The organism is Pseudomonas sp. B16(2017) (genome assembly GCF_002113205.1).
GTDB classification, from domain to species: Bacteria; Pseudomonadota; Gammaproteobacteria; order Pseudomonadales; family Pseudomonadaceae; genus Aquipseudomonas; species Aquipseudomonas pharyngis.
Genome location: NZ_NEKA01000002.1, coordinates 1 through 56,725, shown reverse-complemented (window position 1 = coordinate 56,725; position 56,725 = coordinate 1). Strand labels below are relative to the sequence as shown.

General features: G+C 61.1%; 49 protein-coding genes, 2 tRNA genes, 3 rRNA genes and 1 pseudogene (1 of these 55 cut by a window edge). 27 read left to right on the top strand and 28 right to left on the bottom strand.

All coding sequences use genetic code 11. The features are described 5' to 3' along the window. A protein-coding gene (locus CAG25_RS03015) for an ATP-binding protein (RefSeq protein ID WP_085610994.1) crosses the window boundary here: on the bottom strand, positions 1-1,105 show its beginning. 1,643 nt of this gene lie to the left of the window's left edge; 1,105 of the gene's 2,748 nt are visible here — the first part of the coding sequence; it begins with the start codon at positions 1,103-1,105; its stop codon lies beyond the left edge, outside the window. Further along, a complete protein-coding gene (locus tag CAG25_RS03010) occupies positions 1,102-1,548 on the bottom strand; it encodes a TadE/TadG family type IV pilus assembly protein (protein ID WP_064593254.1) in 447 nt (148 codons plus the stop codon). The genes CAG25_RS03015 and CAG25_RS03010 overlap by 4 nt, the downstream gene beginning before the upstream one ends. Positions 1,549-1,623: 75 nt before the next feature. Here CAG25_RS03010 and CAG25_RS03005 point away from each other — a divergent pair, with 75 nt between their 5' ends. Next, positions 1,624-2,094 carry a prepilin peptidase gene (locus CAG25_RS03005; protein ID WP_085610993.1) on the top strand — a complete coding sequence of 157 codons (471 nt, stop codon included), beginning with the start codon at positions 1,624-1,626 and terminating at the stop codon, positions 2,092-2,094. Between the two features lie 126 nt (positions 2,095-2,220). Continuing rightward, positions 2,221-2,997: a response regulator transcription factor gene (locus tag CAG25_RS03000; RefSeq protein WP_085611236.1), complete on the top strand. Its 777-nt coding sequence runs from the start codon at positions 2,221-2,223 to the stop codon at positions 2,995-2,997. 22 nt (positions 2,998-3,019) lie between these two features. Here CAG25_RS03000 and CAG25_RS02995 read toward each other — a convergent pair whose 3' ends face one another. Beyond that, on the bottom strand, positions 3,020-3,427 hold the full coding sequence (locus CAG25_RS02995) for a response regulator (protein ID WP_007958451.1): 408 nt from the start codon (positions 3,425-3,427) through the stop codon (positions 3,020-3,022). Between the two features lie 77 nt (positions 3,428-3,504). After that, on the bottom strand, positions 3,505-3,711 hold the full coding sequence (locus CAG25_RS02990; protein ID WP_039772511.1) for a Flp family type IVb pilin: 207 nt from the start codon (positions 3,709-3,711) through the stop codon (positions 3,505-3,507). Between the two features lie 340 nt (positions 3,712-4,051). Between CAG25_RS02990 and cpaB the strand changes: the two genes are divergently transcribed. The 8 genes from cpaB to CAG25_RS02950 are packed head-to-tail and all read left to right on the top strand — an operon-like array spanning position 4,052 to position 11,521. Next, positions 4,052-4,993, top strand: a complete 942-nt coding sequence (cpaB, locus tag CAG25_RS02985) for a Flp pilus assembly protein CpaB (protein WP_085610992.1) — start codon at positions 4,052-4,054, stop codon at positions 4,991-4,993. Between the two features lie 20 nt (positions 4,994-5,013). Further along, entirely contained in the window at positions 5,014-6,237 is a 1,224-nt protein-coding gene (locus CAG25_RS02980; protein WP_085610991.1) for a type II and III secretion system protein family protein, read from the top strand. Then, the gene (locus CAG25_RS02975) at positions 6,234-7,424 is read left to right on the top strand and encodes a pilus assembly protein (RefSeq protein ID WP_085610990.1); all 1,191 of its coding nucleotides are present in this window, start codon (positions 6,234-6,236) and stop codon (positions 7,422-7,424) included. The genes CAG25_RS02980 and CAG25_RS02975 overlap by 4 nt, the downstream gene beginning before the upstream one ends. After that, positions 7,421-8,689, top strand: a complete 1,269-nt coding sequence (locus CAG25_RS02970; protein WP_085610989.1) for a CpaF family protein — start codon at positions 7,421-7,423, stop codon at positions 8,687-8,689. The genes CAG25_RS02975 and CAG25_RS02970 overlap by 4 nt, the downstream gene beginning before the upstream one ends. A gap of 18 nt (positions 8,690-8,707) precedes the next feature. Then, positions 8,708-9,592 carry a type II secretion system F family protein gene (locus tag CAG25_RS02965; protein WP_085610988.1) on the top strand — a complete coding sequence of 295 codons (885 nt, stop codon included), beginning with the start codon at positions 8,708-8,710 and terminating at the stop codon, positions 9,590-9,592. 1 nt (position 9,593) lies between these two features. After that, the gene (locus CAG25_RS02960; RefSeq protein ID WP_085610987.1) at positions 9,594-10,478 is read left to right on the top strand and encodes a type II secretion system F family protein; all 885 of its coding nucleotides are present in this window, start codon (positions 9,594-9,596) and stop codon (positions 10,476-10,478) included. Positions 10,479-10,512: 34 nt separating this feature from the next. Next, on the top strand, positions 10,513-11,232 hold the full coding sequence (locus CAG25_RS02955) for a tetratricopeptide repeat protein (protein WP_064593262.1): 720 nt from the start codon (positions 10,513-10,515) through the stop codon (positions 11,230-11,232). 16 nt (positions 11,233-11,248) lie between these two features. Further along, the gene (locus CAG25_RS02950; RefSeq protein WP_039772498.1) at positions 11,249-11,521 is read left to right on the top strand and encodes a DUF3613 domain-containing protein; all 273 of its coding nucleotides are present in this window, start codon (positions 11,249-11,251) and stop codon (positions 11,519-11,521) included. 37 nt (positions 11,522-11,558) lie between these two features. Here the strand turns inward: CAG25_RS02950 and CAG25_RS02945 are convergent, their stop codons facing one another. The 4 genes from CAG25_RS02945 to CAG25_RS02930 form a co-directional block, all read right to left on the bottom strand. Beyond that, positions 11,559-13,229 (bottom strand): ShlB/FhaC/HecB family hemolysin secretion/activation protein, encoded by a 1,671-nt coding sequence (locus CAG25_RS02945; RefSeq protein WP_085610986.1) that lies wholly within the window; start codon positions 13,227-13,229, stop codon positions 11,559-11,561. Positions 13,230-13,363: 134 nt separating this feature from the next. Next, positions 13,364-14,926: a collagen-like triple helix repeat-containing protein gene (locus tag CAG25_RS02940; protein WP_178076452.1), complete on the bottom strand. Its 1,563-nt coding sequence runs from the start codon at positions 14,924-14,926 to the stop codon at positions 13,364-13,366. A 306-nt stretch (positions 14,927-15,232) separates the two neighbouring features. Next, positions 15,233-16,087: a MaoC/PaaZ C-terminal domain-containing protein gene (locus CAG25_RS02935; protein WP_085610985.1), complete on the bottom strand. Its 855-nt coding sequence runs from the start codon at positions 16,085-16,087 to the stop codon at positions 15,233-15,235. A 2-nt stretch (positions 16,088-16,089) separates the two neighbouring features. Next, on the bottom strand, positions 16,090-17,442 hold the full coding sequence (locus tag CAG25_RS02930) for a 3-oxoacyl-ACP reductase (RefSeq protein WP_085610984.1): 1,353 nt from the start codon (positions 17,440-17,442) through the stop codon (positions 16,090-16,092). Between the two features lie 177 nt (positions 17,443-17,619). Here CAG25_RS02930 and CAG25_RS02925 point away from each other — a divergent pair, with 177 nt between their 5' ends. After that, positions 17,620-18,897: an acetyl-CoA C-acetyltransferase gene (locus tag CAG25_RS02925; RefSeq protein ID WP_085643975.1), complete on the top strand. Its 1,278-nt coding sequence runs from the start codon at positions 17,620-17,622 to the stop codon at positions 18,895-18,897. 49 nt (positions 18,898-18,946) lie between these two features. Here CAG25_RS02925 and CAG25_RS29010 read toward each other — a convergent pair whose 3' ends face one another. Both CAG25_RS29010 and CAG25_RS29005 read right to left on the bottom strand, forming a co-directional pair. Continuing rightward, the gene (locus CAG25_RS29010) at positions 18,947-19,675 is read right to left on the bottom strand and encodes a methyl-accepting chemotaxis protein (protein WP_371320909.1); all 729 of its coding nucleotides are present in this window, start codon (positions 19,673-19,675) and stop codon (positions 18,947-18,949) included. Between the two features lie 129 nt (positions 19,676-19,804). Beyond that, positions 19,805-20,737, bottom strand: a pseudogene (locus CAG25_RS29005) (cache domain-containing protein); the annotation flags it as partial. 597 nt (positions 20,738-21,334) lie between these two features. Here CAG25_RS29005 and CAG25_RS02915 point away from each other — a divergent pair. Continuing rightward, the gene (locus CAG25_RS02915) at positions 21,335-22,231 is read left to right on the top strand and encodes a PA4780 family RIO1-like protein kinase (protein WP_011332300.1); all 897 of its coding nucleotides are present in this window, start codon (positions 21,335-21,337) and stop codon (positions 22,229-22,231) included. Between the two features lie 56 nt (positions 22,232-22,287). Further along, positions 22,288-23,505 (top strand): MFS transporter, encoded by a 1,218-nt coding sequence (locus tag CAG25_RS02910; RefSeq protein WP_085613569.1) that lies wholly within the window; start codon positions 22,288-22,290, stop codon positions 23,503-23,505. On the opposite strand, the gene cueR is transcribed toward CAG25_RS02910, so the two are convergent. From cueR to CAG25_RS02895, 3 genes are all read right to left on the bottom strand, one after another. Next, positions 23,459-23,872 carry a Cu(I)-responsive transcriptional regulator gene (gene cueR, locus CAG25_RS02905; protein WP_007958485.1) on the bottom strand — a complete coding sequence of 138 codons (414 nt, stop codon included), beginning with the start codon at positions 23,870-23,872 and terminating at the stop codon, positions 23,459-23,461. The genes CAG25_RS02910 and cueR overlap by 47 nt on opposite strands. Further along, complete coding sequence (locus tag CAG25_RS02900; protein ID WP_085613570.1) at positions 23,869-26,262, bottom strand: heavy metal translocating P-type ATPase; 2,394 nt, start codon at positions 26,260-26,262, stop codon at positions 23,869-23,871. Before CAG25_RS02900 ends, cueR begins: the two co-directional genes overlap by 4 nt. Positions 26,263-26,339: 77 nt before the next feature. Then, a complete protein-coding gene (locus CAG25_RS02895; RefSeq protein ID WP_064593272.1) occupies positions 26,340-26,723 on the bottom strand; it encodes a hypothetical protein in 384 nt (127 codons plus the stop codon). Positions 26,724-26,871: 148 nt separating this feature from the next. Between CAG25_RS02895 and CAG25_RS02890 the strand changes: the two genes are divergently transcribed. Both CAG25_RS02890 and CAG25_RS02885 read left to right on the top strand, forming a co-directional pair. Further along, positions 26,872-27,069 (top strand): heavy-metal-associated domain-containing protein, encoded by a 198-nt coding sequence (locus CAG25_RS02890; RefSeq protein WP_007958490.1) that lies wholly within the window; start codon positions 26,872-26,874, stop codon positions 27,067-27,069. Positions 27,070-27,172: 103 nt separating this feature from the next. After that, positions 27,173-28,375, top strand: coding sequence for a multidrug effflux MFS transporter (locus CAG25_RS02885; RefSeq protein ID WP_085613571.1), 1,203 nt, complete (start codon positions 27,173-27,175; stop codon positions 28,373-28,375). Between the two features lie 10 nt (positions 28,376-28,385). Here the strand turns inward: CAG25_RS02885 and CAG25_RS28600 are convergent, their stop codons facing one another. The 3 genes from CAG25_RS28600 to CAG25_RS02875 all read right to left on the bottom strand — a co-directional run bounded on the left by CAG25_RS28600 (position 28,386) and on the right by CAG25_RS02875 (position 30,064). Continuing rightward, on the bottom strand, positions 28,386-28,559 hold the full coding sequence (locus tag CAG25_RS28600) for a hypothetical protein (RefSeq protein ID WP_166742328.1): 174 nt from the start codon (positions 28,557-28,559) through the stop codon (positions 28,386-28,388). A gap of 166 nt (positions 28,560-28,725) precedes the next feature. Further along, a complete protein-coding gene (locus CAG25_RS02880; protein WP_064593274.1) occupies positions 28,726-29,739 on the bottom strand; it encodes a zinc-binding alcohol dehydrogenase family protein in 1,014 nt (337 codons plus the stop codon). Positions 29,740-29,770: 31 nt separating this feature from the next. Continuing rightward, entirely contained in the window at positions 29,771-30,064 is a 294-nt protein-coding gene (locus CAG25_RS02875) for a putative quinol monooxygenase (protein WP_085613572.1), read from the bottom strand. Positions 30,065-30,181: 117 nt separating this feature from the next. Here CAG25_RS02875 and CAG25_RS02870 point away from each other — a divergent pair, with 117 nt between their 5' ends. The 3 genes from CAG25_RS02870 (at position 30,182) to CAG25_RS02860 (ending at position 33,659) form a co-directional block, all read left to right on the top strand. Further along, on the top strand, positions 30,182-31,111 hold the full coding sequence (locus tag CAG25_RS02870; RefSeq protein WP_085613573.1) for a LysR family transcriptional regulator: 930 nt from the start codon (positions 30,182-30,184) through the stop codon (positions 31,109-31,111). Positions 31,112-31,415: 304 nt separating this feature from the next. Further along, a complete protein-coding gene (locus tag CAG25_RS02865) occupies positions 31,416-32,150 on the top strand; it encodes a helix-turn-helix transcriptional regulator (protein WP_064593276.1) in 735 nt (244 codons plus the stop codon). A gap of 126 nt (positions 32,151-32,276) precedes the next feature. After that, positions 32,277-33,659 carry an MFS transporter gene (locus CAG25_RS02860; RefSeq protein WP_085613574.1) on the top strand — a complete coding sequence of 461 codons (1,383 nt, stop codon included), beginning with the start codon at positions 32,277-32,279 and terminating at the stop codon, positions 33,657-33,659. Between the two features lie 117 nt (positions 33,660-33,776). Here the strand turns inward: CAG25_RS02860 and CAG25_RS02855 are convergent, their stop codons facing one another. From CAG25_RS02855 to CAG25_RS02845, 3 genes are all read right to left on the bottom strand, one after another. Beyond that, the gene (locus tag CAG25_RS02855) at positions 33,777-34,730 is read right to left on the bottom strand and encodes an adenosine deaminase (protein ID WP_085613575.1); all 954 of its coding nucleotides are present in this window, start codon (positions 34,728-34,730) and stop codon (positions 33,777-33,779) included. An 81-nt stretch (positions 34,731-34,811) separates the two neighbouring features. Beyond that, positions 34,812-35,777, bottom strand: coding sequence for a 2-oxoglutarate and iron-dependent oxygenase domain-containing protein (locus tag CAG25_RS02850; protein ID WP_064593278.1), 966 nt, complete (start codon positions 35,775-35,777; stop codon positions 34,812-34,814). A gap of 56 nt (positions 35,778-35,833) precedes the next feature. Further along, complete coding sequence (locus CAG25_RS02845; protein WP_064593279.1) at positions 35,834-36,907, bottom strand: BMP family ABC transporter substrate-binding protein; 1,074 nt, start codon at positions 36,905-36,907, stop codon at positions 35,834-35,836. Between the two features lie 287 nt (positions 36,908-37,194). On the opposite strand from CAG25_RS02845, the gene CAG25_RS02840 reads away from it, so the two are divergent. Then, on the top strand, positions 37,195-38,286 hold the full coding sequence (locus CAG25_RS02840; protein WP_039773223.1) for a calcium:proton antiporter: 1,092 nt from the start codon (positions 37,195-37,197) through the stop codon (positions 38,284-38,286). A 60-nt stretch (positions 38,287-38,346) separates the two neighbouring features. Here CAG25_RS02840 and CAG25_RS02835 read toward each other — a convergent pair whose 3' ends face one another. From CAG25_RS02835 to CAG25_RS02825, 3 genes are all read right to left on the bottom strand, one after another. After that, positions 38,347-39,705 carry an 8-oxoguanine deaminase gene (locus CAG25_RS02835; protein ID WP_085613576.1) on the bottom strand — a complete coding sequence of 453 codons (1,359 nt, stop codon included), beginning with the start codon at positions 39,703-39,705 and terminating at the stop codon, positions 38,347-38,349. Between the two features lie 183 nt (positions 39,706-39,888). Further along, a complete protein-coding gene (locus tag CAG25_RS02830) occupies positions 39,889-40,584 on the bottom strand; it encodes an SDR family oxidoreductase (protein WP_085613577.1) in 696 nt (231 codons plus the stop codon). 27 nt (positions 40,585-40,611) lie between these two features. After that, the gene (locus CAG25_RS02825; protein WP_064593282.1) at positions 40,612-40,962 is read right to left on the bottom strand and encodes a MerR family transcriptional regulator; all 351 of its coding nucleotides are present in this window, start codon (positions 40,960-40,962) and stop codon (positions 40,612-40,614) included. A gap of 83 nt (positions 40,963-41,045) precedes the next feature. Between CAG25_RS02825 and CAG25_RS02820 the strand changes: the two genes are divergently transcribed. Beyond that, complete coding sequence (locus CAG25_RS02820; RefSeq protein ID WP_085613583.1) at positions 41,046-41,462, top strand: hypothetical protein; 417 nt, start codon at positions 41,046-41,048, stop codon at positions 41,460-41,462. Here the strand turns inward: CAG25_RS02820 and CAG25_RS02815 are convergent. From CAG25_RS02815 to CAG25_RS02790, 6 genes are all read right to left on the bottom strand, one after another. Beyond that, a complete protein-coding gene (locus CAG25_RS02815; RefSeq protein ID WP_085613578.1) occupies positions 41,459-42,385 on the bottom strand; it encodes an ABC transporter permease in 927 nt (308 codons plus the stop codon). The genes CAG25_RS02820 and CAG25_RS02815 overlap by 4 nt on opposite strands. After that, the gene (locus CAG25_RS02810; protein WP_085613579.1) at positions 42,385-43,491 is read right to left on the bottom strand and encodes an ABC transporter permease; all 1,107 of its coding nucleotides are present in this window, start codon (positions 43,489-43,491) and stop codon (positions 42,385-42,387) included. Before CAG25_RS02810 ends, CAG25_RS02815 begins: the two co-directional genes overlap by 1 nt. A gap of 12 nt (positions 43,492-43,503) precedes the next feature. After that, entirely contained in the window at positions 43,504-45,054 is a 1,551-nt protein-coding gene (locus tag CAG25_RS02805) for an ABC transporter ATP-binding protein (protein WP_085613580.1), read from the bottom strand. Positions 45,055-45,591: 537 nt separating this feature from the next. Continuing rightward, the gene (locus CAG25_RS02800; RefSeq protein WP_085613581.1) at positions 45,592-46,173 is read right to left on the bottom strand and encodes a YigZ family protein; all 582 of its coding nucleotides are present in this window, start codon (positions 46,171-46,173) and stop codon (positions 45,592-45,594) included. 8 nt (positions 46,174-46,181) lie between these two features. Further along, positions 46,182-46,832 (bottom strand): TetR/AcrR family transcriptional regulator, encoded by a 651-nt coding sequence (locus CAG25_RS02795; RefSeq protein WP_011332324.1) that lies wholly within the window; start codon positions 46,830-46,832, stop codon positions 46,182-46,184. 95 nt (positions 46,833-46,927) lie between these two features. Further along, positions 46,928-47,848, bottom strand: coding sequence for a LysR family transcriptional regulator (locus tag CAG25_RS02790; protein WP_085613582.1), 921 nt, complete (start codon positions 47,846-47,848; stop codon positions 46,928-46,930). A 139-nt stretch (positions 47,849-47,987) separates the two neighbouring features. Between CAG25_RS02790 and CAG25_RS02785 the strand changes: the two genes are divergently transcribed. The 7 genes from CAG25_RS02785 to rrf all read left to right on the top strand — a co-directional run. Next, the gene (locus CAG25_RS02785; RefSeq protein WP_039773205.1) at positions 47,988-49,337 is read left to right on the top strand and encodes an aspartate aminotransferase family protein; all 1,350 of its coding nucleotides are present in this window, start codon (positions 47,988-47,990) and stop codon (positions 49,335-49,337) included. Between the two features lie 76 nt (positions 49,338-49,413). Next, entirely contained in the window at positions 49,414-50,907 is a 1,494-nt protein-coding gene (locus tag CAG25_RS02780; protein WP_011332326.1) for a CoA-acylating methylmalonate-semialdehyde dehydrogenase, read from the top strand. 632 nt (positions 50,908-51,539) lie between these two features. Then, a 16S ribosomal RNA gene (locus tag CAG25_RS02770) occupies positions 51,540-53,076 on the top strand. Between the two features lie 81 nt (positions 53,077-53,157). Continuing rightward, positions 53,158-53,234: transfer RNA gene (locus CAG25_RS02765), tRNA-Ile, on the top strand. Positions 53,235-53,264: 30 nt separating this feature from the next. Next, positions 53,265-53,340 (top strand) — tRNA-Ala (locus tag CAG25_RS02760). Between the two features lie 244 nt (positions 53,341-53,584). Next, positions 53,585-56,475, top strand: a 23S ribosomal RNA gene (locus CAG25_RS02755). Between the two features lie 157 nt (positions 56,476-56,632). Continuing rightward, a 5S ribosomal RNA gene (gene rrf, locus CAG25_RS02750) occupies positions 56,633-56,725 on the top strand; the annotation flags it as partial.

The following is a 56,725-nucleotide window of genomic DNA, read 5'->3' as shown; positions in this document are numbered from 1 at the left end:
TCTGCAGGGCTTGCAGGCGGCTGCGGACTTCTTCGCGATCGGCGGGATGGATCAGGCTCAGCCAGGCCTCGAGCGTCAGCGTCGAGCTGTCCTGTTGCAGGATGGCGGCCAGCGTCGGGGCCAGTTGAATCTGCTCGCTATGGCTGATTTCCCACCAGCCTGTGCCAAGCATTGTCTGCAACGACTCCAGCCGTTCCAGTTGCAGTTGATGCTGCTGCTCGCGCAAGCGACCGAGAAGGGGCCCGGCCAGGGCGCCTGCCAGCATCAGCCAGTCGCGATCGGCCAGATACGGCGCGGTCTTGTCCACCGCGTAAAAACCGCAGAGCAGCCACGCCATCACGCCCCGATCATCGCTGTAGGGCACGGCAAAACCTTCGGCATTGCCGAACAGCCCCTGGACCCTTGAGTGTTCGTACTGGCCGTAATGCTCACCCAGGCGCTGTGGGCCGGTGCCATTGAGGCTGTCGAGTGGCGTGCCCAGACGCTGGCCGTCATGCCACAGCGCCGGGGCGTCATGGGCGTGGAACTGCTGATGGATTTGCCAGCCCTGTTCCTGTTCATCGAGCAGGGCGAGTGCCAGGCACGGGATCTGCCAGCGCTGGGCGATCACCTGCAATTGTTCGCTGACGAGCATCGGCAACCGTCCCAGGCTGCAGCTGCGCACCTGTTTGCTGATCTGCTCGGCGAGCATGTGGCACGCCTCGCGCTGATGCGCTTGCTGGCGTTCGGACAACAGGTCGGCAATGTCGATCAACTGTAGCAGCCAGCCATCGCTCAGCGGCTGGACCCAGCCGCGCAGGTGCAAGGTTTGGTCGCCCAGACCGGGAAAATCCAGGTCCAGCAGTTGGCCTTGCCAGTCTTGCGGGCGGCCCTCGATCGCCAGCGTGCAGTGCGCCAGCAGGTAGTCGTGCAACGGCACCGGTTTGTCGCGGGGCGTCTGTTGCGCCAGCAGCAGGCGCAGCGGGCCGGCCATTTGCAACACGCCGCCGTCGTTGTCGAGGTGGATGTGCAGGCCCGTCAGCGGGGTCCCGAGTACGTCCGGCAAATCGCTGGCGACCATACTTCGCTTGAGCAGGCGGCCGAGCAGGTTGTCACCCGGAGTCAAAATTTCAGGCTCGAAATGGCGGTCAGGTTGGCGGGCAGGCTGGGGACAGCGCCGACGCCCGGCAACACCAGAAAGGGGATGACCCGATTGAGCTTGCTCACCGGGTAATTGACGCTGACGGTGAGCGTGCCCTGGGCCGGGTCGTAGACCGTTGTCGTGTCCGTGCCGACCACCACGTTCAGCGACGACGGCAGCACCGACAATTGCTGGGTCAACGCGGCATTGGCGGTGCTGACCAGCACGCTTGCATAGTTGGGAACCGCGGGATCGACCGCCACGGCGCGGCGGATGGCTTCGGCGGTGACCTGGTTGAACGTCTGCATCAGCACGAACGGCAAGCTGTAGCTGACGAGGCCATAAAACACCGCGAAAAAGATCACGAACACCAAGGCGAACTCAATCGCCACCGCGCCTTTTTGCGCCTTCCGAGAGCCGGTTTTCATCCGTGCGTCTACCCTGACAGTCACTGCGTAGTATCAGCATAGAATCATTCAGCAAAAACGGACGGTTTTTACCGGATGCAAAGCCTTGTCCTTCTGATCTGGTTGACAGCGTGCGCGGCTCAGGATGCCCGGCAACGACGAATTGCCAACGTTTTGACCCTGGGTGTCGGGACTCTCGCGCTGGTCTATCTGCTGTCTTTCGGTACCACCTGGATGGGCGCCGAAGCCGGGCAGGGAGGCTGGGCCTGTGTCGTGGCCCTGGCATTCACGTTGCCCGGGTATTTCATGGGCCGAATGGGCGCCGGTGATGTGAAACTAATGACAGCTCTTGGTCTTGCGACGGACGGCGTCTCGCTGCTCGGGATTTTTATCGGCGCCGGTGCGGCGAGCCTGATCTGGATGCTGCTTGCGCCAAGAGTCTGGCTGCATATGAGTCAAGGGCTTAGGCACCGACTTAGGTATATGGCGCCATCCGTGTCAAAAAAGCTGCCATTTGCGCCGTTCGTCCTGATCGGATTTGTGCTTGCACTACCTTGGATCCATTAGTCGCCAAGCGCCACTAGTCTTATGTACATAGTCGGAAAGTGGGTCTACCTTCAAAGTAACGAGTTATACAGCCAGCGGCTGACAGTACAGGAATGGTCAGTTTTTGGCCCGGGCATGGAGTGGCACGTGAACAAGCTTACATCTGCGGTAAAAGTCATCGTTGTCGATGATCAGCCTCTGATCGTCGAAGAACTCTGTGAATTTCTCGAGAGCAGCGGCTACCGCTGTGTGCCGTGCGAGTCCAGCAAAGAGGCGATCGAGCGTTTTTCGGACGACACCGCGATCGGCCTGGTGCTGTGCGATCTGCACATGCCGGACATGGACGGCATTCAACTGGTGCAGGAACTGCAACGGCTGGCCGGCAAACACCGGGCGTTCGAAGCCATCATGCTCACCGGCCGCGCTGACAAGCAGGACGTGATCAAGGCCTTGCGCGCCGGGATTGCCGACTACTACCAGAAACCGGTCAATCTGGATGAACTGCTTGAAGGCCTGCAACGCCAGGAAGCGGTGCTGCAGGAGCGGCAGAAAACCCTGCAACTGGGCCATCTGAATCAAAAACTTCAGGACCTGTCGTCGTCCATCGATGATCTTTATCAGGATCTGGACAAGGTGCGTCGCGCGCCGGCGCCCGTCAGTGATGAGGCGCACCGTGAGGCCGGTGAGCTGGAAATCCCGGCGATCTTCAATCAGCTGTCGCCACGGCAACTGGACGTGGCGCGCCTGGTGGGCAAGGGGCAGACCAACTATCAGATTGCCTGTGAGCTGGGCATCACCGAAAACACGGTGAAGCTTTACGTTTCTCAGGTGCTACGCCTGACCCACATGCACAACCGCACGCAGTTGGCGCTGGCGCTATCGCCGGGCAATTCCGGTTTGCGCCAGCGGGTAACCGCACACTGAGACAGACTGCCGGGTAACCCATTTACCCGGCATTCACTTTCGGCTTGGGAAAAAGATTGTCCAGGGTTTCCAGCAGCCGCACGTGATAGATCGGCTTGCGGAACAGGTCCAGCACCTGCAACCGCAGCATGTCGCTCACGTCCTCCATGTCTGCATGCCCCGACGTCACGATCACCGGCAGATGCTGGCGCGAGGTGTGTTCGCGCAGACGCTTGATCAGCGACATGCCGCTTTCCTCCGGCATGCGCAGATCGGTGATTACCAGAGCGATATCGGGATGGCGGGTCAGGTGATGCAGGGCGAGTTTGACCGAGGTGGCGGTATGACAGACGAAGCCTTCGCCTTCCAGCAACTCCGCCAGCTCCAGCAACGCGTCCTCTTCGTCGTCAACCAGAAGCAACTGTTGGCGTGGGGAAGAAGACACGTTCATGTGCAGTACCTGAAAGCTGAATGGTAGATCGAGTGTAGCCCGACATCAGCAAGGTGCTGGCGCAACCGTGCTGTGGATTATGGCGTTGGCCGGGTTTGCGTCGTGCCGCCCAGTGACACCAGAACGTTGTTGAAGATCGCCAGCATACGATCACCCAGCGGAGTGACGAAAACGACCACCACCACGGCGACCATGGCCACGACGATGGCGTATTCAATTGCCGAAGCCCCGTCCTCATGTTTGTAGAGCAGCAAAGCTCTGGCCATTAAATAATCAACGATCATTCGAAACATATGCCCACTCCTTTGCGCACCTGGCGCCGATGTCACAGCAGCGGCAAAGCGTTCGCCGTGCCATTTGAGCATTGTCAACAAAGCCCCACCCAACAACTGTAAGAACGGATTAGTCATAAAGGATTAGTCGCTTCGTCACGCCCGGAATTCCGACTGCTGATTGGGCCAACACCCATACTTTCGTGGGTTATTTGTCTGTCAGTAATGGCGTTTTGTCTTGTTTCAGCTAGCGTGGAAATAGCGAAATAGTTGGATGTTCATAGCTGCCTGATTGCGATGTCCCTTGGTAGGAAGTGCGGGCTGGTAGTGCAGCAGGAAAGGGAGAGCCGTCATGAACAGTCGTGTGACCATGGGCCTTGCAACGGTGCTTTTACTGGGGGCCATCGTTGTCGGATATTGGGGCCTGGTGCTCAGCCGGCAGCCCGCTCCGGTTGCCGAGGCTCCCGCGCCGGCGGTGGTCACCGTCGAAAAAACCGTCGCAGCCGCCGAAGACCAGACCCGCCAGCCGGTCGTGGTCCTGGTGCGTGACGTCCCGCCCTTCACCCCCCTGACTGCCGCCGATATGGCCGTTGAAAAACTGCTCAGCGCCCCCGCCGGCAGTATCGGTACCCTCGAACAGGCCGTGGGCCGCACACCGTGGCGTCACCTGAGCGCCGGCACCTGGCTCAACGAAGAAAGCTTCGAGGCCGGCGGCACACTGGCGCGCATGATCCACAGTGACGAGCGCGCGCTGGCCGTGTCAGTTGATGAGGTGATCGGCGCGGCCGGGCAGTTGATCCCCGGGGATTACGTCGACGTGCTGTTGTTCCTGCGCCAGGACGCCAGCAACCCGCAGCAGTCGGCGCAGATTGTGGTACCGGCCATGCGTGTGCTCGGCGTCGGCGAACAATACGGCCTGACCAACGACGGTCAACCGTCCGCTCCTGCAATGAGTGCCGACGACAAGATCAAACAGGACCAGCGCCGGCTCACCGCGCGCACCGTGGTGCTGGCGGTGCCTGAGCAATTGTTGAGTCGAATGATGCTCGCCACCCAGGTCGGGACGTTGCGCCTGGCCGTGCGCAGCAGTGAAGAACAGCGCCTGGCCAGGTATTGGGCCGGCGAACGTCAGGCGCCGGACAAACTGGTGGCCGCCAACAGCCAACTCTTCCAGTTCACTCAGTTGGCGCTGGGGACCGCGCCGAAAACCGCGCCCGGCAGCGACCACAGCGGTGCGATACGGCCCGCGGTGGAAGTGATTCGCGGCAATCAGACCAACCCACAAAACCCATGACTGAGCAAGGATCCAAGTGCATGCAGAGTCGTTCCTGGCCGACCTTCAATCCCGTGCTCCGGGCCTTGCTGCTGATGGGACTGTCAATCAATGCCGCGCAGGCGGCCACCGGCAACTGCGCGGCCCTCGGGCGCTTGCCGCCGGTGATCGAAATCAACGAAGGCTGGCAGCAGGACATGCAATCACCGGTGGCGATCACACGCCTGGCCATCGGCGATCCGAAAATCGCCGATGTGCATGCCAATGGCAATTCGTCGTTTCTGCTCACCGCCGTGGCGCCGGGCGCTACCAGTCTGATGGTCTGGACCGGCTGCTCCAGCGAGCCGCGCCAGAGCATGGTGTTCGTCAAGGGCGCCGCTACCTCGGCCCTCACCAACACCGGTGCGCTGCCGTCGGATGATGCGCTGTTGCCCTCGCAGGTACAGACCGACATTCGTTTTGTCGAAGTCAGCCGCACCAAACTCAAACAGGCCTCCGCTTCGCTGATCGGCACCCGCGGCAATTTCCTGTTCGGTTCCCCCGGCACGTTGCCGCCCATCGACGGTGTCCCGCAACCGCGATTGCCGGTGGACAACTCGCTGTTCAACTTCTCGTGGATCGGCGGCAAGACCATGGCGATCATCAATGCCCTCGAGGGCAGCGGCTTCGCCTACACCCTGGCGCGGCCAAGTCTGGTGGCCCTCAACGGGCAAAGCGCAAGCTTCCTCGCGGGCGGGCAGATTCCGATTCCGGTGCCCAGCTCCGGCAGCGACAACGTGTCGATCGAATACAAGGAATTCGGCATCCGCCTGACCCTGACGCCCACCATCATCAGCCACGATCGCATCGCCTTGAAAGTGGCGCCGGAAGTCAGCGAACTGGATTTCAGCAACGCGGTGAACATCGCCGGCACCACCGTGCCGGCCCTGACCATCCGCCGCACCGACACCAGCATTTCCCTCGCCGATGGCGAGAGTTTTGTCATCAGCGGGTTGATCAGCACCAGCAACAGTTCACAGGTCGACAAGTTTCCGGGGCTGGGCGATATCCCGGTGCTCGGGGCCTTTTTCAAAAGCTCGCAGATCAAGCGCGAAGAGCGTGAGCTGCTGATGATCGTCACCCCGCACCTGGTGCGCCCGCTCTCGGCGGAGGCGCAACTGCCGTCGTTGCCGGGTGAAAAACTGCGTAACTACGACCCGAATTTCTACCGCATGTTTTTCCTGGAAAACGGTAACTTCGACAAGCGCAGCGGGTTGTCCCAATGAGCCAGAGCCTGAGTCAGACCTTCCTCGCCATCACCCGCAACAACACCGATCTGGAGTGGCTGCAAAGCGCGCTTGCGCCGTTGGGCCAGGTGGTCAGTGCCGGTGGCGGCAGCCTCGACGAATTGCTCGCGCTGGTGGACGTCACCTTCGCCAGCCTGGTGTTCGTCGGCCTCGACCGGGAACACGTGGTGGCCCAGAGCGCGCTGATCGAAGGCGCGCTGGAGGCCAAGCCGATGCTGGCGATCGTTGCGCTTGGCGACGGCATGGACAACCAGCTTGTACTCAATGCGATGCGCGCCGGGGCCCGGGATTTCGTCGCCTACGGTTCGCGCTCCAGCGAAGTGGCCGGGCTGGTGCGCCGCTTGAGCAAACGCCTGCCGCCGGTGACCCACAACGCGCAACTGGGCGGCCTGACGGTGTTGTACGGCGTACAGAGCAGTTCCGACGGCGCACTGCTGGCCAACCATATGGCACTGGTGGTGCAAAAGAGCGGGCAGCAGACGCTGCTGCTGGATCTCGGGCTACCCCGTGGCGATAGCCTGGCGTTGCTGGGGCTGGAGAGTTCGTTCCACTTCGGCGATGCCTTGCGCCACCTGCGCAGGCTCGACGCCACGCTCATCGACAGTGCCTTCACCAGCGCCGAAGCGGGGATGCGGATTCTGGCCTACGCCGACAATGACGCACCACTGGAAAGCACCAGCGCCGCCGAGCTGTTCATGTTGCTCAGCGCCTTGCGCCAGCACTTCCAGCACATCGTCGTGAACCTCACCGGCCAGCCTGACAGCGAAGCCCTGCGGACCTTTGTCAGCCATTGCGACAAGCTGATCTGGTACACCGACCAGAGCGTGCTCGATTGCCGGCGCAATCTGGCGGTGTTCAATCTGTGGCGGGAAAAAGGCATGAAGCTCGATCACGGGCGGCTGCTGGTCGACCGCTATCTGAGCAACGTCGCGCCAGATGCGGACACCCTCGGCAAGACCTTCAACCTGGAAGTGATCGCGGTGCTGACTTTGAGTCCGGAGCTGCGCATGAACGCCAAGAACCAGGGCGTCAGCCTGTTTGAACTGGCGCCCAGGGAAAAACTCACCCAGAGCCTGCGGGTACTCGGCGAACGGCTGGCCAAGCGCTCCGAAGGTCTGGCCAAACCCAAGGTCACCTGGTTCGACCGGCTGCGAGGCACCTCATGAGCCCGGAAAAGCTTTTCGGTGCACCGGCGCGGGGCCAGTCCGGCAACACCGACCACGAAGGCCTGAAACTGGTGCTGCATCGCTACATCATCGATGCCATCGAGGAGTCCGGGAAAAACCTGCTGGAAGGCTCGCGGCAGTTGCTGGCGCAATTTGTGACCGACAAGGTCGCCGAATACATCGCCCGTCTGCACCTGGCGATTTCCCGTTACGAGATGGAGCGGCTGGGGGAAGAAATCGTCGATGAGCTGACCGGCTTCGGTCCGCTGGAAGTCTTGCTGCGCGACACCGCCGTCACCGAAATCCTGGTCAACGGCCCGCATCGGGTGTTCGTCGAGCGTGACGGGGTACTGCATCAGAGTGACCTGCGCTTTATCGATGCGCACCACGTCGAACGGGTCATGCAGCGCATTCTTGCGCCGCTCGGTCGGCGGCTGGACGAGTCTTCGCCGATGGTCGATGCGCGCCTGCCCGACGGCAGCCGCGTCAACGCGATCATCCCGCCGATCGCCCTCGACGGCCCGTGCCTGTCGATTCGAAAATTCCGCAAGGACATGCTCAAGAGCAGCGACCTGATTGCGATGCAGACCATCGACCTGCCGATTTTCGAGTGTTTCCAGGAGGCCGTGGGCAAGCGCTGCAACATCCTGATCAGCGGCGGCACGGGCACCGGCAAGACCACGCTGCTGAACATTCTCAGCCAATTGATCAACCCCCACGAACGACTGGTGACCATCGAAGACGTCGCCGAACTGCAACTCGGCCACCCTCACGTGGTGCGTCTGGAAACCCGGCCGCCGAATGCCGAGGGCCATGGCGAAGTGAAAGCCAGCGACCTGATTCGCAACGCCCTGCGGATGCGCCCGGACCGGATCATTCTCGGCGAGATCCGTGGCGTTGAAGTGCTCGACGTGCTGACAGCGATGAACACCGGTCACGACGGTTCGATGAGCACGGTCCACGCCAACAATGCCCAGGATGCGTTGCTGCGCCTGGAAACCCTGGTCGGCCTGACCGGCCGCACGGTGGCCGAACGCACCCTGCGGCAGATGATCTGTGCGGCGCTCGACGTGATCATTCAGTTGACCCGCATGCCTGACGGCCGCCGCTGTGTCAGTGAAGTGGTGGAAGTGGTCGGCGTGCGCGAAGACGTCTACGTGACCAATACTCTGTTCCGTCTGGATCGACGCAGCGGTTTCGGCTTCCTGCGCGAAGCGGTCAACCCGGCCGGCGACAAGTTGCGGCGCGAGTCGAGTCTGGGCTGAACGCATGGAGCCTTCGTCATGATCGGACCGGTGATCCTGATTGTCCTTTGCCTGTTGCTGCTGGGGTTGTCGATTCGCCTGTTCCTGCAGGGCGTGCGCAAGACTGCCAACGAACGGGTGCTCTCTCGCCTCGCCGTCGGACAACCGCAAGCAACGGCCGAAAAAAACTCGTGGACCGGTCTGGAGCGGATGTTCCTGCGGGCAGGCCTTGGCCGGCCGAGCGAGCGATTCGGGCTTTGGCTGTCGTTGTGGGTCGTGGGCATGATGCTGGGTTATCTGCTGGCCGACTGGATCGGTCTGCTGGTGCTGATACTGGCGCCGCCGCTGATTTTGCGCTTGTACATCGCCTGGCTGTATCGACGCCGGCTCAATCGGATGATCGAACAGTTACCGCAGTTGCTCGACCACACCGTGCGCAGCCTCAAGTCCGGCCGGACCCTGAGCGATGCAGTGATGGGCGGTATCGAAGCCAGTGAGGACCCGCTGAAAGCCGCGATGGGCCGGGTGCAACGCAACGTGCAGCTGGGGGTGAACCTCCCGGACGCGGTCAGCGATTTCGCCGAGCTCTACGAGCAGGACGAACTGCGCATGTTCGCCCTGGGCCTGAAGGTCAACCATCGCTACGGCGGCAACGCCAGCGAGTTGCTGGAGAACCTGATCAAACTGATTCGCGAACGTGACCAGGGTGCCCGGCAACTGCGCGCGCTGACCGGCGAAACGCGGATGACCGCGTGGGTACTCGGATCGCTGCCGGTGATCCTGGTCAGTTACTTCATGCTGACCAATCCCGGCTACATGCTCGGCATGTGGAACGATTCCGGCGGTCGGAACATGCTGATTATAGCGGTGGTGTTGCAGGTCTCCGGTTGCCTGGCGCTGTGGCGCATGTTGAGGAGTGTCTGACATGCTGATGCTCGCCAGTCTCATGCTGTTGCTCGGGGCGCTGTTGCTGGTCGGCAATCACCTGCTGACCGAGCGGCGCCGGGTGCGTCAGGTCAACCAGCGTCTGCAGGGCCACCTGGTGCGCGAGAACCGTTTCGCCAACTGGCTGCGGGCACTGGGCAGCAGCCGGTTCGGCCAGCGCTCGGTGAGCATCGACAGTGAAACCCAGACCCTGCTCAGCCGGCTCGGCTGGCGCCGGGCCAGCGAGCGCTCGCTGTTTGCCGCCTGCCAGATCGGCACGCCGCTGCTGACGCTGGGGCTGGGCGTGTTTCTGAAAGAGGTGTTTTTCCCCCTCGCACCCAACGGCTGGCTGGTGCCGATGATCGCCACCGGCGTCGGCTATCTGCTGCCCAAACGCCTGCTGGCGTATGCCGCTGCCCGTCGGCAGAAAATCATTGCGGTGGAAGTGTCGACGTTTATTCCCCTGCTGCGAATCCTGTTCGAGTCCGGCATGGCCGTCGAGCAGGCCCTGCGTGTACTCAGCAGCGAGGGGCAAAAACTGCTGCCGGAACTGACCGGCGAACTGCGTCTGATCCTGGCCCGTGTCGACTCGGGCCTGGAACTCGGACAAGAGTTGAACAAGGCGGCCGCGATGCTGGCGGTGGATGAGTTCACCGACACCTGCGTGATCCTGCAACAACTGATTCAACAGGGCGGCGGCGCGATGAAGTCGTTGCTGACGCTCAAGCAACTGCTGGATGACCGACGCCTGACACGCTTGCAGGAATACATCTCGAAGATGTCGGCGAAGATGTCGGTGGTCATGATGCTGCTGCTTTTTCCGGCCTTGCTGATCGTTTTGGCGGGCCCCGGTTTTACCGCAATCACCCGGGCGTTTGCGTCCTGACAATGACAATGACAATGGCGATGGAGAGCGATTGATGAAAGCACTGATGGTCATGGCTAGCCTGTTGCTGCTCGGCGGTTGCGCAACCGACGGTCAGGCACCGTGGACGACGATGCTGGCGCCGGCCAGCTGCAGCAAGTTGAGCTCCGAACAGGAGCTGTCGCTGAACCTCGCCGATGATCTGGTCAACGACGGCAAGCTGCACGCCAGCCTGGCCAATCTGCAGGGTCTGCCCGACAACCTCGTCGAGGTGCGGCTGCGCAAGGCCAAGGTCTATCGCCTGCTGGGTCGCAGTGAAGCGGAGCCGTTGTATCGCAGTCTGCTGGGCACATGCCTGAACGCCGACGCCGAACATGGCCTGGGCCAGTTGTACGCCGCCCGTGGTGACAACGGCCAGGCGCAGGCCCACCTGCAACGGGCGGCGCGGCTGGCGCCGACCAATGAAAACATCCGCAATGATCTGGGCGTGGTGTACCTCAATCAGCTGCGGCTCGAGGACGCTCGTTTCGAGTTCCTGACCGCCATCGAGCTGAAGCAGAACAATCAGTTGGCGACGCTGAATCTGGTGACCCTGCTGCTCTACCAGAACAACTGGCAGCAAGCCGCCGAAGTGGTCAGCCGCGCGCACCTGACCCCGGAGCAGTTCAGCGATGCCCAGGCGCGTGCGGAGAAACTCAAGTCGCCGGTCAGAGCCAGACCCGTCGCTGGCAATCAGGTCGCGGTGGCGATTGATGCGCAACCGGCGATCAAGTGAGCCTCAAGGAGATGCCATGAACACGTTCAAGACCCTGTGTTGCCTGAGCCTGTTGAGTCTGCCGCTCGGCGCACTGGCCATCGACGCCGGCCCGGCATCGGCACAGCAGCAGGAAACCGAAGGCTGGCTGTTGCTGCAAAGCCGCAACAAGGCCGCGTCCCCCGATCCGCAGGCGGCCACGGCCACCGAGCGTGAGCTGGCGATGCAGCGCTGGTTGAAGAAGTACAAATATGAAATCCCCGATTTCTACGACCCGGATGCCGGGGGCAAGATCGAGACGAATAACTAGCTCGTCGCAGGCAACCGGCGTTGCCTGCGACGGCGGTCTATAGCTGATAACTGAAACTGATGCTGTAACGCGGCCGGCGATTGAAGGTGTCCAGCGCTTCATCCGACATCGCCTTGGCGGCTTCCAGGGCGATGTTGTAGTACTTCGCATCGCCAAATCTCAGGCCGACCGCCGCCGATGACAGGTTGTTGGCCTGCACCGGCAATTCATTGAACCAGCTGCGCGAGCGGTCGAGCACGAAGTACGGTTGCAGGATGCGCACCCAGTTGCCGTCGCGGTTGAAGCTGTAGTTGATTTCGTAAGCCACACCCCAGCCCTTGTCGCCGGACGCCTGATCATCGGGATAACCACGGCCGAAATTCTGCCCGCCGAACACCGCGCGCTCGCTGTCGGGCAGGGTGTCGTCGCTCCAGTACAACGCGGCTGACAGTACGCCTTGCCAGTTATCAAAGAACTTGTCGCTCTGCACCCCCGACAGACGCACCCGGAAAAAATCGAGGTCGATGGCGCTGTTGTTCGTGTGCGCGCCCAGGCTGTCGAAGCCCTGGTACACGCCGCCGCTTAGAATGCGCAGTTGCCGGGCATCGGCCTTGCGCCAGTCGCTTTCGAAGGCGAGGGCGCGGATGTCGGTGCGTTCTTCGACGCTCAGCGGGTAGCCGATCACGTTGTAGCGGGTCTTGTCGTTGACGGCGTACAGGCGCGATCCGGCGGTCAGCAGTTCATCCGAGGCGGCAATCAGCGGCAGGCTGAAGCCGAGCGAGTAACGGTCGTTTTCGCGATGCGGCTTGAGTTCCAGACCGTTGTTCAGCACTACGTTGGTGCCGGGATCGGCCCGGTAGCGTGAGGCCGACAGGCTCAGTTGCGCACCTTCGTCGTTGACGAACTGGTTGTAGTCCAGCCGGTAGTAACGCTCGTGATCATCCCCCGGTGGAAACAGGCCGCTGAGGCTCAGCTGTTCGCCCATCGAGGTTTGTGAATTGCTGCTGATACCGAGCAGGGCCTGAGTGCCGTTGCGGTTGTCTTCGGTGGTGCTCAGGGTGCTGGTGAACGGTTTGCGGCTGGCCTGGGCCACCAGCGTCGTTGCACCGTCGGTGGTGCCGGGTGGCGGCACCTGGGCCTGGATCGTCACGCCGGGAATGCGGGTCATCAGTGTGGTGTAGCGCTCGAACGTCTTGCGTGTGAGAGGGCGCTCAGCCTGAAGCTTGGCCGCCAGTCGCTCGAGCAGGGCTTTGACCCGCCCGACGTCGCCCGCGATCTGCACGTCCCGCACGTAGCCTTCCACCAGCACGACGCGCGCCACGCCGTCGTCGAAGTTCTGTTGTGGCAGGAAGGCGTAGGACAGCAGATAACCGTCCTGCTGGTAGCGACGGGTGATGTTGCGGGTGGCTTCGATCAGGTCGGCAAGGCTGCTCTCGCGACCGATCAGGGGCTTGTAGATTTCGGCCAGTTCGTTCAGCGGGTAGAGCGTGCCGCCTTCGATCTGCACGGTCCTGAGGTTGATCTTCGTGCCCATCAACAACGGCTGCGCGGCGGTGGCGCCGGGCTCCGGCACTTGCAGCGGCGCGGCGTTCGGCCGGTAGGCGTCGGCGGGCAGGTTCGGCACCGGCAGGTTGCGAATGGTTTCGTTGCTGTTGAGAAAGCTGGGCAGGGTGTCGGCGAGGGTTGTGCAACTGAGACCGAGAAACAGCAGGGATGCCATAACGCGCATAGGACACTCCATGTTCAAACCCCAGCACCGGGCGGGTTTTCTCCTAAGAAAAAAGCGGAAGACTCGTGGGAATCTTCCGCCCTCAACCAAGCGTAGGCGCTGTAGGTTCGGCCGTCGAATCGGCCAGGTGCAATTCAGCGTTTGTTGCCGCCCAGGGCGCCGGTAAGACCGCCGAGGGCGCCACCCAGTCCGCCGCCAGTCCCGGTGGCGGTGCCACCGTTGACCAGTCCGCCGACCGCAGTGACCGTATTGCCCACCGTGGTGACGGTGTTGCCGACCGCCGTCACTACAGGGTTGCTGTTGGTGCTGGCAATCGTGTTGCCGAGATTGCCGACGGCACCGCCGACCTGACCGGTGAGACCGGCGACCGGAGTGCCGAGCCCGGTGGCGGCGCCGACGTTCTGGGTCAGGCTGGTGACCGCCGTGGTGACTGGCGCAAGTCCGGCACCCACGTTGTTGCCCAGGGTTGCCAGGGGAGTGGTCGGGCTGGTGATCGGCGAGCCCGAACCGCCGAGCACGGTGTTGAGCGAGGCCACGGTTTTGCCGGCCGCCGCCAGCACGCCACCGGGTGCGGCGAGAGTGCCATTGCCGCTGCTCAAGCCGGCGCCGACGTTGACCACGGCGCCGCCGACGGTTTGCAGCAAGCCATTGCTGCCCAGACCGCCACCGACGCCTGTTCCCGAACCGGTGCCGTTGTCCACCAGCCCACCGGCCTTGCCGACCGCGGTGCCGACATTGCTCAGGGCGCCGCCGACGGTGTTGGTCAGGGCGTTGCCGTTGCCGGCGACAGTGACCTTGTCACCCACGCCGTCAACCGTGCTGCCGACCTTCTGGACCAAACCGTTCAACGGCGCGCCCAGTCCTGTAGCCGTACCGAGTTTGTCCGTGGTGCTTTCGACCATGGCAATCACCGGCACCAGTTTGCTGCCGACTTCTTTGGTCACCGAGCCGAGCGGGCCGGTGGTGGTGGCGGTGCTGAGGGTGTCGCCGAGCATGGTGACCTTTTCGCCGACCCCGTTTAGCACTGGGGCGACCTTGGTTACCACACCGCCGACCACGGGAACGCTGCCCGTGGCAGTGGCCAGTTTGCCGCTCAGGTCGGACACGCCGTTGCCCACATCCTGCACCACGCCGCCGACCGCCGAAGCGGTGACGCCCAGACCATTGTCGGTGGTTGCCAGTTTGCCGATGCCGTTGGCTACGCCGTCACCCAGCGTGGTCACTACGTTGCCGGCGGTTTTGGCGGCGCTTTGCACCACGCCGCCAACGACAGGCACGCCGCTCAGGGAGTCACCGACCTGGCCGACGCCATCGCCGACGCCGCTGACGGTATTACCGACGTCCTGCACCAGGGTGGTCGTCACCAGCGAAGGCGTCGTGGGATTGGTCGGGTTCGTCGGGTCCGTCGGATTGGTGGGATTGGAGGGATTGGTCGGATTGGTCGGATCCGTTGTCCCTCCCGTTCCGCCAGTGCCACCGGTACCGCCAGTGCCGCCAGTGCCCGCGGTGTCTCCGGTTCCACCCGTGCCACCGGTGCCGCCAGTACCCGCAGTCGAGCTGTCGGGGGAAGAACTGCCGGAACTGCTGTGATGACCGCCGCCGCCACTGCTGCAACCGGCCAGACCGAGGGAGAGAATGAGGGCCAGTGCCGTTGCCGATTTGCACCATGCCGCCTGAGCTTTCATCTGAGTTTTCATGAGCGTTATTCCTTGCACCTGTCACAACGTTTGTTGTTTTCGATGGCCCGCCGATTCTGTTGCCGGCAGTGCCTTCGTCCGTTGTGCTCATATCAGTCGCAAGGGCGGATCCACGCCATTCTCAAGTTGGTATTAACGCCTTTATGCAGGGGGATGCGAGTGCCGCCTAACGACTAATACCGAGGATATAGGCGCGCAAAAAAAAGCCTTGAAAATCAAGGCTGGGTTTCGGCGAGGGATGTTTGTGCGGCGCGGGAAAACTTAAGTGATATATACACAATTGAGCAGGTTTTCCCGGCCTCGATGTCAGGCTACCGGCTGCCAGTTGCCCACCATGTGCTCCAGATCCCCGGCGCCAATCAGGCGCAACTCACCGCTGGAGCCGGCAGCGCTGGCGAACAGGCTCACCTCGCTCGGCAGGCGCACCGGTTTGCGAAAATGCACGGTGACCTCAAGGTTGGCCTTGGGCAGATGATCTGCCAGAGCTGCCAGCGTGCGGGCCTTGTTCCATAACCCGTGGGCGATGGCTGTGGGGAAACCGAACAGCTTGGCACTGGCGGCGCTCAGGTGGATCGGGTTGTAGTCGCCGGAGACTTTCGCGTACTGCCGGCCGATGTCCGCCGGCGCCTTCCATTGCGCCACTTGCATCAGCGGCAGCGCCGGCTCCCAGGCCTGTTCGACCGGTTCGCCTTCAAGCTTCACGCCGCGACAGAGCATTTGGCTTTCGGCTTCCCACAACGGGCCGAGTTGATCGTCGAGGGTGGTCAGCAGATCGAAGGTCGCGCCCTTTGGATGCGGTTGCAGGTTATGCACCCGGACACTGACTTGCGCGCGACTGATCCCGCCCATTGGCCGCAATACGCGGATGCGGTTGCGCAGATGAATCAGCCCCAGCAGCGGGAACGGAAAGTCTTTGGCCGTCAGCAATTGCATCTGCAGGGCGAACGCCAGGATATGCGGATAGGTCGGCGGCAGCAGGCCGTCATCGGCGAAACCGCAGACCTTGCGATAGGCCGCCAGACGTTTGCCATCGACCTCGACGGCGCAGCGCAGGCCGCTGGCGGGCAGGGTGGTGCCGGTGATTTTGCGTCGGGTCGCCGCCCGGGCATACAGCCCCGGCAGGCTCGGCTCGTGGTGCAGCGTATGCCATTCGATGGTCATGGTCAGGCTCCCAGAACGCTTTGGCCGCACACCCGCAGCGCTTGTCCGGTGAACGCGCCGGTGCCCGGTTGGGCCAGCCAGGCCACGGCTTCGGCGACGTCTTGCGGCAGGCCGCCCTGGCCCAGCGAACTCATGCGCCGCCCGGCTTCACGCAGGCCGAACGGAATGTGCGCAGTCATCTGGGTCTCGATGAATCCCGGCGCCACGGCATTGATGCTGATGCCGCGTTCCAGCAGGGTCGGCGCCCAGGCCTGGGCCAGTCCGATCAGCCCGGCCTTGCTTGCCGCGTAGTTGGTCTGCCCGCGATTGCCGGCGATGCCGCTGATCGAGGCCAGCAGAATGACCCGGGCGTTATCGCGCAACGTGCCGCTGTCGAGCAGGGCTTTGGTCAGCACTTGCGGTGCGTTGAGGTTGACCGCCAACACCGCGTCCCAGAATTCCGGCGTCATGTTGGCCAGGGTCTTGTCACGGGTGATGCCGGCGTTGTGCACCAGAATGTCGAGGCCGTCCGGCAGCTGTTCGATCAGTTGCGCGGCAGCATCTTCGGCGCAGATGTCGAGGGTGATGGCGCGCCCGCCGAGGCGCGCGGCCAGGGCTTCCAGATCGGTTTTCGCGGGCGGCACGTCGAGCAGGATCACCTCGGCGCCGTCACGGGCCAAAGTTTCGGCGATGGAGGCGCCGATGCCGCGCGCCGCACCGGTGACCAGTGCCTTACGTCCGGCCAACGGGCGCGTCCAGTCGGTGACCTGGGTGGCGCAGGCTGTCAGCCGGATCACCTGCCCGGAGACGAATGCACTTTTCGGCGAAAGGAAAAACCGCAGCGGCCCTTCGAGCTGATCCTCGGCGCCTTCGCCCACGTAGATCAATTGCAGCGTGCCGCCGCTGCGCAGCTCCTTGGCCAGCGAGCGAGAGAAGCCTTCAAGGGCTCGCTGTGCGCTGGCGGCAAACGGTTCACGCAGGGTTTCCGGGGCGCGGCCGAGGATCACCAGATGCGCGCTGCTGTCGAGGTTTTTCATCAACGGCTGGAAGAACTCACGCAGCTGCTTCAGCTGGTCGGTGTGCTGCAAATCGCTGGCGTCGAACACCACGGCCTTGAGTTTCGGGCCATGGCCGGGAATCCATTGGGTGGCGCTGGCCGGCTGATCGCCGTAGCGATAAATGGCATCGGTCAACCGGTTGGCAAAGGCGCTGACCTGCTCGGCCAGCGGACCACCGCCGATCAGCAGCGCACCGTCCACTGGCCGCAGGCGCCCCGCCTGCCATCGTTCCAGCCGCACCGGCGACGGCAGGCCCAGGGCTCCGACCAGACGGTGGCCGATGGACGAGTTGGCGAAGTCGATATAGCGGTCAGACATGGAACGCTCTCCAGAAGATGGGGTTCAAAGTGTGGACTGCGAAGGGCAATCAATCGTTCGATCCACGCAATAAGGCCTACGCTAGAACAGCAGAGTAGTTTGCCCTCGGCGCTTTTGTGGCCCGACCGGGTTTTCAGCGCTCGATTTTCAGACCGGATATTTCACAAGGAGCATTTCATGAGTCAGCTGCGCCGCGTCGCGATCATTGGTGGCAACCGCATTCCGTTCGCCCGTTCCAACGGGCCCTACGCCACCGCCAGCAATCAGGTGATGCTCACCGCCGCTCTCGAAGGCCTGATCGAACGCTACAACCTGCACGGCCAGCGCATCGGCGAAGTGGTCGCAGGGGCGGTGCTGAAATTGTCACGGGATATGAACCTGACCCGCGAATGCGTGCTTGGCTCACGCCTGTCACCGGCCACCCCGGCCTACGACATTCAGCAGGCCTGCGGCACTGGCCTGGAAGCGGCGCTGCTGGTGGCGAACAAGATCGCCCTCGGCCAGATCGATTGCGGCATTGCCGGCGGCGTCGACACCACGTCGGATGCGCCGATCAGCGTCAGCGAAGGCCTGCGCAAGATCCTTCTGCAAGCCAACCGCGCCAAGACCACCGGCGACAAGCTCAAGACCTTTCTGCAATTACGCCCGAAACACCTGATCCCCGACTTCCCGCGCAACGGCGAACCGCGCACCGGCCTGTCGATGGGCGAGCACTGCGAATTGATGGCGCAGACCTGGAACATCCCCCGCGAGGAACAGGATCAACTGGCCTTCGAAAGCCACCACAAACTGGCGGCTTCCTACAGCGAAGGCTGGCACAACGACCTGATGACCCCATTCCTCGGCCTGACCCGCGACAACAACCTGCGCCCGGACCTGACCCTGGAAAAACTCGCGACCCTGAAACCGGCCTTCGAGAAAAGCGCCAAAGGCACGCTGACTGCCGGCAACTCGACGCCGCTGACCGATGGCGCGTCGGTGGTGCTGCTGGGTAGCGAGGAGTGGGCGAAGGAACGCGGCTTGCCGATCCTCGCTTACTTGCGTGACGGCGAAGCGGCGGCGGTGGATTTCGTCAACGGCGCCGAAGGGCTGCTGATGGCGCCGGTCTATGCCGTGCCACGCTTGCTGGCGCGCAATGGGCTGACCTTGCAGGACTTCGACTACTACGAAATTCACGAGGCCTTCGCCGCGCAAGTGTTGTGCACGTTGAAGGCCTGGGAGGATCCGGACTACTGCAAGACCCGGCTCGGGCTGGACGCGCCGCTGGGCTCGATTGATCGCAGCCGCTTGAACGTCAAGGGCAGCTCGCTGGCGGCGGGGCATCCGTTCGCCGCGACGGGCGGGCGAATTGTGGCGAATCTGGCGAAGTTGCTGGATGCGGCGGGGCAGGGGCGGGGGTTGATTTCGATTTGTGCGGCGGGGGGGCAGGGGGTGACTGCCATCGTCGAGCGCTGAAGGAACAAGAAGCCCCCTCTCCCAAGGGAGAGGGGATTACAAAGGTTACTCAGGTACGGAACCTGCGCACCAACCCGTCCAGCTCATTCGACAACCCCGCCAGACTCTGTGAATCCAGCCGCGCCGAATTCGCCAGCTCCGCCACCAACTGCGCATCACCATGAATCTGGCTGATATGCCGATTGATGTCCTCAGCCACCTGATGCTGCTCTTCAGCGGCCGTGGCGATCTGCGTGTTCATGTCGCGAATCACATCCACCGACTCACGGATCTGACCGAAGCTTTCTCGCGCTTCGCCGATGCGTGCCACCGATTGCTGAGACACATCGAGGCTGGCGCGCATCTGCTGAGTCACCGCGCTGGTGCGTTTGGCCAGGTTGCCCAGCAGCCCGTCGATTTCCGCCGTCGAATCCGCCGTGCGTTTGGCCAGTGCGCGAACCTCATCGGCCACCACCGCAAAACCACGACCCTGCTCACCGGCCCGCGCCGCTTCGATGGCCGCGTTGAGCGCCAGCAGGTTGGTCTGTTCGGCGATGGAGCGGATGGTGCCGAGGATCGACTGGATGTCGTTGCTGTCGCGTTCCAGTTGTTGCATCGACTGCGCCGATTGCTCCAGCTCCTGGCTCAGTTGATCGACGCTGTGCACCGCCGCATCGATCTGCTGCTGACCTTCGCGGGCCTGGCGCTGGCCGCTGTCGGCAGACTCCGCCGCCTGGCTGCACGAGCGGGCGACTTCGTTGGCGGTGGCGACCATTTCGTGGAACGCGGTCGAGACCATGTCCACCGCTTCGCGCTGGCGCCCGGCGGCTTCCGCCATGTCGCCGGATACCCGGGTCGAGCTCTGCGAAGTGGCGAGGATTTTTCCGGCCGCGCCACCGATATGCTGAATCAGGCTGCGGATCGCGGTGAGGAACTGGTTGAACCAGTTGGCCAGTTGCGCGGTTTCGTCGCTGCCACGGATATCGAGGCTCTTGGTCAGGTCGCCTTCGCCCTGGGCGATGCCTTCCAGACCGCTGGCCACGCTGCGGATCGGCCGCACGATCAGGCTGGCGAAACTGGCGCCGACCACCGCGAAGATCACCGCCAGCACCGCAGCGATGATTGCGATCAGCCAGGTGAGTTTAGTGGCCGAACTCATTACGTCGTTCTGTTTGATCAGGCCGATGAAGGTCCAGCCCAGTTGCTCCGAGGGCCAGACATTGGCCATGTAGCGTTCGCCGTTGAGCTCGATGTCAACCAGGCCTTTGCCGGCCTTGGCCAGTTGCGCGTAGCCGTCGCCGAGGCTGTCGAGTCGTTTGAAGTTGTGCTCCGGTTGCTTCGGATCGACCAGCACCGTGCCGGTGTTTTCCATCAGCATCAGATAACCGCTTTCGCCGAGCTTGATCTGTTTGACGATCTCGGTCAGTTGCTTGAGCGACACGTCAATGTTGACCACGCCACCCTGGGCGCCCAACTGGTTGGCGACCGCGCGCACGGTGCTGACCAGAACCGCGTCGTCGCCGGCCCAGTAATAGGCCTCGGTGCGCAGGGTCTTGCCCGGGTTGGCCATGGCCGTCTTGTACCAGGGGCGGGTGCGCGGGTCGTAGTTGGCCATCTTCGGATCGCCCGGCCAGAAGGCATAGCCGCCGCTGTTCAATCCATAGGAGACGTAGGAGTAGGCCGGGTGGGATTTGGCCAGCCCCTCGAACAGTGCAAACAGTTGCTTGTCGATCTCGCCATCGGAGGTATCGGCGGCGTTGGCGCTCATGCGGCTGCGAACGCTGCCATCGGCGTTCCGCACCAGCGGCTGCGCCGCCAGGTAATCGACGTTCTGGCTGATGCCGTCGAAAAACAGCTGCATGGCATTGCTGACCTGACGGATCTCGCGCCCGCTGCTGTCGACAAAATCGTCCCGGGCATCGCTGCGCAGGTTGAGTACCACCAGCGTGGCGACCAGCACCACGGGCAAGCAGGCGATGATTGCAAACGCCCAGGTCAACTTCTGTTTGATGTTCATCCGCGCTCCAGATTTTCTTGTAGGCCCACGCAGTGCAGATGACTCGCGGTTATTGGCAGCCGAAAAACCTATTTCTCACCCGTTTCCCTGGGTGCGACATCGAAGTTTTTTTTGGAACGATTGTCGGACAAGTTCCTCTGTCTCAGAGGAATTCGGCTGATGAAGGGGGAAATTGAGGTCTTGGGAGAAAATTCTTACGAGATCTGTTCAGTTGGATGTCAGATTCTGTCGCAAATGCCCTCAAGTCCTGGCGCCTATAAATTCGCCGGCCTCGGCTATGATTCGAAGCGGTCGATAAAGAGGCGAATTGACCTGATTTATCCGGCACAGTGTGTGCATCCACAAGTTCACAGGTCGGCAACCCCTCCCCGCGATGCGAGGATTGCCGTATAACGAATGACATTCGCGTGTTTGGTAATAAAGGACCCACAATAAAAGCTGATGAAGACTCCAAAACGCATTGAACCCCTGATCGAGGACGGTCTGGTCGACGAAGTGCTGCGTCCACTCATGAGTGGCAAAGAAGCAGCTGTTTATGTGGTGCGCTGCGGCAATCAGTTACGTTGCGCAAAGGTCTACAAGGAGGCGAACAAACGCAGTTTCCGCCAGGCGGCCGAGTATCAGGAAGGCCGCAAGGTTCGCAACAGCCGACAGGCCCGGGCGATGGCCAAGGGTTCCAAGTTCGGGCGCAAGGAAGCCGAAGACGCCTGGCAGAACGCCGAAGTCGCGGCGCTGTTCCGCCTGGCCAACGCCGGGGTGCGGGTGCCCAAGCCGTACGACTTCCTCGAAGGCGTGCTGCTGATGGAACTGGTGGCCGATGAATACGGGGATGCCGCGCCGCGTCTGAACGACGTGGTGCTGGAGCCGGATCAGGCCCGCGAATATCACGCGTTCCTGATCTCGCAGATCGTACTGATGTTGTGTACCGGCCTGGTGCACGGTGACCTTTCGGAGTTCAACGTGCTGCTGACGCCGACGGGGCCGGTCATCATCGACCTGCCGCAAGCGGTGGACGCCGCCGGCAACAACCACGCGTTCAGCATGCTCGAGCGTGACGTCGGCAACATGGCGTCGTACTTCGGCCGATTCGCCCCAGAGTTGAAGAAAACCAAGTACGCCAAGGAAATGTGGGCGTTGTACGAAGCGGGTACGTTGCACCCGGCCAGCGTGCTGACCGGCGAGTTCGACGATCCCGAGGACCTGGCCGATGTCGGCGGGGTGCTGCGCGAGATCGAAGCGGCACGTCTGGATGAGGAGCGCAAGCAAGCCATCCGCGCGGCGGACGACGAGCCCAAGGGCAAGTCCGACGAACCGCCTCCGCCACCGTGGATGCAGTGAGCATCTGAAAAACAAAACCCGGCTTCGGCCGGGTTTTACACATTCAAGGATTGATTGTGACCAGCACTTCCCGCAATGCCCGGCTGATCATCACGGCGCGGCTGATCTCCGATTTCGGCGCGTTCCTCAACATGGTTGCGCTGGCCACTTATGTCTACCTGCTGAGCAACAGCGCGATGAGCGTGGGGATCTTTCTCGCCAGTCGCGTGGGCGGCGGGATTTTCGCCAGCCTGATCGGCACCGCGTTTTATCGTCGATGCAGCGGTCGCTTGCCGTTGATTGCCTTCGATCTATTGCGCGCCACAGTGCTCGGTTTGTTGCTGATCGTGCCGGTCAGTCAGCAGGCGTTGTTGCTGCCGCTGATCGCGTTCGGTCTGGGCTTTGGCAATTCAATGTTCGCCATCGGCCTCAACAGTCAGTTGCCGCGCTTGATCGAGCCGGCGCAGTTGCTCAAGACCAATGCCTGGATCACGTCCGCCTCGTCCATGGCGATGGTCGGCGGCAGTCTGGTATCCGGGTTGCTGGTCGCGGGATTTGGTTTTGAAACGGTGTTTGCGCTGAACGCGGTGACCTATCTGTTGGCGGCAGTGTTGATTGCGCCGCTGCGGTTCAGCGCACCGGAGCCAGTGGCCGAATCCAGCGCTAAACAGGGTGAGTGGTCGGCATTGTTGCAAGGCTTGCGCAGCGCTCCGGTGGTTGCGGCGATGCTGGCGGTGACTATGGCCGACACCCTTGGCAGCGCTGCGCACAACGTCGGTTTTCCGATCATTTCCAAACTGCTGACACCGGACTCGGCCAGCACCACGCTGGGCCTGATGCTCGCAGTGTGGGCCGTCGGCAAACTGCTCGGCGCGCGGATCGCCAGTCGCCTCAACGGCTCGGAAAACATTCATCTGGAGCGCCGCTATTTCGGTGGCGTGCTGCTGATGTCCTGCGGCTTCATCCTGATGTTCCAGCAGCACAGCGTCGTCGGTCTGTTGCTGTTTTCGCTGCCGGCCGGGTTGGGCGACGGTTTCTCGGAAGCCGGCTTGATGTCACGTCTGCAACGGGAACCGGAGCCTTTGCGCCTGCCGATCTTCAGCTTCCTGACGCTGTTGCAGATGACCGGGTTCGGCGTCGGCATGCTGATCGCCGCACCGTTCTATGCGTGGTGGGCGCCGGGTGCCGTGGTGCTGCTGTTCCACGGCATTCCCCTCGCCACAGTGCTGTCGATGAAAATCCTGCTGCTCAGGCGCGCGCGGGTTGCGCGCAGCAGCCCGACGCCAGTTCCTTGAGGATCGGACAGTCCGGGCGATGGTCGCCGTGGCAGTGCTCGACCAGATCCTGCAGAGTGTCGCGCAGTTCGCCGAGTTCGCGGATCTTCTGATTCAGCTCGTCGATGTGCTGGCGGGCCAGGGCCTTCACATCGGCGCTGGCGCGCTGGCGATCCTGCCAGAGGGTCAGCAGCTTGCCGACTTCCTCCAGCGAAAAGCCCAGGTCCCGCGAACGCTTGATGAATGCCAGCGTGTGCAGGTCATCGTCACCGTAGACGCGATAGCCGCTGTCGGTGCGATGGGCAGCCTTGAGCAGACCGATCGACTCGTAATAACGGATCATCTTCGCGCTCAGGCCACTGTGGCGGGCCGCTTGGCCGATGTTCATCGGTTGTCCTCCAGATCCTCGGGTTTCCAGGTTTTCAACAGTAGCGCATTGCTCACCACGCTGACGCTCGACAGGGCCATCGCCGCACCAGCCAGCACCGGATTGAGGAAGCCGAACGCCGCCAGCGGAATGCCGATCAGGTTGTAGACGAAGGCCCAGAACAGGTTCTGGCGGATCTTCGCGTAGGTCTTGCGGCTGATTTCCAGTGCGGCCGGCACCAGCCGTGGATCGCCGCGCATCAGGGTGATGCCGGCGGCGTGCATGGCCACGTCGGTGCCGCCGCCCATGGCGATGCCGATGTCGGCCGCGGCCAGCGCCGGTGCGTCGTTGATGCCGTCACCGACCATGGCCACGACCCCGGTTTTTTTCAGCTCGGCGACAGTGGCGGCTTTTTCCGCCGGCAGCACTTCGGCGTGGACATTTTCGATGCCCAGCGCTTCGGCCACCACCCGGGCGCTGCCGCGGTTGTCGCCGGTCAGCAGGTGGCTGTGGATGTGCTGCGCGGCCAGTTGTTGCACCGCGTGCAGCGCGCCTGGCTTGAGGGTGTCGCCGAAGGCGAACAGACCGAGCACGCGAGGTTCCGGGCTTTGCTCGATCAGCCAGGACAGCGTGCGGCCCTCGGTTTCCCAGGCCTTGGCGGATTCGCTCAGGGTTGCGGCGTTCAAACCGCTTTCTTCCAGCAAGCGCCGGTTGCCCAGCGCCAGGCGCCGGCCGTCGAGGCTGCCGGCGATGCCGCGCCCGGTCAGGGACTGGCTGTCGCTGACATCCGGCACGCTCAGATGGCGTTCGGCACAGGCATCCAGCACCGCTTTGGCCAGCGGATGTTCGCTGCCGCGTTGCAGTGCGCCGGCCGCTGTCAGTAGGGCGTTTTCATCACCCTCGATCGCGCTGAAATGCGCGATGCGCGGCGTGCCGGAGGTCAGGGTGCCGGTCTTGTCGAACACCACGGCGCTGACTTCATGGGCACGCTCCAGTGCTTCGGCATCCTTGATCAGAATCCCGTGGCGGGCGGCCACGCCGGTGCCGGCCATGATCGCGGTCGGTGTCGCCAGACCGAGGGCACACGGGCAGGCGATCACCAGTACCGCGACGGCGTTGATCAACGCGGTTTCCAGCGGCGCGCCGTACAGCCACCAGCCGATCAGTGTAGCCAGGGCCAGTAGCAGAACCGTCGGCACGAACACCTGACTGACTTTATCCACCAGTTTCTGGATCGGTGCCTTCGCAGCCTGGGCGTCCTCCACCAGACGGATGATCCGCGCCAGCACGCTTTCCGCACCGAGCGCCGTAGTGCTTACCAGCAAGCGGCCTTCGCCGTTGATCGCGCCGCCGGTGACCCTGTCGCCCGGTTGCTTGGGCACCGGCAGGCTCTCGCCGCTGATCAGTGCTTCGTCGGCGTGGCTCTGGCCTTCCAGCACTTCGCCGTCCACCGGGAAACGCTCACCGGGTTTGACCAAAACCCGATCGCCAAGACGCAGGGCGCTGATGGCGACGTCCTGTTCGCGGCCATCGATGACTTGAATTGCCCGCTCCGGGCGCAACGCTTCCAGTGCGCGGATGGCGCTGGCGGTCTGGCGTTTGGCACGGCTTTCCAGGTATTTGCCGAGCAGCACCAGAGCGATGACCACCGCCGAGGCCTCGAAATACAGATGCGGCATGCGCCCGTCGGCGGTGGCCCATTCGTAGAGACTCAAGCCATAACCGGCGCTCGTGCCCAATGCCACCAGCAAATCCATGTTGCCGGCCCCGGCGCGTACGGCTTTCCACGCCGCCAGATAAAACCGCGCACCGAAAATGAATTGCACCGGGGTCGCGAGGGCGAATTGCGCCCAGGCCGGCAGCATCCAGTGAATGCCGAACGGTTGCAGCAGCATCGGCAGCACCAGCGGCAAGGCGAGGGCGATGGCGCAGATCAGTGCCCAGCGCTCATGGTCCAGGCGCTGTTGACGATTGTCGGATTGCGGATTTTCGAGTTCGAAGAGGCTGGCCGAATAACCGGCCTTGCTCACGGCGGCGATCAGGGTTTGCGGGTCGACCGCGCCGAGCAATTCGAGATGAGCGCGTTCATTGGCGAGGTTGACGCTGACGCTTTTCACCCCCGCAACCTTGTTCAGGGCGCGTTCGACGCGACCGACGCAGGAGGCGCAGGTCATGCCGTCGATGTTCAATTCCACGGTCTGCTGCGGCACGCTGTAACCGGCGCGTTCGACTGCTTCCATCAGCGCCGGCAGGCTGTCGCCGGGGGCCTGCACCCGGGCCTGTTCGGTGGCGAGGTTGACGCTGACGGCACTGGCGCCGCTGACTTTGCTCAACGCCCGCTCGACACGGCCGGCGCAACTGGCGCAGGTCATGCCGCTGATGGGCAGATCGAAGGTGATGGAATCGGACATCGGTCGTACTCCCTGTAGAAGATGCCTACAGGATCAACCTTGCCATGCTGGCAAGGTCAAGCGCCAATCCGAAAGCGTCAGTAGCCGAGGCCGGTCGGCTTGAGGTACATGCCTTCCTGGTTCATCGCGATGCGGAATTTCAGGATGTCGCCGGCATGCAGTCTGATCTCCTGCGAGCCCGGCGCGAGCATGCCCGGGTTGCAACCCGGCATTTGCCCCGGCAGCAGCTTCAGGCGCAGCGAGACATTGCCCGGCGGCAGGTTGAACGATGTGCTTTGCTCCTGAAACAGGCGCGCCGACAGCTGATCCTGGATGTACACGCCGATTTCGCAGGAGGTCGCCACTTCCAGGCGCTCGCGGGAAATGATCAGCACCCCGTAATCTTCCCCGGCGGCTTGCACCGAAGGGATCGCGGCAAAGAGGCTGAGTAAGCCAAACAGGCTGAAAGCTGACCAGCGCATGGCTGAATCTCCTGAATTCATGTCATTGATGCGTGCAGCTTGGCCGAGCGCGGCGCCGATTGCCAGCCCGGCAGTTTTTTGCAGAACTTGACCTTGCCATCGTGGCAAGCCTGAAACTGCCGGCAACCTCACTCAAAGGAGTCATTCCATGCAAGTGTTCACTGTTGAAGGCATGTCCTGCGGTCACTGTGTCAAGGCCGTCACCCAGGCGGTGCAGAGCAAGGATCCGGCCGCCAGCGTGCGGGTCGATCTGGCGGCGAAGGAAGTCGGCGTCGAAAGTGCGCTGAGCGCCGAGCAGGTGATCGAGGCGATCAGCGAAGAAGGCTACGCCATCAAACTCGCCTGATCTTTTTAATAGTTAGCGAGCTACCGGAATGTTCAAGGCGTCCTCGCGCAGCTAGACTGTCGGGCTGCACTCAACTCAACTGCCCGCCCGACCTGGACGCCTGATGAACTTCCGTACCCTTCTGATTCTCGGTGCCCTGACCGCTTTCGGTCCGTTGGCGATCGACTTCTATCTGCCCGCGTTTCCCACCATGGCGCTGGCGTTCGGCACCGACGAGAAACACGTCCAGCTGACGCTGTCGGCTTACTTCTTCGGCCTGTCCATCGGTCAACTGGCTTACGGGCCGTTGGCGGATCGCTTCGGCCGGCGGATTCCGTTGCTGATCGGTCTGACGCTGTTCACGCTGGCGTCAGTTGCCTGCGCCTATGCGCCGAATCTGGAGTGGCTCATCGCGGCACGGCTGGTGCAGGCGCTGGGCGGTTGTGCGGGGATGGTGATTGCCCGGGCGGTGGTCAGCGACAAGTGCGACGCGGTGGGTTCGGCGAAAGTGTTCTCGCAGCTGATGCTGGTGATGGGGTTGGCACCGATTCTGGCGCCGATGCTCGGCGGCCTGCTGGTCAACACCACGGGGTGGCAGTCGATTTTCCTGGTGCTGACCGGATTCAGTGCCTTGGCCGGACTGGCCGTGGCCCTCGGCCTGCCGGAAAGTCTGCCGGCGCATGTTCCGCGCCAGCCGTTGTCCGGTGCCCTGCGTCAGTACGGTCGGCTACTGGCGGATCCGGTCTACATGGGCCATGCCCTGACCGGCGGTATCGCCATCGCCGGGATGTTTGCCTACATCGCCGGTTCCCCTTTCATATTCATCAAACTGTACGGCGTGCCGGCCGAGCATTTCGGCTGGCTGTTCGGCACCAACGCGGCCGGGTTCATTCTGGTCGCACAAGTCAATGCGCGCCTGCTGGCCAAGCGCGGTCCGGCCTTTCTGCTGTCACGGGCGGTCTGGGTTTACCTGGGTGCCGGGCTGACGCTGCTCGCGGTCAGCGCCTTGCACACCGAGTCCCTGTGGCCACTGCTGATTCCTTTGTTCATTTGCGTTGCCAGCCTTGGCTGCATCAGCCCCAATGCGGCGGCGTGTGCGATGAACGGGCAGGGCGGTCGCGCCGGCAGTGCTTCAGCGTTGCTCGGTAGCCTGCAGTTCAGCGTCGCTGCCGGGGCCTCGGCGCTGGTGGGGATCCTGCACGACGGCACCGCCGTGCCGATGGCCATGGTCATCAGCCTGTGTGGTTTGCTGGTGGTGTGCGCAGCAACACTCACCCGGCGCATCCAGAATGCCCGGGCGCTGGCAAAGGCGCAGGCTGAAAACTGAAACGAAAGCCTCAGCCGACAGCGCGCTGCTGGCCGGGATCGGGAATCTGATGGGGAGCGTGCAGACGCGCTTCGAGGGTGCGGGTGAAGGCCAGCGCTTCGGCCTCACTGCGGAAGGTCACGGCGTGCTGGTCGAGACGAACTTGCCATTGGGACTTTGCCACTTCTTTTATCAGGATCTTCATTGCTGACCTCCCGTACGTAAAAGATTGCATCGCAGAGGTTTCGATTGTAGTCCTGAATACGATCGCAATTGTGACAAGGGTCAAGCATCTGACTGACGGCAAAAAAGCGCCGCAGCCCCCGAGCCAGACATTTTTGGCCCTGGCGAAGGCTGCGGTCTTGCGAGTTTTAGAAACCTTCTAAAACAATTTTCCCCTTGGCCTTGCCGCTTTCGAGCAATTCATGGGCGCGGCGCAGGTTGCTCGCGTTGATCGTGCCGAAGTGCTCGCCGACCGTGGTTTTCAAGGTGCCGCTGTCGATCAGCCCGGCCACTCGATTGAGCAGTTTGTGCTGCTCGATCATGTCCGGCGTTTCGAACAGCGAGCGGGTGTACATGAACTCCCAGTGCAGCGACAGGCTCTTGCGCTTGAGCTTGGTTACGTCCAGCGCTTTCGGATCGTCGATCAGCGCCAGTTTGCCTTGCGGCGCCAGAGCCTCGACCAGTTGGTCCAGGTGCTGTTCGGTCTGGGTCAGGCTGGCGACGTGGGTCACGTGGGCCACACCGGCGCGTTTCAGTTCTTCGCTCAACGGCTGGCTGTGATCGATCACCACGTCGGCGCCCAGCTCGGTCACCCAGTCGCGAGTCTCCGGGCGGGAGGCGGTGCCGATGACCTTGAGTCCGGTCAACTGGCTGGCCAGTTGGGTGAGGATCGAACCGACGCCGCCGGCCGCGCCGACGATCAGCAGGCTCTGGCCTTCGTCAGTGTTGCCTTCGCGAATCTGCAGACGTTCGAACAACAATTCCCACGCCGTAATGGCGGTCAGCGGCAAGGCGGCAGCTTCGGCGAAGCCGAGGGTTTTCGGCATGTGGCCGACAATCCGCTCATCGACAACGTGCAATTCGCTGTTGCCACCGGCCCGGGCAATGGAGCCGGCGTAGAACACCTTGTCGCCGGCCTTGAACAGGGTCACTTCACTTCCGACGGCCTTGACCACACCGGCCACGTCCCAGCCCAGTACCTTGGCGGCGCCGCCTTCCGGCGCGACGTTCTGGCGAACCTTGGTGTCGACCGGGTTGACCGAAATCGCTTTGACTTCCACCAGCAGGTCGCGGGGGCCGGCTACCGGTTCTGGCAGTTCGATGTCTTGCAGGGATTTTTCGTCGCTGATCGGGAGCGAGGCGTAATAGGCGATGGCTTTCATGGAGAACTCCGAAAGTGAATAAAGGAAGGTTTCAGGCGATGACGCGCAGGCGCTTGAGTTCGAAGTGTTCGAGGAACGCCTCGGCCTGGCTGCGGAAATGCTGGATATGCGCGCTGGCATCGTGGGCTTGCAGGGCTTCGTCGCTGGCCCACTGTTCGATCATGTAGAAGGCCAGTGGATTGGCCAGGTCCTGATGCAGTTCGTACTGACCGCAACCCGCTTCGGCGCGGGTCGGTTCGATCAGGGCGCACAGGTGCTGTTCGAGAGCGTCCTGCTGGCCAGGTCGGGCGATCAGGGTGGCAATAGCGGTGAAAGGCTGGGACATGTTCGACTCCGGGACGGGATGAATTCGATGGAAGGCATGATTGGCTATTTCTGCCCGAGATAAAACCGGCTAAAAGAGCAGTCTCTTTCAATGTTTTTTTGATAATCGAGGCTGAGGATGCTGCGTTTCGATGACTTGCAGTTGTTTGTCCGGGCGGCGGATCTGGGCAGCCTGTCGGCGGCGGCGCGGGTGATGGACCTGTCCGCCGCGGTGGCCAGTGCCGCGCTCAAGCGGATCGAGCAGCAACTGGGCGCGCGCCTGTTGGCACGTTCCACCCGCAGTCTGCGGCTGACGGCCGAAGGTGAAGGGTTTCTCGAATACGCCCGCGCTGCGTTGAGCAACCTGGATGAGGGGCGCCGCCTGCTGGCCAGCGGGCAGGACCAGGTCAGCGGCATTCTGCAACTGTCGGCGCCTTCGGACTTCGGTCGCAACCTGCTGTTGCCGTGGCTCGATGAATTTCAACGCGAACATCCGAAGCTGACGGTGCGACTGCTGCTGGGTGACCGCATCGCCGACCTGTTTCGCCAGCCGGTGGACATCGCCTTGCGCTACGGCGAGCCGGAGGATTCGAGTCTGGTGGCATTGCCGATTGCCCCGCACAACCGACGGGTACTGTGCGCTTCGCCGCTCTACCTGGCGCGGCACGGCGAGCCGCTGCATCTGGAACAGCTCGCGCAGCACAACTGCCTGCTGTACATGCTCGGTGGCCGGGTGCATGACCACTGGAGTTTTCATGATGGCAAGCGCGAGGTCAGCCTGACCGTCAGTGGCGATCGCTTCAGTGATGATGCCGATGTGGTGCGTCTGTGGGCGGTGGCTGGCGCGGGGATCGCATATAAGTCGTGGCTTGATGTGGCCGGTGATGTACTGGCGGGGCGACTGAAAGTGCTGTTGCCGGAGCTGCTCTGTGAACGCGCTCCGCTGAATCTGCTGTGCGCCCATCGCGCACAATTGAGTAAGCCAGTGAACCTTCTGAGGGAAATGCTCGCCAGTCGTTGCGCTGAATTGAGTAGCCGATTTCCCGTTTTCTTGGAGACCGATCATTAGTCGCAGGTAAATAGCGAAATTTCTCTCAGGAACAATCACCAGCCACGGCCACTCCGGCGCAGGACGCAGCGAGCAACCCGCTTATACTAGCGACCGCCTGAAGCCCGCACCGACAGGCCGGCAAGAGAACGATCAGACCGGAACCGGCGGGGCAGGAACGAGGGTCGCGACAGTACTGCGGTTTCCTCGCTGCGGCGCGCAAAGTGCCTCGGCTCAAGGCACTTTGCGCGTCTTGGCCGACGACTGATTACTGGTCAAGATGTCTATGAGCAGTAGACGATACGATTCAACAGGGAGTGAATACATGGAACATGCACCTTGCATCAGCCAGATCGCCACGTTGCTGGCCGATCCCAAACGCAGCGCAATGATGTGGGCGTTGATGGATGGCTCGGCGCGGCAGACCGAGGAGCTGGCGTTGCTGGCCGGGCTTTCGCCTTCGTCAGCCAGTGCGCATCTGGGGCGCTTGTCCGCTGGCGGTCTGTTGAAGGTCGAGGCGCGCGGACGCAAACGCTTCTTTCGTCTGGCGGCTCCTGAAATCGGTGCGGCCATCGAGGCGCTGGCCAGTGCCACCCTGGCCAGCGCCCCGCGAGAAATCCCCGACGTGTTCAAGCGTGCCTCGCCGGTCGTCAGACCCCAGGCCGCGCCGTCGTCACTGCTGCGCGCGCGGTTTTGCGACGACCATCTCGGGGGCACGCTGGCCGCCGATCTGTACCAGCGGCTGCTTGACGCCGGCTGGATCGAGCAGCTTGAAAACCGGGTGGTCGTGACGCACAAAGGCTCGACACAACTGGCCGGGCGCGGCGTTTACATCCAGGCCCTGGCTCACCGCAACGCCCAGGTGGCGTGTGCCTGCCCGGACTGGAGCGAGCGTCGTCCGCACATGGGAGGCTCGCTGGGGGCGGCGTTGTTGCAGCTGTTCATGCAGTCGGGCTGGCTGGTGCTGCCCAAGGACTCCCGTGCTTTGCAACTGACGGCGGCGGGCCAGCGGGAAATTCATCGATTTGCCTGTGAAACCGAGCTGGAAATGGCGTTATAGAGCGCTTTCTTCCACGGATGTACTCCTGAACGTCGCCAACGGCTGCGAACAAGTCGCATCTGGCACAGGCGCGCAACCGCTATCGCGCACACTCGATCCGGGGACTTTTCGGATTGAGGAGGTGGCATGGACACGGGAAACTACAGCGCGGCAGATCGACTGGAGCGCCTGCCAGTCAGCGGTTATCACCGGATCATCTTCATCATCATCGCCCTGGCGTTTTTCTTCGACTCCATGGATCTGGCGATGATGACCTTCCTGCTCGGTTCGATCAAAGCCGAGTTCGGCCTGAGCAGCGCCGAGGCTGGTCTGCTGGCCAGTTCGAGCTTTTTCGGCATGGTGCTGGGGGCGTCGCTGTCCGGGATGCTGGCTGATCGATTCGGCCGAAAACCGGTGTTCCAGTGGAGCATCGTCCTGTGGGGGCTGGCCAGTTACCTGTGCTCCACGGCGCAGACGGTCGAAAGCCTGACGCTGTTTCGCATCCTGCTGGGAATCGGCATGGGCATGGAGTTTCCGATTGCTCAGTCGATGTTGTCGGAGTTGATCCCCGCCCAGCGTCGGGGTCGCTATATCGCCTTGATGGACGGTTTCTGGCCGCTGGGTTTTGTCGCGGCGGGCGTGCTGTCGTATTTCCTGCTGCCGTTGATTGGCTGGCGCGACATCTTTCTGGTACTGGCGCTGCCGGCGGTGTTCGTGCTGGCGATCCGCTTTTTCATTCCCGAGTCGCCGCGCTGGTTGGAACAGGCCGGCAAACATGACGCAGCGGACAAGGTTTTGTGCGGCATCGAGGCGCGGGTACGGGCATCGCTGGGCGGTGCTGCATTGCCGGCGCCGGTTCGTCTGCCACGTAGCGTGACCCCGCCGGGCCATTTCCTTTCGGCGCTCAAACAGATCTGGTCTCCACAGTATCGCCGGCGTACGACGATGATCTGGAGCCTTTGGTTCTTCGCGCTGCTCGGCTTCTACGGCCTGACCTCCTGGCTCAGCGCGCTGCTGCAACAGTCGGGTTTCGCCGTGACTCAGTCGGTGTATTACACGGTGCTGATTTCCCTCGGCGGGATTCCCGGGTTTCTGATGGCGGCGTGGCTGGTCGAGCGCTGGGGACGCAAGCCGGTGTGCATTGTCACGCTACTCGGCGGCGGGGTGATGGCGTTTCTGTACGGGCAGAGCGCAGTGTTCGGCGGCAACGTGGCGCTGCTGATCGGCACGGGGCTGTTGATGCAGTTTTTCCTGTTCGGCATGTGGGCGGTGCTCTACACCTACACGCCGGAACTGTACCCGACCTCGGCGCGGGCGACGGGCTCGGGGTTCGCCTCGGCCATCGGGCGCGTGGGTTCGCTGCTCGGGCCGTTGGTCACCGGGCTGGTGTTCCCGATCACCGGGCAGGGCGGGGTATTTGCGCTGGGGGCGCTGTGCTTTGCGATTGCGGCGGGGGTGGTGTGGCTGTTCGGGATGGAGACGCGGGGCAAGACGCTGGAAGAGCTGACTGAAACCGAGATGCTCAGCTAAATACAGCACCCTGTGGGAGCGGGCTTGCCCGCGATGGCGGACCGTCAGTCAACATTGATGTTGGAAGTGATGGCCTCATCGCGGGCAAGCCCGCTCCCACAGTTTTTGTATTGCTCTTTATGGTTTTACCAGGCGCGCATCCAGGCTGTTCTGCGCCAGACGCTTGGCCTGATCCTGGGTCATGCCCAGGTGGGTGTGCAGCGCATGGAAGTTCTCGGTCACGTAACCACCGAAGTACGCCGGGTCATCGGAGTTCACCGTAACTTTCACGCCGCGCTCGAGCATGTCGAGGATGTTGTGCTGGGACATGTGATCGAACACGCAGAGCTTGGTGTTCGACAGCGGGCACACGGTCAGCGGGATCTGCTCGTCGATGATCCGCTGCATCAGGCGCTCGTCTTCGATGGCGCGCACGCCATGGTCGATACGCTGGATTTTCAGCAGGTCGATGGCTTCCCAGATGTATTCCGGCGGGCCTTCTTCACCGGCGTGGGCAACGGTCAGGAAACCTTCGTGGCGGGCACGATCGAACACGCGTTGGAATTTGCTCGGCGGGTGACCCATCTCGGAGCTGTCCAGACCTACGGCGACAAATGCATCACGGAACGGCAGTGCCTGGTCTAGGGTTTTCTGTGCTTCGTCTTCGCTCAGGTGGCGCAGGAAACTCAGGATCAAACCGCTGGTGATTCCCAGTTGCTGCTCGCCATCCTTCAGCGCGGCGGCGATGCCGTTGAGCACCACTTCGAACGGGATGCCACGGTCGGTGTGGGTTTGCGGATCGAAGAACGGTTCGGTGTGAATCACGTTCTGCTCTTTGCAGCGCAGCAGGTAGGCCCAGGTCAGGTCGTAGAAGTCCTGGGAGGTGCGCAGCACGTCGGCGCCCTGGTAATACAGGTCGAGGAATTCCTGCAGGTTGTTGAAGGCGTAAGCCTTGCGCAGGGTTTCGACGTTGCTCCACGGCAGGGCGATCTTGTTGCGCTCGGCCAGGGCGAACAACAGCTCGGGCTCCAGCGAGCCCTCGAGGTGCAGGTGCAGTTCAGCCTTGGGCAGGGCGTTGAGCCAGTCGTACATATTCTTTTCTCATCAGTTGCAATGGCGGGCATTCTACAGATGCCCGCCGAAACAATTGGCAAAACCTGACCAACCGATCCATCACACCGCTTCCTGCTCCCGTCGATAGGCGTAGGTATCGGCGAAGCGCGACAGCAGGAATTCGGCGCAGGTGGTGGTCGGATATTTCGCAGGATGCTGTGCGTCCTGGCAACCGGGCAGGCATTCGATACGGGTGTCCGGGTGCGGCTCGGCGAAGAACGGCATCGAGTAGCGATCCACCCCGAGAGGGCTGATCACCCGGTGCGGGGTCGAGCGATAACGGTCATTGCTCCAGCGCGCCATCATGTCGCCGAGGTTGACCACGAAGGTGCCGTCGATGGGCGGTGCGTCGATCCACTGGCCGTTGACGTTCTTCACCTGCAGGCCGCCGGCGCTGTCCTGATACAGCAGCGTGATGCAGCCGTAATCGGTGTGCGCGCCGGCACCTTGCTGTTCGGCGGAACTGGCGGTGTGGCGCGGTGGGTAATGGATCATCCGCAGCACGCTGACCGGTTCGTTGAAGCGTGTATCGAAGAAGTCGCGCTCGATGCCCAGCGCTAACGTCATGGCCCGCAACAGGGTTTGCGCCAGGGCCTGCATGTCGAGGTAGTGCTGCTCCATCAGCGCCTCCCAGCCAGGGATGGCCGGATGACGGTTGGGGCCACGTAACGGTTTTCCTGCCAGCACCTCGGGATGATCGGCCGGCAGGTGCAGGCCCATGTCGAAGGTTTCCTTGAGATCGCTGGGTTTGTCCGGGTCGAGCTGTTCGGTGGCGATGGCGCCGTAGCCGCGATGATGGACGGTCTGGGTGATGTCGATCTTGAGTTTTTCCGCGCTCGGCAGCGCGAAGAAGTGCCGGGCGTGATCGAGCAGGGATTCGATGCGCTGCGCAGAAATCGGGTGACCCTTGATGTAGAAAAATCCCCATTCGCGGCAAGCGTGGTCGATCTGTTCGGCGACGGCCGGCCAGGCGTTCTGGTCGTCGGAGTAGAGCGGCGAGATGTCGATGATCGGGAGTTGGTTCATTTCGAATGCTCGTTAGCGACCGCTCCCATGCAGAGGAGCGGTCAGGGGCAGGTGGATTACTTCGGCATCTCGGCCTTCATGCCTTCGACGTAGTAATTCATCGACGCCAGTTCGGCGTTGGTGGCGCTGACCCCCGCCGGGATTTTCTCGACGCCGGCCTGATCCTTGATCGGCCCGGTGAACGGTTGCAGGGCGCCGCTCTTGATGTCGGCGATGATCTGCTCGGCTTCGGCCTTCACCGGTGCCGGCACCAGGTCGCTGATCGGCAGTTCGACCGTGCCTTCCTTCAATCCGCCCCAGTAGTCCTGGGATTTCCAGTTGTGGTCGATCACGCTCTGGGTCGCTTGAATGTAGTGCGGCGCCCAGTCGTTGACGATCGAGGTCAGCACCGCTTTCGGCCCGAAGTGCGCCATGTCCGAAGCGTAGCCCACGGCGTACACGCCGCGTCGCTCGGCGGCCTGGATCGGCGCCGGGCTGTCGGTGTGCTGGAACACCACGTCCACGCCCTGATCGATCAGCGCGTTGGCCGCGTCGGCCTCCTTGCCTGGGTCGAACCACGAGTTGACCCACACCACTTTGATTTCGGTGCCGGGGTTGTACTTGTTCAAGGCCAGTTGAATGGCGTTGATGTCACGGATCACTTCGGGGATCGGGAACGAGGCGACGTAGCCGATTTTTTTGCTCTTGGTCATCTTCGCCGCGAGGAAACCACCGACGTAACGGCCCTCATACGTACGCGCGAGATAGGTGCCGAGATTCTTGTCCTGCTTGTAGCCCGTGGCATGTTCGAAGGTCACTTTGGGAAACTGTTTGGCGACTTTCACCGTCGGGTTCATGTAGCCGAAAGAGGTGGTGAAGATCAGGTCGTAATTGTCCTTGGCCATGTTGCGGATCACCCGCTCGGCGTCGGCGCCTTCGGCGACGTTTTCCACGTAATTGGTGGTGATCTGCGTGCCGAGTTTTTCCGCCAGCGCCTTGCGCCCCTGTTCATGCTGATACGTCCAGCCGTGGTCGCCGATGGGGCCGATGTAGACGAAGCCGACTTTCAGTGGATCGGCGGCACTGGCGCTCAGGCTGAGGCCAAGGCCCATGGCGATGCACAGCAGTGTTTGCAGTGGACGTTTTTGCATGAACGCGAACTCCCTTTTGTTGTGTGTGGGGAGGGCAATGCAAAAGGCTGACCAAGCGGACAACAAATCGAGTCGAAATCGCGGCGAGGCCTTCGCGAGCAAGCCCGCTCCCACAAAAGCACCGCGATCCCTGTGGGAGCGGGCTTGCTCGCGAAGAGGCCGTAAAGTCCAATAAAAGTGCAGGCGTAGATAAAGCTGCCATCCACTGGTGCGCTAAGGTGTAACGAAACGTTAGCGCCACCCCGCAGTCAGTAGCTCATTCGCACTCTTCGGCAAAAAGGCCCGTCATGTTCACCATCCTCAAGCAAGAAAGCTTTCTGCTGTTGGCCGTCATCGCCACCTGTGTTGCGTATCCGCTGGAGCACTGGCTGCTGCACAGTGGCCAGTTTGTCGCGCTGACGGCCGGGCTGGTGCTGATCGCCTTCATCGTCGCCGCCTCGATGCGCGTTGCCCATCAGGCTGAACTGCTCGCGGAAAAAGTCGGCGATCCGTACGGCACGATGATCCTGACCCTCGCCGCCGTGCTGGTGGAAGTGGTGATCCTGGCGATCATGATGAGCAACGAAGCTTCGGCCACACTGGTACGCGACACGATCTATTCGGCGGTGATGCTCGACATCAACGGCATCCTCGGCCTCGCCGCGCTGATGGGCGGGATCAAGCATGGCGAGCAGTCCTACAACGACGATTCGGCCCGCAGTTACAGCGTGATGATTCTCACCGCCATGGGCGTGTCGATGGTGGTGCCGGAGTTCATTCCCGAGGCCAACTGGAAAATCTATTCGGCCTTCACCATCGGCGCGATGGTGGTGCTTTATGCGTTGTTCCTGCGCATGCAGGTCGGGCCGCACAGTTACTTTTTCAGCTACAGCTACCCGGACAAACGCCGCAAGAAAGAGCCGGTGGAACAAGAGCCGAAACCGGTCAGCCTGGCGCTGTCGATCGGCATTCTGGTGTTCGGTGTGGTGGTGATCGGCGCACTGGCCGAGGTGATGTCCAAGACCCTCGATCTGGGCCTGGAAGGGACGGGCGCACCACCAGTGATCACGGCGATTCTGGTGGCAGCGATTTCCGCGGCGCCGGAGATTCTGACCGCGTTGCGCGCGGCGTTGGCCAACCGTATGCAGTCGGTGGTCAACATTGCGATGGGGGCTTCGTTGTCGACGGTGATCCTGACGGTGCCGGTGATGGAGGCGATGGCGCTCTACACCGGGCAGCCGTTTCAGATGGCGATGACGCCGGTGCAGACGGTGATGATCTTCATCACGCTGATCGTCAGCGCGATCAACCTCAATGACGGCGAGACCAACGCCATCGAGGGCATGACTCACTTTGTGCTGTTTGCGACGTTCATCATGTTGTCGCTGCTTGGTCTCTGAGCCGATCACAAAACCAAATGTGGGAGCAAGCCCGCTCCCACATTCAGACTTCCGCTTGGATCAGTTACCGGCAATCAACTGCCGAGCCGCCTGGCTGTGATCGGCAATCAGGCCTTTGAGATCCAGCCCTTCAACCTGCCCGTCAACCACTCGCCATTTGCCACCGACCATCACCCGATCCGCCCGGTCCGCGCCGCACAGCAGCAACGCCGAAATCGGGTCATGGCTGCCGGAGAAGCGCAGTTCATCGAGCTTGAACAACGCCAGATCCGCCTGCTTGCCGACCGCCAGTTCACCGATGTCGGTGCGACCCAGCAGGCTCGCCGAACCCTTGGTCGCCCAGCCCAGCACACGTTCCGGAGTGATCTTCTCGGCGCCGTAACGCAAGCGCTGGATGTACAGGGCCTGACGCGCTTCGAGGATCATGTTCGACGCATCGTTGGACGCCGAGCCATCCACGCCGAGACCGAACAACGCGCCGGCATCGGTCAGTTCGATGCTCGGGCAGATGCCGGACGCCAGACGCATGTTCGAGCTCGGGCAATGACAGATACCGGTGCCCGCCGCGCCGAGACGGGCGATTTCGTCGGGGTTGAAATGGATGCCGTGGGCCAGCCACGTGCGCGGGCCGAGCCAGCCGACGCTGTCCAGATAATCCACCGTGCGCAGGCCGAAGCGTTGCAGGCAGAAGTCTTCTTCGTCGAGGGTTTCGGCGAGGTGAGTGTGCAAGCGCACATCGAGTTTGTTCGCCAGTTCGGCGCTGGCGGACATGATTTCCGGGGTCACCGAGAACGGCGAGCACGGCGCCAGAGCGATCTGGATCTGCGCGCCGTCGCCACGTTCGTGGTACTCGTGGATCAGGCGCTGACTGTCGTCGAGAATCACCTGGCCTTCCTGCACGGTCTGCTGCGGAGGCAGGCCGCCGTCCTTCTCGCCGAGGCTCATCGAACCACGGGTGAGCATGGCGCGCATGCCCAGTTCGCGCACGGTTTCGACTTGCACGTCGATGGCGTTTTCCAGGCCATCCGGGAACAGGTAGTGATGGTCGGCGGCGGTGGTGCAACCCGACAACAGCAACTCGGCCAGCGCAACTTTGCTGGCGAGGGCGAGTTTTTCCGGCGTCAGGCGCGCCCAGACCGGGTACAGGGTTTTCAGCCACGGAAACAACGGCTGATTGACCACCGGCGCCCAGGCACGGGTCAGGGTCTGATAGAAGTGGTGATGGGTGTTGATCAGGCCCGGCAGGATCACGTGTTCACGGGCGTCGAACACTTCGTTGCATGGGGTCGATGGCTGCTGGCCGGCGCCGAGCACTTCGGTGATCACACCGTCTTGCAGGACCAGACCGCCACGGGCATCGAGACCGTTGGCCGTGAAAATGGCGAGGGGATTTTTTAACCAGATACGGGTCGCAGGCATTGTGGCCGGCTCCTCTGAAAGTTGGGTTCAGGGTTGCCAGCTCAGTGTTGCCCTGTCTGCTGATCCAGGGTCGCCGCGAAGGACGAGGTGCGGAGTTTCGAACAAAATGTTGCGACGGGCAAGCCCAACCCGACCAGACACCGGGATAACCCTGTGGGGGTGAGCCCCCACAGGGTCCAGTGATTACCAGGGAATGGTTTCACCCTTGTAGTTCACGAAGTGATGGCCGCCCTTGCCGGCGAACGCATCCACCTGATCCACCAGGCCACGGGTGCTGGTCTCCACGTCGATGTCGGCACCTTCGCCGCCCATGTCGGTTTTCACCCAGCCCGGATGCAGCGACAGCACCGTAAGTTTCTGCTCGCCCAACTGCGTGACGAAGCTGTTGGTCATCGAGTTCAGCGCCGCTTTGCTGGCCTTGTACAGTGCCAGTTCCGGCGCGTCGGGCATGGTCACGCTGCCGAGCACCGAACTCATGAACGCCAGCACGCCGCTGCCGTCGCGGATCTGCCCGACAAAGCGCTGGGCCAGATTGATCGGTGCCACCGCGTTGGTGAAGAACAACTGACCGACTTCCGCCAGCGTCGCGCCGCCCGGGGTCTGCACTTCGGGGCCTTTGACCCCTGCGTTGACGAACAGCAGGTCGAAGGTCTCGCCCTTGAACTTCTGGCTCAGGGCGATCACCGCTTGCTGGTCGTCCATGTCGAGTTTTTCGATTTGCACGTTGCCCAGTGCTTCGAGAGCCTCGGCGTTGGAAGGATTGCGAACCGTGGCGGTGACTTGCCAGCCGTCGGCCAGCAGGGTTTTCACCAGTCCCAGGCCCAGGCCCCGGGAGGCGCCGATGATCAATGCGTGCTTGGCAGGATTAAGTGCGGACATGATTGGCTTTCCTTGAAAGTTGAAAGATCACGGGTTCAATGGACAACGTTGACCGAGCCGATGCTGCAACTCCTGGCGCAACTCACCGAGTTCGGCCATGCGGGTTTCGACCAGCTTGAGTTTGTCTTGCAGCAGTTGCGTGACGGTGGTGTCAGGATTTGGCGATTGCCACAGCGCGCCAACGCTGCTGCCGATCTCGCCGAGAGTAAAGCCCAGACGCTGCGCCGTTTTGATGTAGAGCACCAATTGCACCATCTCCGGCGGATAGTCGCGATAACCGTTGGCGCTGCGTTGCGCCGCGATCAATCCGCGCTCCTCGTAAAAACGCAGCGTGTCACGGCTGACATCGCAGGCCTGGGCCAACTCACCGATGCGCATCTTGCAGGTCTCGAAAGTGTTTGACCCTGGAGCATACTCCAGGCTTTACCGTGGTTGCTCCCTGAATTTTCGGAGCAAGGATGATGTGGACTTCAACGCAATATCGGCAGTTGGTGCGCGGCAGTGCCTGGTATGACTTGATCGTGACGGCGGCGTTTGTCACACCGTGGAGTTTTGCTGTGTTGCACGGGTTGCTGACGGCGCTGAGTCAGGCGCTGGAGCTGCCCGGCGAGCTGCCGCCGTTCGAACCTGCGCACCTGTTGATAGCCAATTTGTTCGGTTCGGTGGTGTGCATGTGGGCAGTGCTGCGGATTCGTGATCCGCAGCCGGTTTATGGGCGCTATGACGCGGTGACGCGGTTTCTGTTCGCCGCGTGGATGACGTATGCCCTGGCCCACGGCGCCAGTTCGTTGGTGGTGGGATTCCTGGTTCTCGAAGTGGCGTGGGGCATCGCTCAGGCGTTGCCGGTCCGGCCGCTGTCGCGAGCCGTCACGGCTTAGTGCCCGGCCTGCCACGGCTGCCCCAGTGATACCGGCGCGTACAACCGTGTACGCAGCGCATCCCGCGACAACAACACCAGCACCAGAATCGTCGCGACATACGGCAGCATCGCCAGCAGACTCGAAGGAATCGCCAGCCCCAACCCCTGCGCCACCAGGTGCAGGATGCTGGCGAGTCCGAACAGATACGCACCGAGCAGCAAGCGCCACACCCGCCAACTGGCGAACACCACCAGCGCCAGCGCGATCCAGCCGCGTCCGGCGGTCATATTCTCGGCCCACATCGGCGTATACGCCAGTGACAGATATGCGCCGGCCAGTCCGGCCATCGCGCCGCCGAACAGCACCGCCAGTGTGCGTACGGTCAGCACCGGCAATCCCATGGCACTGGCCGCATCCGGGTTCTCACCGACCGCTTGAATGATCAGCCCGACACGGCTTTTCACGATCACCCACGCCACCAGCGCAAACAGTACGAACGACAGGTACACCAGCAGATCCTGGGCAAACAGCATGCGGCCGATCAACGGGATTTCGCTCAGGTAGGGAATCGCCAGCGGCTCGAATCCCGCCAGCGGTTTGCCGACCCACGCCGCGCCGACAAAGGTCGACAGGCCGACGCCAAAAATTGTCAGCGCCAGCCCGGTCGCCACCTGATTGGCGTTGAACACCAGCGCCACCAGAGCAAACAGCGACGACAGCAACATCCCGGCGAGCATCGCCAGCACCACGCCGAGCCACAGGTTGCCGCTGTTGAACGCGACGATGAAACCGATCACCGCGCCAAACAGCATCATGCCTTCCTGGCCGAGGTTGAGTACGCCGCTCTTCTCGCAGATCAATTCACCCAACGCCACCAGCAGCAGTGGCGTACCGCAGCGCACCATGGCGTAGAAAATATTGCTCAACAGATCGATATCCATCACAGCGCTCCGGCGGCTACGGCGGTGGTAGAAGTGCGCCGCACCCAGCGCAGGTTCAGGCGTGGCCGATAGAGGATCAGCACGTCACAGGCCAGCAGGAAAAACAGCATCATTCCCTGGAACAGCTGAGTGATCGCCTGCGGCAGATTCAGTGTCATCTGCGCGCTCTCTCCGCCGATGTACAGCAGTGCCATCAACAGGCTGGAAAACAGAATGCCGATAGGATTGAGCCTGCCGAGAAATGCCACGGTGATCGCCGCGTAGCCGTAGCCCGGCGAGACCTGCGGCACCAGTTGGCCGATCGGTCCGGTGACTTCGCAGACACCGGCCAGTCCCGCCAATCCTCCGCTGATCAGCAGTGCGAGCCAGATCAGACGCTTCTCGCGAAACCCGACAAATCCTGCTGCACGCTTGTCCAGCCCCAGCACCTTGATCTGGAAACCGACGAAGCTTTTCTGCAGCAACACCCACACCGCGACCAGCGCGAGCAAGGCGAAATACACGCCGATGTGTGCCCGACCGTCCTCCATTAACAGCGGCAGGCGGCTGGCGTCGCTGAACATTGCCGATTCGGGAAAATTGAATCCGGCCGGATCCTTCAGCGGCCCGTGTACGCAGAACAGCAACAGGTTCAGCGCGATGTAGTTGAGCATGATGCTGGTGAGGATTTCGTTGGCGTTGAAGCGGGTACGCAACCAGGCGGTGAGCCCGGCCCAGGCGGCGCCGGCGAACGTGCCGGTCAGCAGGATCAGCACCAGCGCCCAGCGGCTTTGCATGTCGATGATGTTCACCGCCAGCGCACTGCCGGCCAGCGCGCCGAGCAGCAACTGGCCTTCGGCACCGATGTTCCAGATCCGCGCCTGATAGGCCACCGCGAGGCCCAGTGCACACAGCAGAATCGGCAGGGTTTTGACCAGCAGCTCGGAGACGCCATACAGGTCGCTGACCGGGGCGATCAATAACGTGTGCAGGGTTTTCAGCGGGTCGTGACCGAGGGCGATGAACAGCAACGATCCGCAGACCAGCGTCAGCACCGCCGCCAGCACCGGCGAGCACCACAGCATCAGCCGTGATTGCCGGCCACGGGGTTCGAGGGAAAGCAACATGGGAAAACTCCGTTAAACCGTGGCCGGTTGTGATTGAGGGGTGTCGAACTGGCCGGCCATCCAGCCGCCGACGTCGCTGAGGCGGGTTTGCGCCGTGTCCTGCAACCCCGACAGGCGCCCGCCGCACAGCGCGCCGAGGCGGTCGCTGATCTGGAACAGTTCGTCGAGGTCTTCGGAGATCACCAGAATCGCCGCCCCGGCATCGCGCAGGGCAATCAGCGCCCGGTGAATGGTGGCCGCCGCGCCGACATCCACGCCCCAGGTCGGGTGCGCGGCGATCAGCAGTTTCGGTTGCTGGAGGATTTCCCGGCCGAGGATGAATTTCTGCAGGTTGCCGCCGGACAGGCTGCGGGCGGCGGTCTGGGTGTCCGGGGTTTTCACGCCGAAGCGCTGGATGATCGTTTGGGCGAGGGCTTCGACCTTGCCGCGCTCGATCAAGCCGTGGCTGACCAGGCCTTGTTGAAAGGCGGTGAGCAGGGCGTTGTCCGCCAGGCTCATGTCCGGCACCGCGCCATGCCCGAGGCGTTCGGCGGGGACGAACGCCAGGCCGAGTTTGCGTCGGGCATCCGGGCGCTGATCGGCGACGAGGTGTTCCTGGAAGCAGATGGTTTGCGCTGCGTCGCGGGGTAATGTCTGTTCGCCGCTGAGCAATGCCAGAAGCTCGTCCTGCCCGTTGCCCGCCACGCCGGCGATGCCGACGATTTCACCGCTGCGCACCTGCAGATCGATGTCGCTCAGGGAGCAACCGAACGGATCCGGGTTGTGCCAGTTCAGACCGCTGACCTGCAAGAACGCCGCGCCACCGGTGACCTTCGTGAACTCGCCGATCGATGTCGCGGCGTCGCCCACCATCAATTGCGCCAGTTGCCGATCAGTGCAGTCTGCGGGCACGCAATGCCCGGCCACCCGACCACCACGCAACACTGTGGCGCTGTGGCACAAGGCGCGGACCTCGCCAAGTTTGTGGCTGATGAACAGAACGCTGCAGCCTTCGGCCGCGAGCCGGCGCAGGGTGATGAACAACTCTTCGGCTTCCTGCGGCGTGAGCACCGAGGTCGGTTCGTCGAGAATCAGCAGGCGAATGTCCTGCATCAGGCAACGCACGATCTCGACCCGTTGCCGCTCGCCGATCGACAGGCTGTGGACAAGTCGCTGAGGTTCCAGCGCCATGCCATATCGGCGCGACACTTCACGGATTTTCGCCTCAAGCTGTTTCGGCGAACCGGCCGCTGCACCCATCGCCAATGCAATGTTCTGCGCCACGCTCAAGGTCTCGAACAGCGAGAAATGCTGGAACACCATGCCGATGCCCAACTGCCGCGCCTGGGCCGGGTTGCGCATAGTCACCGGTTGACCCTGCCACAGCATCTCACCCGAATCGGCCTGGGTGACGCCGTAGATGATCTTCATCAACGTGCTTTTGCCTGCACCGTTTTCACCGAGCAGCGCGTGGATTTCACCGGGGACGATGCTCAGGTCGATGGCGTCATTGGCAAGGCAACCGGGATAACGTTTGCTGATTTGGCGCAGTTGCAGCTGCGGTGTGGACGTGGGGTTTGGCATGACAGGCTCGGGTTGCTTGGAGTTGTGCCTGTGGATAAAGCAATTTCCTGGCCATTGAGTCAGGAACGCAGGTGGCTGCTGTTTGCCAGCCTGTGGCGCAGAGCCTGTGAATCGAATTCGGTTGCCTGCACGGCACCACTTGAGGGCAAAGCCTTTGATCAGGCTCCAGTTTTGCCCGCAACTGGCTGATCAAAAAACGAGCAACCCCGCCGAAGCCATGCAGAACCTGCGACTGCGCCAGCCATGAACGGCTTATCCACAGGTTGCTCCACAGTATTTGTGCGCAAGACAAAATCCCGGGCATAAGCACTGCCGGGCTTTCTTCTAAAGGCGATAAACAACGCTAAGCGATTGTTTTTACGTGAAATTGTTCATTGCGATGGGCGATTGGACGAAAAGTGAGCAAATCCCGCAAAGCCACGTGACAGAAGGGTTACAGCCTCCTGTGCTCAGGTTATCCACAGCCGGGTGCACAGCGGATGTGGGCAAGTCTCGGGCATAAGCAAACGGGCTGGTGCCCCAAAACATGGCGGGGCTTCAACGCTGCAGCAGGATTCGCCCGCGGCTCAGATCGGCCAACTGATTCTGCAACAGCTCGATGTGTGCTTCGCCCACGGCCAGTTGCAATTCGACGCCGTTGGCGGTGAAGTTTTCTTCGATCACCAATCCGCCCAGATCCGCGACCCGCAGTTTCACCAGCGCCAGTTCGCCAAAGGCGCAAGCGCAACGCACGGGCACGCGACTGATCAACTCGATCTTCGGCGCGGCTTGCAGGCATTTGTTGGCGCCGCCGCCATAGGCCCGGGCCAGACCGCCGGTGCCCAGTTGAATGCCGCCGTACCAGCGGATCACCAGCACCGCGACCTGATCGCAGTCCTGCGCTTCGATGGCCGCGAGGATCGGCCGCCCGGCAGTGCCACCGGGTTCGCCGTCGTCATTGCTGCGGTATTGATCGCCGAGCTTCCACGCCCAGCAATTGTGCGAAGCGTTCAAGTCGCTGTGTTGCTCGATGAAGGCTTGCGCCTCAGCGGGGCTGCCGATCGGCGCGGCGAAGGTGATGAAACGGCTTTTGCGGATTTCTTCGCGGAACTCGCAAAAGCCGCTGAGGGTGAATGGCATAAAACGACTTATATAGAAGAAGTGAGGCCGCAGCCTTTGAGGATGATGCGGATCAGGTTGTTGCCGGCGTCTTCCATGTCCTGTTTGGTCAACTTGCTGCGACCGGTCACCCGGCAGATCTGGGTGGCGAAGTCGGCGTAATGCTGGGTGCTGCCCCACAACAGGAAGATCAGGTGCACCGGGTCGACCGGATCCATTTTGCCCGCGTCGATCCAGGCCTGGAACACGCCGGCGCGGCCCTGGAACCAGGCGCGGTAATCCTGATTGAAATATTCGGTCAGGCATTCGCCGCCGCTGATCACTTCCATCGCGAAGATCCGCGACGCTTGCGGCTGGCGACGGGAGAATTCCATTTTCGCGCGGATGTAGCGGGTCAGCGCTTCGGCCGGATCGTCCTCGGCCGTCAGGGTATTGAAGGTGCTGTCCCACAATTGAAGGATGTTGCTCAGCACCGCCACGTACAACCCGAGCTTGTTGGTGAAGTAGTAATGCAGGTTCGCCTTGGGCAGTCCGGCCTTGGTGGCGATGGTGTTCATACTCGTGCCTTTGTACCCGTGACGGGCGAACTCGTCTTCGGCGGCTTTGATGATGGTCTCTTCGTTCTTCTGACGAATGCGGCTGGCGGGTTTGCCGCCGTGGGCTGGGACTTCAAAGGTCATAGGCACTTCCGGGTTTGTCTGTGGGGTGCAACCAGTTGCGTTGATAGCGCAACCACCGGCGCGGGACAAGCCCCGGGCGAATAAAACCACGGTCGTCAGCGGGTGGCGGCCAGGCTTTCGAGAAAGCTTTCCAGTACCAGATGAGGGCGGCGACCCTTGCGGGTGACCGAGGCCAGGCTCAAATCATAGAAGCGGGTACTGGCCTTGAGTGCGCGCAAGCGACCTTGTTGAACCCAGAGACTGGCGTAGTGATCCGGCAGGTAGCCGATGTAGCGCCCGGTCAGAATCAGGAACGCCATGCCTTCGCGGTCGGAAGCGCTGGCGGTGCAGTTGAGCGCCTGATAGTGCTCCTGGATCTCCGCCGGCAAACGGAAAGTCGGGGCGATGGCGTCCTGACTGTTGAGGCGCTCGTCATCCAACTGTTTATCGTCGACGTAAAACAGCGGATGACCAACTGCGCAGTAGAGCAACGAGCGCTCGCTGTACAACGGCTGATATTCCAGTCCCGACAACGCACTGGCCTGCGGCACCACGCCGACATGCAGGCGACCGTCGAGCACACCTTGTTCGACTTCGTTGGGGGCGATCATGCGGATCTGGATTTGCACGTCTGGCCCGCGTTCCTTCAATTGCGCCAGTGCGTGGGTGATGCGCATGTGGGGCAGGGTGACGAGGTTGTCGGTCAGGCCGATGATCAGCTCACCGCGCAAGTGCTGGTGCAGGCCGTTGACCTCGGTGCGAAAACTTTCCAGTGCACTTAGTAGCTGTAACGCCGATTGATAGACCTCGCGGCCTTCTTCGGTCAGGGAGAAACCGGCGCGCCCGCGTTGGCACAGACGCAGGCCGAGACGTTGTTCCAGATCACTCATCTGCTGGCTGATCGCCGAGCGACCGATGCCGAGTACGGTTTCCGCCGCCGAGAAGCCACCGCACTCCACCACGCTGCGAAAAATCCGCAGCAGGCGAATGTCAAAGTCACTGACCTGGGCCAGTGGATCGGGGCGGCGGCTGCTCATGCTGGTGTTCTCATTGTTTAGCAGAGTTCTAACTGAAGGTTAGAAGAGTTGAATTTCACCGACTTTATCCCCGTGGCAATTTAGCTGCAACAACGCTTTCTATCTCTCTGAAGCTTATTGCCCTGCGAGGTTTTGCCCGATGAACATGCCTGAAAACGCGCCGTCGCCACTGGCCAGCCAACTGAAGCTGGACGCGCACTGGATGCCGTACACCGCCAACCGCAACTTTCAGCGCGACCCGCGCCTGATCGTCGGTGCCGAAGGCAGCTGGCTGATCGACGACAAGGGCCGCAAGGTGTACGACTCGCTGTCCGGTCTGTGGACCTGCGGCGCCGGGCATACCCGCAAGGAAATCCAGGAAGCGGTGGCCAGGCAATTAGGCACTCTCGATTACTCCCCGGGCTTCCAGTACGGCCACCCGCTGTCGTTCCAGCTGGCGGAGAAAATCACTGATCTGACGCCGGGCAACCTGAATCATGTGTTCTTCACCGACTCCGGTTCTGAGTGCGCCGATACCGCGGTGAAAATGGTCCGCGCCTACTGGCGCCTGAAAGGCCAGTCGACCAAGACCAAAATGATCGGCCGCGCCCGTGGCTATCACGGTGTGAACATCGCCGGCACCAGCCTCGGTGGCGTTAATGGCAACCGCAAGCTGTTCGGTCAGGCGATGATGGATGTCGATCACCTGCCGCACACTTTGCTGGCGAGCAATGCTTTCTCCCGAGGCATGCCGGAGCAGGGTGGTATCGCCCTGGCCGATGAGCTGCTGAAGCTGATCGAGCTGCACGATGCTTCGAACATCGCTGCGGTGTTCGTTGAGCCGATGGCCGGTTCCGCTGGCGTGCTGGTTCCGCCGCAGGGCTACCTGAAGCGTCTGCGTGAAATCTGCGACCAGCACAACATCCTGCTGGTGTTCGACGAAGTGATCACCGGTTTCGGCCGTACCGGCACCATGTTCGGCGCCACCACCTTCGGTGTGACCCCGGACCTGATGTGCATCGCCAAGCAAGTCACCAACGGCGCGATCCCGATGGGCGCGGTGATTGCCAGCTCCGAGATCTACCAGACCTTCATGAACCAGCCGACCCCGGAATACGCCGTGGAATTTCCGCACGGCTACACCTACTCGGCGCACCCGGTGGCTTGCGCCGCTGGCCTGGCGGCACTCGACCTGCTGCAAAAGGAAAACCTGGTGCAGAGCGTGGCTGAAGTTGCACCGCATTTCGAAAATGCCCTGCATGGCCTGAAAGGCGCGAAGAACGTCATCGACATTCGCAACTTCGGTCTGGCCGGTGCAATCCAGATCGCGGGCCGTGACGGCGACGCCATCGTGCGTCCGTTCGAAGCCGGCATGGCATTGTGGAAAGCCGGGTTCTACGTGCGCTTCGGCGGCGACACCCTGCAGTTCGGCCCAACCTTCAACAGCAAGCCGCAGGACCTTGATCGTCTGTTCGACGCGGTCGGCGAAGTGCTGAACAAGCTCGACTGATTTTTCCTTCTATATAGATACGCCAATGGCAGGCGCCCTTGCGGGCGTCTGCGCACAAGAATTCAGGAGTTCCCCGATGAGCGTTATCCCGCATTTGATCAATGGCGAACTGGTGACCGAGAACGGTCGCGCGGTCGATGTGTTCAATCCGTCCACCGGCCAGGCTATCCACAAGCTGCCGCTGGCCAGCCGCGAAACCATCCAGCACGCCATCGATGCCGCCAAGGCTGCGTTCCCGGCCTGGCGCAACACGCCACCGGCCAAACGTGCCCAGGTGATGTTCCGTTTCAAGCAACTGCTGGAGCAGAACGAAGCACGCATCGCGCAATTGATCAGCGAAGAACACGGCAAGACTCTGGAAGATGCTGCCGGTGAACTGAAGCGTGGCATCGAGAACGTCGAGTTCGCCTGCGCAGCGCCGGAAATCCTCAAGGGCGAGTACAGCCGCAACGTCGGCCCGAACATTGATGCCTGGTCGGACTTCCAGCCGCTGGGCGTGGTGGCCGGCATCACCCCGTTCAACTTCCCGGCGATGGTGCCGCTGTGGATGTATCCGCTGGCGATCGTCTGCGGCAACTGCTTCATCCTCAAACCATCCGAGCGTGATCCGAGTTCGACCCTGCTGATCGCGCAACTGTTGCTGGAAGCCGGCCTGCCAAAAGGCGTGTTGAGCGTGGTGCACGGTGACAAGACTGCGGTGGACGCGCTGATTGAAGCGCCGGAAGTCAAAGCGCTGAGCTTCGTGGGTTCGACGCCGATTGCCGAGTACATCTATGCCGAAGGCACCAAGCGCGGCAAGCGCGTACAGGCACTGGGCGGCGCGAAGAACCATGCGGTGCTGATGCCGGATGCGGATCTGGACAACGCGGTCAGCGCACTGATGGGCGCGGCTTACGGTTCCTGCGGCGAACGCTGCATGGCGATTTCGGTAGCTGTGTGTGTGGGCGACCAGGTAGCGGATGCACTGGTGGCCAAACTGGTTCCACAGATCAAGGCGCTGAAAATCGGTGCCGGCACTTCGTGTGGTCTGGATATGGGGCCGCTCGTAACCGGTCAGGCGCGTGACAAGGTCAGCGGTTATGTGGAGGACGGCGTGGCGGCGGGCGCGACTCTGGTGGTCGACGGTCGTGGTCTGAGCGTTGCCGGTCATGAAGAAGGTTTCTTCCTGGGTGGCTGCCTGTTCGACAACGTCACGCCTGAGATGCGCATCTATAAAGAAGAGATCTTCGGGCCGGTGCTGTGCGTCGTCCGGGTGAACAGCCTGGAAGAGGCGATGCAACTGATCAACGATCACGAATACGGCAACGGCACCTGCATCTTCACTCGTGACGGTGAAGCGGCGCGTCTGTTCTGCGACGAGATCGAAGTCGGCATGGTCGGCGTCAACGTTCCATTGCCGGTGCCGGTGGCTTACCACAGCTTCGGCGGCTGGAAGCGCTCGCTGTTCGGCGACCTGCATGCTTACGGTCCGGATGGTGTGCGCTTCTATACCCGTCGCAAGGCGATCACCCAGCGCTGGCCACAGCGTGCGAGCCATGAGGCGTCGCAGTTCGCATTCCCTAGCTTGTAAGTAGAAGGGCAGTGCAAAGAAGGCCGACCTTTTAAGGTCGGCCTTCGCGTTTCGAGGCATTTTTGACCGATATGACAGATTTATGAAAATAAGGGTTGACGGCGAATTCCAGAGGTCTATAATTCGCCCCACTTCCGGCGCAGTCGAAACGGAAAACTCCTTGAGATTCAATGAGTTAAGTAGGTTTCGATAGTAGATCGCTTCAGTTCATCGAAGCCTGGAGGCAGTTGGAAATGCCGGTTTTTCTGGTGCTTTCAACGGTTCGATCTTCTCGGTCGAAAGCGGAGAAAAGAGGTGTTGACAGCAGCGTGTAACGCTGTAGAATTCGCCTCCCGCTAACGAGAGATCGGAAGCGCAAGTGGTTGAAGTTGTTGAAGAAATCTTCGAAAACTTCTGAAAATAATCACTTGACAGCAAATGAGGCTGCTGTAGAATGCGCGCCTCGGTTGAGACGAAAGATCTTAACCAACCGCTCTTTAACAACTGAATCAAGCAATTCGTGTGGGTGCTTGTGGAGTCAGACTGATAGTCAGAAAGATTATCAGCATCACAAGTTACTCCGCGAGAAATCAAAGATGTAACCAACGATTGCTGAGCCAAGTTTAGGGTTTTCTCAAAACCCAAAGATGTTTGAACTGAAGAGTTTGATCATGGCTCAGATTGAACGCTGGCGGCAGGCCTAACACATGCAAGTCGAGCGGATGAAGGGAGCTTGCTCCTGGATTCAGCGGCGGACGGGTGAGTAATGCCTAGGAATCTGCCTGGTAGTGGGGGACAACGTTTCGAAAGGAACGCTAATACCGCATACGTCCTACGGGAGAAAGCAGGGGACCTTCGGGCCTTGCGCTATCAGATGAGCCTAGGTCGGATTAGCTAGTTGGTGAGGTAATGGCTCACCAAGGCGACGATCCGTAACTGGTCTGAGAGGATGATCAGTCACACTGGAACTGAGACACGGTCCAGACTCCTACGGGAGGCAGCAGTGGGGAATATTGGACAATGGGCGAAAGCCTGATCCAGCCATGCCGCGTGTGTGAAGAAGGTCTTCGGATTGTAAAGCACTTTAAGTTGGGAGGAAGGGTTGTAGATTAATACTCTGCAATTTTGACGTTACCGACAGAATAAGCACCGGCTAACTCTGTGCCAGCAGCCGCGGTAATACAGAGGGTGCAAGCGTTAATCGGAATTACTGGGCGTAAAGCGCGCGTAGGTGGTTCGTTAAGTTGGATGTGAAATCCCCGGGCTCAACCTGGGAACTGCATCCAAAACTGGCGAGCTAGAGTATGGTAGAGGGTGGTGGAATTTCCTGTGTAGCGGTGAAATGCGTAGATATAGGAAGGAACACCAGTGGCGAAGGCGACCACCTGGACTGATACTGACACTGAGGTGCGAAAGCGTGGGGAGCAAACAGGATTAGATACCCTGGTAGTCCACGCCGTAAACGATGTCAACTAGCCGTTGGGAGCCTTGAGCTCTTAGTGGCGCAGCTAACGCATTAAGTTGACCGCCTGGGGAGTACGGCCGCAAGGTTAAAACTCAAATGAATTGACGGGGGCCCGCACAAGCGGTGGAGCATGTGGTTTAATTCGAAGCAACGCGAAGAACCTTACCAGGCCTTGACATCCAATGAACTTTCCAGAGATGGATTGGTGCCTTCGGGAACATTGAGACAGGTGCTGCATGGCTGTCGTCAGCTCGTGTCGTGAGATGTTGGGTTAAGTCCCGTAACGAGCGCAACCCTTGTCCTTAGTTACCAGCACGTAATGGTGGGCACTCTAAGGAGACTGCCGGTGACAAACCGGAGGAAGGTGGGGATGACGTCAAGTCATCATGGCCCTTACGGCCTGGGCTACACACGTGCTACAATGGTCGGTACAAAGGGTTGCCAAGCCGCGAGGTGGAGCTAATCCCATAAAACCGATCGTAGTCCGGATCGCAGTCTGCAACTCGACTGCGTGAAGTCGGAATCGCTAGTAATCGCGAATCAGAATGTCGCGGTGAATACGTTCCCGGGCCTTGTACACACCGCCCGTCACACCATGGGAGTGGGTTGCACCAGAAGTAGCTAGTCTAACCTTCGGGAGGACGGTTACCACGGTGTGATTCATGACTGGGGTGAAGTCGTAACAAGGTAGCCGTAGGGGAACCTGCGGCTGGATCACCTCCTTAATCGACGACATCAGCTGCTCCATAAGTTCCCACACGAATTGCTTGATTCATTGAAGAAGACGAAAGAAGCAGCCCGAAATTGGGTCTGTAGCTCAGTTGGTTAGAGCGCACCCCTGATAAGGGTGAGGTCGGCAGTTCGAATCTGCCCAGACCCACCAATTTTGTGTGGGAAACGCCTGTAGAAATACGGGGCCATAGCTCAGCTGGGAGAGCGCCTGCCTTGCACGCAGGAGGTCAGCGGTTCGATCCCGCTTGGCTCCACCACTACTGCTTCTGAAGTAAGAGCTTAGAAATGAGCATTCCATCGTTGTGATGGTGAATGTTGATTTCTAGTCTTTGACTAGTTCGTTCTTTAAAAATTTGGGTATGTGATAGAAAGATAGACTGATGGCCACTTTCACTGGTGGTGATCAGGCTAAGGTAAAATTTGTGAGTTCTCTTAGTTGAGAAATTCGAATTTTCGGCGAATGTCGTCTTCACAGTATAACCAGATTGCTTGGGGTTATATGGTCAAGTGAAGAAGCGCATACGGTGGATGCCTTGGCAGTCAGAGGCGATGAAAGACGTGGTAGCCTGCGAAAAGCTTCGGGGAGTCGGCAAACAGACTTTGATCCGGAGATGTCTGAATGGGGGAACCCAGCCATCACAAGATGGTTATCTTGTACTGAATACATAGGTGCAAGAGGCGAACCAGGGGAACTGAAACATCTAAGTACCCTGAGGAAAAGAAATCAACCGAGATTCCCTTAGTAGTGGCGAGCGAACGGGGACTAGCCCTTAAGTGGCTTTGAGATTAGCGGAACGCTCTGGAAAGTGCGGCCATAGTGGGTGATAGCCCTGTACGCGAAAGTCTCTTAGTCATGAAATCGAGTAGGACGGAGCACGAGAAACTTTGTCTGAATATGGGGGGACCATCCTCCAAGGCTAAATACTACTGACTGACCGATAGTGAACTAGTACCGTGAGGGAAAGGCGAAAAGAACCCCGGAGAGGGGAGTGAAATAGATCCTGAAACCGTATGCGTACAAGCAGTGGGAGCAGACTTTGTTCTGTGACTGCGTACCTTTTGTATAATGGGTCAGCGACTTATTTTCAGTGGCGAGCTTAACCGAATAGGGGAGGCGTAGCGAAAGCGAGTCTTAATAGGGCGTCTAGTCGCTGGGAATAGACCCGAAACCGGGCGATCTATCCATGGGCAGGTTGAAGGTTAGGTAACACTGACTGGAGGACCGAACCGACTACCGTTGAAAAGTTAGCGGATGACCTGTGGATCGGAGTGAAAGGCTAATCAAGCTCGGAGATAGCTGGTTCTCCTCGAAAGCTATTTAGGTAGCGCCTCATGTATCACTGTAGGGGGTAGAGCACTGTTTCGGCTAGGGGGTCATCCCGACTTACCAAACCGATGCAAACTCCGAATACCTACAAGTGCCGAGCATGGGAGACACACGGCGGGTGCTAACGTCCGTCGTGAAAAGGGAAACAACCCAGACCGTCAGCTAAGGTCCCAAAGTTATGGTTAAGTGGGAAACGATGTGGGAAGGCTTAGACAGCTAGGAGGTTGGCTTAGAAGCAGCCACCCTTTAAAGAAAGCGTAATAGCTCACTAGTCGAGTCGGCCTGCGCGGAAGATGTAACGGGGCTCAAACCATACACCGAAGCTACGGGTATCACGCAAGTGATGCGGTAGAGGAGCGTTCTGTAAGCCTGTGAAGGTGAGTTGAGAAGCTTGCTGGAGGTATCAGAAGTGCGAATGCTGACATGAGTAACGACAATGGGTGTGAAAAACACCCACGCCGAAAGACCAAGGTTTCCTGCGCAACGTTAATCGACGCAGGGTTAGTCGGTCCCTAAGGCGAGGCTGAAAAGCGTAGTCGATGGAAAACAGGTTAATATTCCTGTACTTCTGGTTATTGCGATGGAGGGACGGAGAAGGCTAGGCCAGCTTGGCGTTGGTTGTCCAAGTTTAAGGTGGTAGGCTGAAATCTTAGGTAAATCCGGGGTTTCAAGGCCGAGAGCTGATGACGAGTTGCCTTTAGGCGACGAAGTGGTTGATGCCATGCTTCCAAGAAAAGCTTCTAAGCTTCAGATAACCAGGAACCGTACCCCAAACCGACACAGGTGGTTGGGTAGAGAATACCAAGGCGCTTGAGAGAACTCGGGTGAAGGAACTAGGCAAAATGGCACCGTAACTTCGGGAGAAGGTGCGCCGGTGAGGGTGAAGCACTTGCTGCGTAAGCCCACGCCGGTCGAAGATACCAGGCCGCTGCGACTGTTTATTAAAAACACAGCACTCTGCAAACACGAAAGTGGACGTATAGGGTGTGACGCCTGCCCGGTGCCGGAAGGTTAATTGATGGGGTTAGCTAACGCGAAGCTCTTGATCGAAGCCCCGGTAAACGGCGGCCGTAACTATAACGGTCCTAAGGTAGCGAAATTCCTTGTCGGGTAAGTTCCGACCTGCACGAATGGCGTAACGATGGCGGCGCTGTCTCCACCCGAGACTCAGTGAAATTGAAATCGCTGTGAAGATGCAGTGTATCCGCGGCTAGACGGAAAGACCCCGTGAACCTTTACTATAGCTTTGCACTGGACTTTGAATTTGCTTGTGTAGGATAGGTGGGAGGCTTTGAAGCGTGGACGCCAGTTCGCGTGGAGCCATCCTTGAAATACCACCCTGGCAACTTTGAGGTTCTAACTCAGGTCCGTTATCCGGATCGAGGACAGTGTATGGTGGGTAGTTTGACTGGGGCGGTCTCCTCCTAAAGAGTAACGGAGGAGTACGAAGGTGCGCTCAGACCGGTCGGAAATCGGTCGTAGAGTATAAAGGCAAAAGCGCGCTTGACTGCGAGACAGACACGTCGAGCAGGTACGAAAGTAGGTCTTAGTGATCCGGTGGTTCTGTATGGAAGGGCCATCGCTCAACGGATAAAAGGTACTCCGGGGATAACAGGCTGATACCGCCCAAGAGTTCATATCGACGGCGGTGTTTGGCACCTCGATGTCGGCTCATCACATCCTGGGGCTGAAGCCGGTCCCAAGGGTATGGCTGTTCGCCATTTAAAGTGGTACGCGAGCTGGGTTTAGAACGTCGTGAGACAGTTCGGTCCCTATCTGCCGTGGACGTTTGAGATTTGAGAGGGGCTGCTCCTAGTACGAGAGGACCGGAGTGGACGAACCTCTGGTGTTCCGGTTGTCACGCCAGTGGCATTGCCGGGTAGCTATGTTCGGGAAAGATAACCGCTGAAAGCATCTAAGCGGGAAACTTGCCTCAAGATGAGATCTCACTGGAACCTTGAGTTCCCTGAAGGGCCGTCGAAGACTACGACGTTGATAGGTTGGGTGTGTAAGCGCTGTGAGGCGTTGAGCTAACCAATACTAATTGCCCGTGAGGCTTGACCATATAACACCCAAGCAATCTGTAGACTCGAAAGAGACCAGATTGCGGTGTGTGAAGACGAAAATGAACCGAAAGTTCGACGCTCACAAAACACCGACAGCTGTCACATACCCAATTTGCTGAAGCGAGACCATCCGGTCACGAGTCAGTACCCGAATTTCTTGACGACCATAGAGCGTTGGAACCACCTGATCCCATCCCGAACTCAGAAGTGAAACGATGCATCGCCGATGGTAGTGTGGGGTTTCCCCAT

Coding starts and splice junctions, on each gene's coding strand:
- CAG25_RS02830 (WP_085613577.1), bottom strand. CDS start 40,584: ATGTCCGCACTTAATCCTGCCAAGCACGCATTGATCATCGGCGCCTCC.
- CAG25_RS02800 (WP_085613581.1), bottom strand. CDS start 46,173: ATGCCATTCACCCTCAGCGGCTTTTGCGAGTTCCGCGAAGAAATCCGC.
- CAG25_RS02930 (WP_085610984.1), bottom strand. CDS start 17,442: ATGTCTGACCGCTATATCGACTTCGCCAACTCGTCCATCGGCCACCGT.
- CAG25_RS02940 (WP_178076452.1), bottom strand. CDS start 14,926: ATGAAAACTCAGATGAAAGCTCAGGCGGCATGGTGCAAATCGGCAACG.
- CAG25_RS29010 (WP_371320909.1), bottom strand. CDS start 19,675: ATGGTCTCGACCGCGTTCCACGAAATGGTCGCCACCGCCAACGAAGTC.
- CAG25_RS02925 (WP_085643975.1), top strand. CDS start 17,620: ATGAGTCAGCTGCGCCGCGTCGCGATCATTGGTGGCAACCGCATTCCG.
- CAG25_RS02840 (WP_039773223.1), top strand. CDS start 37,195: ATGTTCACCATCCTCAAGCAAGAAAGCTTTCTGCTGTTGGCCGTCATC.
- CAG25_RS02825 (WP_064593282.1), bottom strand. CDS start 40,962: ATGCGCATCGGTGAGTTGGCCCAGGCCTGCGATGTCAGCCGTGACACG.
- CAG25_RS02945 (WP_085610986.1), bottom strand. CDS start 13,229: ATGCGCGTTATGGCATCCCTGCTGTTTCTCGGTCTCAGTTGCACAACC.
- cueR (WP_007958485.1), bottom strand. CDS start 23,872: ATGAACATCGGCCAAGCGGCCCGCCACAGTGGCCTGAGCGCGAAGATG.
- CAG25_RS02790 (WP_085613582.1), bottom strand. CDS start 47,848: ATGAGCAGCCGCCGCCCCGATCCACTGGCCCAGGTCAGTGACTTTGAC.
- CAG25_RS02785 (WP_039773205.1), top strand. CDS start 47,988: ATGAACATGCCTGAAAACGCGCCGTCGCCACTGGCCAGCCAACTGAAG.
- CAG25_RS02990 (WP_039772511.1), bottom strand. CDS start 3,711: ATGATCGTTGATTATTTAATGGCCAGAGCTTTGCTGCTCTACAAACAT.
- CAG25_RS02980 (WP_085610991.1), top strand. CDS start 5,014: ATGCAGAGTCGTTCCTGGCCGACCTTCAATCCCGTGCTCCGGGCCTTG.
- CAG25_RS02855 (WP_085613575.1), bottom strand. CDS start 34,730: ATGTACGACTGGCTCAACGCCCTGCCCAAGGCTGAACTGCACCTGCAC.
- CAG25_RS28600 (WP_166742328.1), bottom strand. CDS start 28,559: ATGAAGATCCTGATAAAAGAAGTGGCAAAGTCCCAATGGCAAGTTCGT.
- CAG25_RS02915 (WP_011332300.1), top strand. CDS start 21,335: ATGAAGACTCCAAAACGCATTGAACCCCTGATCGAGGACGGTCTGGTC.
- CAG25_RS02870 (WP_085613573.1), top strand. CDS start 30,182: ATGCTGCGTTTCGATGACTTGCAGTTGTTTGTCCGGGCGGCGGATCTG.
- CAG25_RS02895 (WP_064593272.1), bottom strand. CDS start 26,723: ATGCGCTGGTCAGCTTTCAGCCTGTTTGGCTTACTCAGCCTCTTTGCC.
- CAG25_RS02880 (WP_064593274.1), bottom strand. CDS start 29,739: ATGAAAGCCATCGCCTATTACGCCTCGCTCCCGATCAGCGACGAAAAA.
- CAG25_RS02885 (WP_085613571.1), top strand. CDS start 27,173: ATGAACTTCCGTACCCTTCTGATTCTCGGTGCCCTGACCGCTTTCGGT.
- CAG25_RS02970 (WP_085610989.1), top strand. CDS start 7,421: ATGAGCCCGGAAAAGCTTTTCGGTGCACCGGCGCGGGGCCAGTCCGGC.
- CAG25_RS02935 (WP_085610985.1), bottom strand. CDS start 16,087: ATGACCATCGAATGGCATACGCTGCACCACGAGCCGAGCCTGCCGGGG.
- CAG25_RS02865 (WP_064593276.1), top strand. CDS start 31,416: ATGGAACATGCACCTTGCATCAGCCAGATCGCCACGTTGCTGGCCGAT.
- CAG25_RS02805 (WP_085613580.1), bottom strand. CDS start 45,054: ATGCCAAACCCCACGTCCACACCGCAGCTGCAACTGCGCCAAATCAGC.
- CAG25_RS02810 (WP_085613579.1), bottom strand. CDS start 43,491: ATGTTGCTTTCCCTCGAACCCCGTGGCCGGCAATCACGGCTGATGCTG.
- CAG25_RS02875 (WP_085613572.1), bottom strand. CDS start 30,064: ATGTCCCAGCCTTTCACCGCTATTGCCACCCTGATCGCCCGACCTGGC.
- CAG25_RS02860 (WP_085613574.1), top strand. CDS start 32,277: ATGGACACGGGAAACTACAGCGCGGCAGATCGACTGGAGCGCCTGCCA.
- CAG25_RS03010 (WP_064593254.1), bottom strand. CDS start 1,548: ATGAAAACCGGCTCTCGGAAGGCGCAAAAAGGCGCGGTGGCGATTGAG.
- CAG25_RS02795 (WP_011332324.1), bottom strand. CDS start 46,832: ATGACCTTTGAAGTCCCAGCCCACGGCGGCAAACCCGCCAGCCGCATT.
- CAG25_RS02780 (WP_011332326.1), top strand. CDS start 49,414: ATGAGCGTTATCCCGCATTTGATCAATGGCGAACTGGTGACCGAGAAC.
- CAG25_RS02950 (WP_039772498.1), top strand. CDS start 11,249: ATGAACACGTTCAAGACCCTGTGTTGCCTGAGCCTGTTGAGTCTGCCG.
- CAG25_RS02975 (WP_085610990.1), top strand. CDS start 6,234: ATGAGCCAGAGCCTGAGTCAGACCTTCCTCGCCATCACCCGCAACAAC.
- CAG25_RS02960 (WP_085610987.1), top strand. CDS start 9,594: ATGCTGATGCTCGCCAGTCTCATGCTGTTGCTCGGGGCGCTGTTGCTG.
- CAG25_RS02900 (WP_085613570.1), bottom strand. CDS start 26,262: ATGTCCGATTCCATCACCTTCGATCTGCCCATCAGCGGCATGACCTGC.
- CAG25_RS02850 (WP_064593278.1), bottom strand. CDS start 35,777: ATGAACCAACTCCCGATCATCGACATCTCGCCGCTCTACTCCGACGAC.
- CAG25_RS02965 (WP_085610988.1), top strand. CDS start 8,708: ATGATCGGACCGGTGATCCTGATTGTCCTTTGCCTGTTGCTGCTGGGG.
- CAG25_RS02845 (WP_064593279.1), bottom strand. CDS start 36,907: ATGCAAAAACGTCCACTGCAAACACTGCTGTGCATCGCCATGGGCCTT.
- CAG25_RS02815 (WP_085613578.1), bottom strand. CDS start 42,385: ATGGATATCGATCTGTTGAGCAATATTTTCTACGCCATGGTGCGCTGC.
- CAG25_RS02995 (WP_007958451.1), bottom strand. CDS start 3,427: ATGAACGTGTCTTCTTCCCCACGCCAACAGTTGCTTCTGGTTGACGAC.
- CAG25_RS02835 (WP_085613576.1), bottom strand. CDS start 39,705: ATGCCTGCGACCCGTATCTGGTTAAAAAATCCCCTCGCCATTTTCACG.
- CAG25_RS03005 (WP_085610993.1), top strand. CDS start 1,624: ATGCAAAGCCTTGTCCTTCTGATCTGGTTGACAGCGTGCGCGGCTCAG.
- CAG25_RS02820 (WP_085613583.1), top strand. CDS start 41,046: ATGTGGACTTCAACGCAATATCGGCAGTTGGTGCGCGGCAGTGCCTGG.
- CAG25_RS02890 (WP_007958490.1), top strand. CDS start 26,872: ATGCAAGTGTTCACTGTTGAAGGCATGTCCTGCGGTCACTGTGTCAAG.
- cpaB (WP_085610992.1), top strand. CDS start 4,052: ATGAACAGTCGTGTGACCATGGGCCTTGCAACGGTGCTTTTACTGGGG.
- CAG25_RS02955 (WP_064593262.1), top strand. CDS start 10,513: ATGAAAGCACTGATGGTCATGGCTAGCCTGTTGCTGCTCGGCGGTTGC.